This is a genomic window from Streptosporangium carneum, from assembly GCF_027922005.1.
Classification (GTDB): domain Bacteria; phylum Actinomycetota; class Actinomycetes; order Streptosporangiales; family Streptosporangiaceae; genus Streptosporangium; species Streptosporangium carneum.
In genome coordinates this window covers 168,521-224,335 of the sequence record NZ_BSEV01000008.1, presented here as the reverse complement: position 1 = coordinate 224,335, position 55,815 = coordinate 168,521, and the positions used below count along the sequence as shown (strand labels likewise).

At 70.7% G+C, this 55,815-nt stretch carries 54 protein-coding genes and 1 pseudogene (2 of these 55 only partly in view); 36 read left to right on the top strand and 19 right to left on the bottom strand.

The annotated features are described in order from the left end of the window. Positions 1 to 97, bottom strand: partial view of a hypothetical protein gene (locus PKF00_RS19675; protein ID WP_271219026.1) — the start only. The gene continues 200 nt to the left of window position 1, outside the view; the window shows 97 of its 297 coding nt (coding positions 1-97); its start codon is at positions 95 to 97; the stop codon falls past the left edge of the window. Between the two features lie 226 nt (positions 98 to 323). Next, positions 324 to 620 carry a hypothetical protein gene (locus tag PKF00_RS19670; protein WP_271219025.1) on the bottom strand — a complete coding sequence of 99 codons (297 nt, stop codon included), beginning with the start codon at positions 618 to 620 and terminating at the stop codon, positions 324 to 326. A gap of 1,240 nt (positions 621 to 1,860) precedes the next feature. Between PKF00_RS19670 and PKF00_RS19665 the strand changes: the two genes are divergently transcribed. Next, on the top strand, positions 1,861 to 2,958 hold the full coding sequence (locus PKF00_RS19665) for a methyltransferase domain-containing protein (protein ID WP_271219024.1): 1,098 nt from the start codon (positions 1,861 to 1,863) through the stop codon (positions 2,956 to 2,958). 122 nt (positions 2,959 to 3,080) lie between these two features. Here the strand turns inward: PKF00_RS19665 and PKF00_RS19660 are convergent, their stop codons facing one another. Together PKF00_RS19660 and PKF00_RS19655 are read right to left on the bottom strand one after the other, a co-directional pair. Next, complete coding sequence (locus tag PKF00_RS19660; RefSeq protein WP_271219152.1) at positions 3,081 to 3,335, bottom strand: MerR family transcriptional regulator; 255 nt, start codon at positions 3,333 to 3,335, stop codon at positions 3,081 to 3,083. Positions 3,336 to 4,018: 683 nt separating this feature from the next. After that, positions 4,019 to 4,384 carry an STAS domain-containing protein gene (locus PKF00_RS19655; protein WP_271219023.1) on the bottom strand — a complete coding sequence of 122 codons (366 nt, stop codon included), beginning with the start codon at positions 4,382 to 4,384 and terminating at the stop codon, positions 4,019 to 4,021. Between the two features lie 501 nt (positions 4,385 to 4,885). On the opposite strand from PKF00_RS19655, the gene PKF00_RS19650 reads away from it, so the two are divergent. Beyond that, positions 4,886 to 5,512 (top strand): DUF7691 family protein, encoded by a 627-nt coding sequence (locus PKF00_RS19650; RefSeq protein ID WP_271219022.1) that lies wholly within the window; start codon positions 4,886 to 4,888, stop codon positions 5,510 to 5,512. Positions 5,513 to 5,653: 141 nt separating this feature from the next. On the opposite strand, the gene PKF00_RS19645 is transcribed toward PKF00_RS19650, so the two are convergent. Beyond that, entirely contained in the window at positions 5,654 to 6,490 is an 837-nt protein-coding gene (locus PKF00_RS19645; RefSeq protein WP_271219021.1) for an SAM-dependent methyltransferase, read from the bottom strand. Positions 6,491 to 7,152: 662 nt separating this feature from the next. On the opposite strand from PKF00_RS19645, the gene PKF00_RS19640 reads away from it, so the two are divergent. From PKF00_RS19640 to PKF00_RS19610, 7 genes are all read left to right on the top strand, one after another. After that, positions 7,153 to 7,908 carry an SDR family NAD(P)-dependent oxidoreductase gene (locus tag PKF00_RS19640; RefSeq protein WP_271219020.1) on the top strand — a complete coding sequence of 252 codons (756 nt, stop codon included), beginning with the start codon at positions 7,153 to 7,155 and terminating at the stop codon, positions 7,906 to 7,908. A 253-nt stretch (positions 7,909 to 8,161) separates the two neighbouring features. Continuing rightward, positions 8,162 to 9,634 (top strand): FAD-dependent oxidoreductase, encoded by a 1,473-nt coding sequence (locus tag PKF00_RS19635; protein ID WP_271219019.1) that lies wholly within the window; start codon positions 8,162 to 8,164, stop codon positions 9,632 to 9,634. A gap of 204 nt (positions 9,635 to 9,838) precedes the next feature. Beyond that, on the top strand, positions 9,839 to 10,972 hold the full coding sequence (locus PKF00_RS19630) for an SGNH/GDSL hydrolase family protein (protein WP_271219018.1): 1,134 nt from the start codon (positions 9,839 to 9,841) through the stop codon (positions 10,970 to 10,972). 128 nt (positions 10,973 to 11,100) lie between these two features. After that, entirely contained in the window at positions 11,101 to 11,919 is an 819-nt protein-coding gene (locus PKF00_RS19625) for a hypothetical protein (RefSeq protein ID WP_271219017.1), read from the top strand. A gap of 179 nt (positions 11,920 to 12,098) precedes the next feature. Further along, on the top strand, positions 12,099 to 12,554 hold the full coding sequence (locus PKF00_RS19620) for a hypothetical protein (protein WP_271219016.1): 456 nt from the start codon (positions 12,099 to 12,101) through the stop codon (positions 12,552 to 12,554). Next, complete coding sequence (locus tag PKF00_RS19615) at positions 12,551 to 13,774, top strand: NRAMP family divalent metal transporter (RefSeq protein ID WP_271219015.1); 1,224 nt, start codon at positions 12,551 to 12,553, stop codon at positions 13,772 to 13,774. The genes PKF00_RS19620 and PKF00_RS19615 overlap by 4 nt, the downstream gene beginning before the upstream one ends. Further along, positions 13,771 to 14,556, top strand: coding sequence for a hypothetical protein (locus PKF00_RS19610; protein WP_271219014.1), 786 nt, complete (start codon positions 13,771 to 13,773; stop codon positions 14,554 to 14,556). The genes PKF00_RS19615 and PKF00_RS19610 overlap by 4 nt, the downstream gene beginning before the upstream one ends. Before the next feature lie 40 nt (positions 14,557 to 14,596). On the opposite strand, the gene PKF00_RS19605 is transcribed toward PKF00_RS19610, so the two are convergent. After that, on the bottom strand, positions 14,597 to 15,490 hold the full coding sequence (locus tag PKF00_RS19605; protein ID WP_271219013.1) for an NADP-dependent oxidoreductase: 894 nt from the start codon (positions 15,488 to 15,490) through the stop codon (positions 14,597 to 14,599). A 70-nt stretch (positions 15,491 to 15,560) separates the two neighbouring features. Between PKF00_RS19605 and PKF00_RS19600 the strand changes: the two genes are divergently transcribed. Continuing rightward, positions 15,561 to 16,166, top strand: coding sequence for a TetR/AcrR family transcriptional regulator (locus tag PKF00_RS19600; RefSeq protein ID WP_271219012.1), 606 nt, complete (start codon positions 15,561 to 15,563; stop codon positions 16,164 to 16,166). A gap of 166 nt (positions 16,167 to 16,332) precedes the next feature. Here the strand turns inward: PKF00_RS19600 and PKF00_RS19595 are convergent, their stop codons facing one another. The 8 genes from PKF00_RS19595 to PKF00_RS19560 form a co-directional block, all read right to left on the bottom strand. After that, positions 16,333 to 16,599 (bottom strand): hypothetical protein, encoded by a 267-nt coding sequence (locus tag PKF00_RS19595; RefSeq protein ID WP_271219011.1) that lies wholly within the window; start codon positions 16,597 to 16,599, stop codon positions 16,333 to 16,335. Between the two features lie 85 nt (positions 16,600 to 16,684). Continuing rightward, positions 16,685 to 17,290, bottom strand: a complete 606-nt coding sequence (locus PKF00_RS19590; protein ID WP_271219010.1) for a TetR/AcrR family transcriptional regulator — start codon at positions 17,288 to 17,290, stop codon at positions 16,685 to 16,687. A gap of 54 nt (positions 17,291 to 17,344) precedes the next feature. Next, a complete protein-coding gene (locus PKF00_RS19585; RefSeq protein ID WP_271219009.1) occupies positions 17,345 to 18,943 on the bottom strand; it encodes a carboxylesterase/lipase family protein in 1,599 nt (532 codons plus the stop codon). A 100-nt stretch (positions 18,944 to 19,043) separates the two neighbouring features. Beyond that, positions 19,044 to 20,597, bottom strand: a complete 1,554-nt coding sequence (locus PKF00_RS19580; protein WP_271219008.1) for an ABC transporter substrate-binding protein — start codon at positions 20,595 to 20,597, stop codon at positions 19,044 to 19,046. Continuing rightward, entirely contained in the window at positions 20,597 to 21,652 is a 1,056-nt protein-coding gene (locus PKF00_RS19575) for an ABC transporter ATP-binding protein (protein WP_271219007.1), read from the bottom strand. Before PKF00_RS19575 ends, PKF00_RS19580 begins: the two co-directional genes overlap by 1 nt. After that, positions 21,649 to 23,559, bottom strand: coding sequence for a dipeptide/oligopeptide/nickel ABC transporter permease/ATP-binding protein (locus PKF00_RS19570; RefSeq protein ID WP_271219006.1), 1,911 nt, complete (start codon positions 23,557 to 23,559; stop codon positions 21,649 to 21,651). The genes PKF00_RS19575 and PKF00_RS19570 overlap by 4 nt, the downstream gene beginning before the upstream one ends. Beyond that, entirely contained in the window at positions 23,556 to 24,503 is a 948-nt protein-coding gene (locus PKF00_RS19565; protein WP_271219005.1) for an ABC transporter permease, read from the bottom strand. Before PKF00_RS19565 ends, PKF00_RS19570 begins: the two co-directional genes overlap by 4 nt. A gap of 292 nt (positions 24,504 to 24,795) precedes the next feature. Next, complete coding sequence (locus PKF00_RS19560; protein ID WP_271219004.1) at positions 24,796 to 25,944, bottom strand: serine hydrolase domain-containing protein; 1,149 nt, start codon at positions 25,942 to 25,944, stop codon at positions 24,796 to 24,798. Between the two features lie 372 nt (positions 25,945 to 26,316). On the opposite strand from PKF00_RS19560, the gene PKF00_RS19555 reads away from it, so the two are divergent. The 7 genes from PKF00_RS19555 to PKF00_RS19525 all read left to right on the top strand — a co-directional run bounded on the left by PKF00_RS19555 (position 26,317) and on the right by PKF00_RS19525 (position 31,529). After that, the gene (locus PKF00_RS19555; protein WP_271219003.1) at positions 26,317 to 27,192 is read left to right on the top strand and encodes a carbon-nitrogen family hydrolase; all 876 of its coding nucleotides are present in this window, start codon (positions 26,317 to 26,319) and stop codon (positions 27,190 to 27,192) included. A gap of 22 nt (positions 27,193 to 27,214) precedes the next feature. Further along, complete coding sequence (locus PKF00_RS19550) at positions 27,215 to 27,877, top strand: DUF2848 family protein (protein WP_271219002.1); 663 nt, start codon at positions 27,215 to 27,217, stop codon at positions 27,875 to 27,877. After that, positions 27,877 to 29,331: a 4-hydroxyphenylacetate 3-hydroxylase family protein gene (locus tag PKF00_RS19545; protein WP_271219001.1), complete on the top strand. Its 1,455-nt coding sequence runs from the start codon at positions 27,877 to 27,879 to the stop codon at positions 29,329 to 29,331. Before PKF00_RS19550 ends, PKF00_RS19545 begins: the two co-directional genes overlap by 1 nt. Positions 29,332 to 29,353: 22 nt before the next feature. Further along, positions 29,354 to 29,698, top strand: coding sequence for a cupin domain-containing protein (locus PKF00_RS19540; protein WP_271219000.1), 345 nt, complete (start codon positions 29,354 to 29,356; stop codon positions 29,696 to 29,698). Beyond that, positions 29,695 to 30,249 (top strand): flavin reductase family protein, encoded by a 555-nt coding sequence (locus PKF00_RS19535; protein ID WP_271218999.1) that lies wholly within the window; start codon positions 29,695 to 29,697, stop codon positions 30,247 to 30,249. Before PKF00_RS19540 ends, PKF00_RS19535 begins: the two co-directional genes overlap by 4 nt. A gap of 199 nt (positions 30,250 to 30,448) precedes the next feature. Further along, positions 30,449 to 31,066, top strand: a complete 618-nt coding sequence (locus PKF00_RS19530; protein ID WP_271218998.1) for a MarR family winged helix-turn-helix transcriptional regulator — start codon at positions 30,449 to 30,451, stop codon at positions 31,064 to 31,066. Positions 31,067 to 31,112: 46 nt separating this feature from the next. Beyond that, positions 31,113 to 31,529, top strand: coding sequence for an SRPBCC family protein (locus PKF00_RS19525; protein WP_271218997.1), 417 nt, complete (start codon positions 31,113 to 31,115; stop codon positions 31,527 to 31,529). 96 nt (positions 31,530 to 31,625) lie between these two features. Here the strand turns inward: PKF00_RS19525 and PKF00_RS19520 are convergent, their stop codons facing one another. Further along, complete coding sequence (locus PKF00_RS19520) at positions 31,626 to 31,943, bottom strand: hypothetical protein (protein ID WP_271218996.1); 318 nt, start codon at positions 31,941 to 31,943, stop codon at positions 31,626 to 31,628. A 173-nt stretch (positions 31,944 to 32,116) separates the two neighbouring features. Next, positions 32,117 to 32,932, bottom strand: a complete 816-nt coding sequence (locus tag PKF00_RS19515; protein ID WP_271218995.1) for an alpha/beta fold hydrolase — start codon at positions 32,930 to 32,932, stop codon at positions 32,117 to 32,119. Between the two features lie 369 nt (positions 32,933 to 33,301). Here PKF00_RS19515 and PKF00_RS19510 point away from each other — a divergent pair, with 369 nt between their 5' ends. The 5 genes from PKF00_RS19510 to PKF00_RS19490 all read left to right on the top strand — a co-directional run bounded on the left by PKF00_RS19510 (position 33,302) and on the right by PKF00_RS19490 (position 38,001). Then, complete coding sequence (locus PKF00_RS19510; protein WP_271218994.1) at positions 33,302 to 34,174, top strand: NAD(P)H-binding protein; 873 nt, start codon at positions 33,302 to 33,304, stop codon at positions 34,172 to 34,174. A 39-nt stretch (positions 34,175 to 34,213) separates the two neighbouring features. After that, positions 34,214 to 34,864: a nuclear transport factor 2 family protein gene (locus tag PKF00_RS19505; protein WP_271218993.1), complete on the top strand. Its 651-nt coding sequence runs from the start codon at positions 34,214 to 34,216 to the stop codon at positions 34,862 to 34,864. Between the two features lie 281 nt (positions 34,865 to 35,145). After that, positions 35,146 to 35,580, top strand: coding sequence for a CBS domain-containing protein (locus tag PKF00_RS19500; RefSeq protein ID WP_271218992.1), 435 nt, complete (start codon positions 35,146 to 35,148; stop codon positions 35,578 to 35,580). Positions 35,581 to 35,727: 147 nt separating this feature from the next. Then, positions 35,728 to 37,317 (top strand): sensor histidine kinase, encoded by a 1,590-nt coding sequence (locus PKF00_RS19495; protein ID WP_271218991.1) that lies wholly within the window; start codon positions 35,728 to 35,730, stop codon positions 37,315 to 37,317. Positions 37,318 to 37,344: 27 nt separating this feature from the next. Then, entirely contained in the window at positions 37,345 to 38,001 is a 657-nt protein-coding gene (locus tag PKF00_RS19490) for a response regulator transcription factor (RefSeq protein ID WP_271218990.1), read from the top strand. Here PKF00_RS19490 and PKF00_RS19485 read toward each other — a convergent pair. Continuing rightward, entirely contained in the window at positions 37,964 to 38,605 is a 642-nt protein-coding gene (locus PKF00_RS19485; RefSeq protein ID WP_271218989.1) for a phosphatase PAP2 family protein, read from the bottom strand. The genes PKF00_RS19490 and PKF00_RS19485 overlap by 38 nt on opposite strands. A gap of 273 nt (positions 38,606 to 38,878) precedes the next feature. On the opposite strand from PKF00_RS19485, the gene PKF00_RS19480 reads away from it, so the two are divergent. The 3 genes from PKF00_RS19480 to PKF00_RS19470 all read left to right on the top strand — a co-directional run bounded on the left by PKF00_RS19480 (position 38,879) and on the right by PKF00_RS19470 (position 40,789). Further along, a complete protein-coding gene (locus tag PKF00_RS19480; RefSeq protein ID WP_271218988.1) occupies positions 38,879 to 39,379 on the top strand; it encodes a DinB family protein in 501 nt (166 codons plus the stop codon). A gap of 174 nt (positions 39,380 to 39,553) precedes the next feature. Next, positions 39,554 to 40,171, top strand: a complete 618-nt coding sequence (locus PKF00_RS19475) for a hypothetical protein (RefSeq protein ID WP_271218987.1) — start codon at positions 39,554 to 39,556, stop codon at positions 40,169 to 40,171. Between the two features lie 324 nt (positions 40,172 to 40,495). Next, a complete protein-coding gene (locus tag PKF00_RS19470) occupies positions 40,496 to 40,789 on the top strand; it encodes a hypothetical protein (protein WP_271218986.1) in 294 nt (97 codons plus the stop codon). Positions 40,790 to 40,919: 130 nt separating this feature from the next. Here PKF00_RS19470 and PKF00_RS19465 read toward each other — a convergent pair whose 3' ends face one another. Further along, the gene (locus tag PKF00_RS19465; protein WP_271218985.1) at positions 40,920 to 41,960 is read right to left on the bottom strand and encodes a GlxA family transcriptional regulator; all 1,041 of its coding nucleotides are present in this window, start codon (positions 41,958 to 41,960) and stop codon (positions 40,920 to 40,922) included. A gap of 709 nt (positions 41,961 to 42,669) precedes the next feature. On the opposite strand from PKF00_RS19465, the gene PKF00_RS19460 reads away from it, so the two are divergent. From PKF00_RS19460 to PKF00_RS19415, 10 genes are all read left to right on the top strand, one after another. Continuing rightward, the gene (locus PKF00_RS19460) at positions 42,670 to 43,473 is read left to right on the top strand and encodes a helix-turn-helix transcriptional regulator (protein ID WP_271218984.1); all 804 of its coding nucleotides are present in this window, start codon (positions 42,670 to 42,672) and stop codon (positions 43,471 to 43,473) included. Positions 43,474 to 43,581: 108 nt separating this feature from the next. Then, complete coding sequence (locus tag PKF00_RS19455; protein ID WP_271218983.1) at positions 43,582 to 44,358, top strand: GNAT family N-acetyltransferase; 777 nt, start codon at positions 43,582 to 43,584, stop codon at positions 44,356 to 44,358. A 404-nt stretch (positions 44,359 to 44,762) separates the two neighbouring features. After that, positions 44,763 to 45,923 carry a nucleotidyltransferase domain-containing protein gene (locus tag PKF00_RS19450; protein ID WP_271218982.1) on the top strand — a complete coding sequence of 387 codons (1,161 nt, stop codon included), beginning with the start codon at positions 44,763 to 44,765 and terminating at the stop codon, positions 45,921 to 45,923. Next, positions 45,920 to 46,621 carry a nucleoside/nucleotide kinase family protein gene (locus tag PKF00_RS19445; protein WP_271218981.1) on the top strand — a complete coding sequence of 234 codons (702 nt, stop codon included), beginning with the start codon at positions 45,920 to 45,922 and terminating at the stop codon, positions 46,619 to 46,621. The genes PKF00_RS19450 and PKF00_RS19445 overlap by 4 nt, the downstream gene beginning before the upstream one ends. A gap of 207 nt (positions 46,622 to 46,828) precedes the next feature. Further along, positions 46,829 to 48,136 (top strand): xylan 1,4-beta-xylosidase, encoded by a 1,308-nt coding sequence (locus PKF00_RS19440; protein ID WP_271218980.1) that lies wholly within the window; start codon positions 46,829 to 46,831, stop codon positions 48,134 to 48,136. A gap of 183 nt (positions 48,137 to 48,319) precedes the next feature. Continuing rightward, positions 48,320 to 49,477, top strand: coding sequence for a peptidyl-alpha-hydroxyglycine alpha-amidating lyase family protein (locus tag PKF00_RS19435; protein WP_271218979.1), 1,158 nt, complete (start codon positions 48,320 to 48,322; stop codon positions 49,475 to 49,477). 125 nt (positions 49,478 to 49,602) lie between these two features. Beyond that, a complete protein-coding gene (gene pdxR / locus PKF00_RS19430) occupies positions 49,603 to 51,117 on the top strand; it encodes a MocR-like pyridoxine biosynthesis transcription factor PdxR (RefSeq protein WP_271218978.1) in 1,515 nt (504 codons plus the stop codon). Positions 51,118 to 51,262: 145 nt separating this feature from the next. Continuing rightward, positions 51,263 to 52,630 carry a PAS domain-containing protein gene (locus tag PKF00_RS19425; protein WP_271218977.1) on the top strand — a complete coding sequence of 456 codons (1,368 nt, stop codon included), beginning with the start codon at positions 51,263 to 51,265 and terminating at the stop codon, positions 52,628 to 52,630. A gap of 383 nt (positions 52,631 to 53,013) precedes the next feature. Then, on the top strand, positions 53,014 to 54,330 hold the full coding sequence (locus tag PKF00_RS19420; protein WP_271218976.1) for an alpha/beta hydrolase family protein: 1,317 nt from the start codon (positions 53,014 to 53,016) through the stop codon (positions 54,328 to 54,330). A 94-nt stretch (positions 54,331 to 54,424) separates the two neighbouring features. After that, positions 54,425 to 55,006: a TIGR03086 family metal-binding protein gene (locus tag PKF00_RS19415; RefSeq protein WP_271218975.1), complete on the top strand. Its 582-nt coding sequence runs from the start codon at positions 54,425 to 54,427 to the stop codon at positions 55,004 to 55,006. Positions 55,007 to 55,112: 106 nt separating this feature from the next. On the opposite strand, the pseudogene PKF00_RS45205 reads toward PKF00_RS19415, so the two are convergent. Next, positions 55,113 to 55,732 (bottom strand): annotated as a pseudogene (locus PKF00_RS45205) (GlxA family transcriptional regulator); the annotation flags it as partial. Positions 55,733 to 55,779: 47 nt separating this feature from the next. Between PKF00_RS45205 and PKF00_RS19400 the strand changes: the two are divergent. Next, positions 55,780 to 55,815: the 5' end (the start) of a threonine synthase gene (locus PKF00_RS19400; protein WP_271218973.1), read on the top strand. Its footprint extends 1,170 nt past the window's final position; only the first 36 of its 1,206 coding nucleotides appear in the window; the start codon lies at positions 55,780 to 55,782; the stop codon falls past the right edge of the window.

The following is a 55,815-nucleotide window of genomic DNA, read 5'->3' as shown; positions in this document are numbered from 1 at the left end:
CCTTCAGCAGCGCGTCGCGCGCCTCGGCGGCCGCGGGCACCTCACGGACGGTGATCACGGCCGGAATCTGCTCGGGTGGTGTCTCCTGGATGGTCAACGCTCTCCTCGATCGGGGTGGTCCAAGTTCACAGTGGCGCTGTCGTTTGGACAGCGTAACCAGGTTCAGTCGGAGCCGCGGTGGACGCACAAGAGCTGGTTTTTGATGCCGTTCTTGTCGCGGTAGGCGGTGATCGACCTTCTAGCAGAAGGCCGGTGCCCTGTCCGGCTGACCAGGGTCGAGCGCCGGGCAGCGCGCTCTCCTCCTGTCCCATGCGCACCGGCGCTCAGACCGCGCTCACCCAGTGCGCCGTGACTCCGGTGCGTCCGTCACCGCCGCTTTCGATGAAGGCATCGCCGGTCCCTATCCGGTACGCGTGAAGCGTCACGACATCTCCGGCGGCGAAGGTCTGCAGGAGCGTCTGCCCAGCGGTGACCCGGAGTGTCACATTCACACCGCCGACGCCGCTTTGGGCCTCACTACCGGGAATGAGCACGCCGTTCTTGAACAATGCCGTGTGGACATACAGATACGGCCCTGCGGCGGCCAGCGCGTGGAGGGCGTGATAGGAGACCTCCCACACACCGGGAAAGGGAATCCGAAGGTCCGGAACCCCAGAGACCTTCTCGTGGGTACGGTCGGCGCCCTTGAGGGTGTGCCTGAGGGCGAGAGGGCCGCTCTGGACCCATTGCTGTGAGGCTCCCTGCTGGGCAGATGGAGTAGGTGATGTCATACCTGGCACGCTAGATCGGGAAGCGGCAGAATATGGATCGTCAGGATAACTTGGCCAAATAAGGCCAGGAAAGAGTGAAAGGCCAGTTCGGCGGGTAGTTTTTCCGGCCTCTCCTGTCTGAATCCCGGATACCGATTGGCGGTCTCACAGACATTATCATCCGTCAGCCGGGCAAAACGGATGATCCTGCTCACAGCGAGCTATGAGCGTTCTCGTGTTGAGCAGGGCCGCAGCGGTCGTTCGTAGGGCTCCGTCGACATTGGTCCAGAGGCAGGATCTAAGCTTGTTTTTCATCCTCCGGATTGTTGTGCTGAACAGCCCTCCACTCGGGTCCGTGTAACCAGCCGCAAAACAGCTGTGAGTGATCACAGTTACGGTTGGTACAGGCTGGTCGGCCTTCGGCCGGTGCCGCGGCGGCGTCGTACTCGCGGAGCATGCGCAAGACGGTCGCCGCCGAGGGGGGCGGCCCTTTTGGGCCATCCCCGCGTGCGCGGGGAGCACTCTTGCTGACCTGCGGGTTTATTGGTGACTGAGGCGAAAATTAAGCATTTTCGTTGGATCGGGCCCTTCGTGCGTGCCGTTCGGTGTATGCGGTCCGGACATTGATCACAGGCTGAAGCTAGTGATGTCGCCCATGTGTCGTTCGGTTTATGCGACCTGAACCGAATCAACGCCGTTGAGTACGGCTGGGCCGCACGCCGTAAACGATCAGTTCGTTGAGCAAGGGAAACATCCCCGGCAAGCTGAAGGGCGCATGGGCGGCCGTCATCACGAAGGCGGCCGCGTGGCCATAGACCTCGTGGTCGAAGAGCGATGGAGAATGATGTCTCCTCTTGGTTGCCTGTTGCGACGCTACGCTTGTCGGCGAACGCTCCGCGTCAGGACTCCGTGTAGTGAGAGGCAAGCGCATGGGGGAGCACGAGGGTGACCGGCATCCGAAGCCGCAGCCTTTCACACCGACGAAGCCAGAGCCCGACAAGTCCACACCGCCGGGTCAGCATGAGAAGCCGACTCAGAAGTGACGGCTGGTCCCGAGGCCGGACAGACGCTGTGTGACATCCTCCTCGAAGCGGGTGTGGCTCCGGAGTGGATGAGGGCATACGGCGAGGTTCCCAGGGCGCTTTTCCTCCCCGAGGTGATGTGGCCCTTCGACGACGGCCGTGACCTTGTCATCTCCAGAACGGACACTCCCGAGGAGTGGCGCCGCTGGGCGGACGCCGATGTGCCCATCACCACCCAGTGGGACGACGGCGACCATACGGGGACCGCTGTCGGCGAGCTGAGAACCAGTTCCGGTTCGATGCCCAGTCTGGTGTTCGCCATGTTCGCCGACCTGTCGGTGTCTGACGGGATGCGCGTGCTGGAGATCGGCACCGGAACCGGTTGGTGCGCCGCGCTGCTGTCGGCCCGGCTGGGTGAGCGCAACGTCGTCTCTGTCGAGCTCGACGCGGCGGTGGCCGCCAGGGCGCGCAAGGCTTTGGACGCGGCCGGTTGGCGTCCGGAGGTGGTCACCGGCGACGGCCTGCTCGGCTGGCCGGAGCGAGCGCCGTACGACCGGATCCTGGTGACCGTGTCCGTCCGCGAGGTTCCCAGAGCCTGGATCGACCAGGCGAAGCCGGGCGCGGTCATCGTGATGCCCTGGGGGACGCGTTACAGCCACCAGGACGCCATCGTCCGCCTGGTCGTCGCCGACGACGGCACCGCGAGCGGACGCTTCACCAGGCTCGCCCGGTTCATGCAGATCCGCTCCCAACGTCTGGAGGTCAGGCACGGCGACTACATCGACGGCGATGACTGGCCAGACGACACCCGCAGGTCGGTGCCGACATTGTCCGCGTCGTCCCTCATGCCGCCCGGCGTGGAGTTCGCCCTCGGCCTCCTGGTGCCCGACTGCACGCATGTCTCCGGTCACGACACCGACGGCACGCCGGGCGTCTGGCTGTACGGACTGACCGACCGCTCATGGGCGGCGGTGTTCTTCTACGGCGAGGACGGTCACTCGGCCTCCCAGGTCTACCAGGGCGGCCCCCGCAGCCTGTGGGACGAGGTCGAGGCCGCCTACCTGTGGTGGGTCGACCAGGGACGGCCAGGACATGGGGAGTTCGGGCTGACCGTCACCGCTGACGGTCAGCAGGCATGGCTGCGTGAGAAGCGGCAATCAGTTGAGGCGGTCTGGAAAAAGCCGTAGAGACCATCCCCGCGTGCGGAGGAACACTCGGTGCTCCGAGGCTGTCCCGCACCGGATGGCAGACACCCGGCAACGGAAGCGGGACAGATCGTGGAACAGGGCGAAGTGAGGGGAGTGGCCGGTCAGTCGCGCCGGCGCAGTTCGGCGTTGATGCGCAGGGCTTCGGCGAGCTGGTCTTCCAGGACGATGATGCGGCAGGCGGCCTCCAAGGCGGTGCCCTGGTCGACCAGTTCCCGGGCGCGGGCGGCCAGGCGCAACTGGTAGCGCGAGTAACGGCGGTGACCGCCTGCGGAGCGCTGCGGCTCGATGAGTTTGGCGGTGCCCAGGTTACGCAGGAACGCCTGGGTGACGCCGAGGATTTCCGCGGCCCGGCCCATGCTGTAAGCGGGGTAGTCCTCATCGTCGAACTTCTGATCGGAGTTGTCGCCGACCGTGCCGTGGAGGGGCTCGGCCGCCTGCGCCGTGAGGGCGCTGTCCCGGGGGACGTCCCGGAATTCGTTGTGGGATTGGGGACTTCGGGCTGTCAGTGCTTGATCCATTCAACCTTCCCTAACGCCGACAGGGGCCCCGGCGCCATGATGCGCCGGGGCCCAACGAGGTTCAACACCATCTACCGGCCCTGGGGCCGGTTCACTGCTTCCGCACTGGCCGCCCCGAAGGGCGAGGGTGCGGGGATCGCGTATGCGTGACCGTAGACCACCGTCCAATCCGTGGAGCTGCGGTACCCGTGCGGCGAACTTCAGCCGGCAGCGGGCGATCCTGATGGCGTTCAACACTCCTTTCGTTATCTCTGACTTCTTGATTCGATCCGTTACCGCTGTGGCAGCGCGTCCACGGCTGGACCCTTCAACCCTGCTGGCCCTGGCACGTCCGACCTTCTGCCGTCCATCTGCGTCGTTCACTGCTATCCACGTTCGTCCGGACAGTTCGTCGCCCTGCTCACGTACTGCTCTGCCCTCGTGGATCCGTTCCTTGCGATGTCAGAAACTCTAGCCTCTCCCATCGCGGATGTCTACATCTGTCACTACAGATTTTCGGTAGCGGGGGAACGATAAAGCTTTCATTCTGAGGGGAGCAGCTCGGCGACGGCCTGGTCGGTGCCCTCTCGCACCTCGAAGTGCGCCAACAGGCCGGTTCGGTCCAGCAGATGCCGTAATCCGTGGGGAAGGCCCACGAGCAGAAGACGGCCGGTGGCGGTGTCCAGGACGCGCTGCCGCAGGCGGGCCAGGACTCCTATGGCGGTGGAGTCGTAGAAGGTCAGTTGAGACAGCTCCAGCACCAGGCGCGGGCTCGACTCCCAGAGCGCGTCGACGCGGTCGGTGAGCGTGGGGGCGGTGATGAAGTCCAGGTGCCCGCCGACCCGCAGCACACTGCAGTGCCCATGATGGGTCACCTGCACCCGCAAGGCCTGCCTGTGATGATTCACCTCAGTCTTTCCCCTCGTCGCGCACCACCGGTGAACTGTCTGCGATACCCCGAACAGGGACGGCGATGCCCCTGCCGCCGAGGTCCGGCTCGACCGGGACACCGCCGGTCAGGGGGGCGCTCGTCCTGGGGCGACTCGATTCCTCATGGGCCTGCGGCACAGCCCCGAAAACAGGCCATCCGTCCCACATGCGGGGATGGCCCCGGCCGCATTCGACGGGGAGGCGGTCCAGGTCGGTGGAGGCGTGCTTCTTGTCGGCTGTGTGGGCGCGTGTGGACATGGTCAGCGGGTGGGCGGGGTGGGCATCGACAGCATCACCGAAGTGCCCGCCTCACGGGTGGGTGGAAGCGGCCCCCGTGCAGCCAGCCGTACTTTGGGCTTCTCGTTCAGTGCACGTGGCTCTCGTACACACGGGGACGCCAGATGAGTGATTTCCCAAGAAAGTGATCAGACGGCTGTCGTGTGCGGCCCCGGCTTTGACAAGATCACGATAATGGCGGGATGGCCGAACAATACATATCGGCGTTCGCGATCGATGCCGACGCCTTCCTTGGCATGGTCGGTTCCAACGACGACGCGCTCGTCCGGGTCGCTCTCGGCAGGATCGAGGAACTGAAGGAAGCCGACGAGCTGCTGCGGGCCACCGACGCGGCCGAGGTGGAGGCGGCGCTGCGGGAGGTCGTCGCCGGGCGGCTCGACCCGTCCCGTCCCGGCGGGTACGCGTGGTTGCTGGAGCTTCTCGGCCGCACCGCAGGAGATCCGCTCGGGTCGGTGGTCCTGCCGGGGCGCGGCTGGGACCGGCTTCAGGAGGCGTTTCACGTCTGGGGCCTGGTGAGCCTCGCCGACCTGTGGGGGCGGTGCTGGACGTTCCCGTGGCGCGACGCGGAGCCCGACGCGGACCCCTGGCCCTTCCCCATGCTCGCGTCGAAGGCCGACCTCGACCGCATCCACGCCGAACTCGCCGGCTTCGACACCGACCGGATCCACCTCGACTGCGAGCTGCTCCCGTACGACGAGGACGACCTCGAGGAGGCCGCGTGGCTGGTCGGCGAGAAGCTCCCGGCCTGGGTCGACGGCGCCCGCCGCAAGGGGCGCGAGCTGCTTGTCCTCCGTGACGGCGGCAAGTGACCCGAAGACGGCCCTCTCATCCTTTGACGCACGGTGTCCGGGGAGCGGGGGACGGTCCCGTCTCCCGACGTCGTATCCGCTTGTGGCCGCGTGCGGGGGCGTCGTTCAGGGAACGACGGCCCCGCGTGGGAGAGGCGGGTGTCAGCGTTTGATGCCGATGCCGCCGTACATTGAGACCTCGTTGTCCTTCAGGGACTTCGCCTCGTCGTCGGGGTGCCAGTGGTGTACGGGCGTCGCGCCGGGGGGAACCATGTCCAGGCCGTCGAAGAAGAGGTCGACCTCGGCTCTGGTGCGCGTCTTCGAGGCGATCCCGCGTGCGTTGAACGCCGCTACGGCCGACGTGACGCGCTCGGGGGCGGCGTCGATCGCGATGGTGGACATGGCCATGGCGCTTCCGGGGGGCAGCGGCTCCATGAGCCTGCGGACGATGTCGTGCGCCTCCTGCTCGTCGGGGATGAAGTGCAGGATGGCGATCAGGCAGAGGGCGACCGGCTTGTCCAGGTCGAGGGTCTGCCGTACCTCGGGAGAGTTGAGGATGCCCTCCGGGTCATGGATGTCGGCGTCGATGTAGGCGGTCTTGCCCACGGGGGTGCCGACGAGCAGGGCGCGGGCGTGCTGCAGCACGATGGGGTCGTTGTCGATGTAGACGATCCGCGCCTCGGGGTTGACCGCCTGCACGACCTCGTGGAGGTTCGGCGAGGTCGGCAGTCCGGTGCCGATGTCCAGGAACTGGGTTATCCCCAGCTCGGAGACGAGGTGGCGGGCCGCGCGGACCATGAAGTTCCGGTTGGCCCTCACGGAGACCCGCAGGTAGGGGGAGCCGGCCATGACCTCTTCGGCGACCTTGCGGTCGGCGGCGAAGTTGTCCTTGCCGCCCAGCATGTAGTCGTAGACCCGGGCCGAGTGGGGTTGGTTCGTGCGCAGGTCGACGGGCTTCGAGGCGCGGGAGTCGTCAGGCGTCAGTCTGGACCAGTCCATGTTTCCCGACAAGGATGATCCTCCGGTCTTCGATGTGACGTCATGTCATATAGCTATAAAGTCTGTCGATCATATGCCAGGACCGCAGAATCAGGACTGAAGTTCAGATTGCGGGATGGGAACGGTTCAAGCGGGACGTAGAGGTGTATCCGGTCCTGTCTAAATGCTGGACCGTTCGGGCGGATCACCGCGGCTCTCCTGTACCCCTATACGGTGATATATCGTAAATAAGTTCGAATAGAAGGGGTGGCTGTCAGAGGCGTCGAGAGGGGCGGGGTCGGTGTCCCGGCGTGGCGGGCGTCGGCGACAGGGACGGCGGAGGCGGCAGGGGGCCGTGGAGGCGACAGGGGTTGCGAAGGCGACGGGATCGCGGAGACGGCAGGGGTTGCGAAGGCGACGGGATCGCGGAGGTGGCGGGGATGGCGGAGGCGGCGGGGATGGTGGAGGCGTGACCGCCGTCCGCCCGGTCCTTTCGCGACGCGGGTCCGGTGCGGAGTTCCGGTGCGGGGGGCGGTGGGGAGCGCGGTGGGGAAGGGGTTCGGGGGGACGGTGTGGAGGGGGAATTAAGTCGGGTGCAATGGCGTGAACCGTGGAACTACGCCTAATAAAACATCGCAATTCAAGAGATGCGTTACGTGAGACACGAATGTGACTCTAATGGCATGTCTGAATTTGCAGGAAAAACCATCCTGATCACCGGAGGCGGCAGCGGAATCGGCCTGGCCACCGCGCGTCACCTGGTCGCCGCGGGCGCGAACGTGGTGCTCGCCGGGCGCGGCGCCGACCGGCTCGAAGCCGCGTCGAAGGCCCTCGACGCCGGTGACAGAGTGCTGGCCGTGCCCACGGACGTGACCAGGATCGGTGACCTCGACGAGCTCGTCGCCCGGGCCGGAGAGCGGTTCGGCACGTTGAGCGGTGTGTTCGCCAACGCCGGAGTGCCCTTCTCCGCGCTCGCCGCCGACGTCACCGAGGCCGACTTCGACCAGGTCGTCGGCGTCAACTTCAAGGGCGCCTTCTTCACCGTGCAGAAGGCTCTGCCGCTCGTCGAGAACGGCGGGGCGATCGTGGTGAACTCCTCCTGGCTCGTCCACCGCGGCGTCGGACTGGCGTCGGTGTACGCCGCGAGCAAGGCCGCCGTGCTCAACCTGGCCCGCACGCTCGCCCCCGACCTGGCCGCTCGGGGCGTCAGGATCAACACCGTCACCCCGGGCCACGTCAAGACGGACATGCTCGAGACCGTCACCGGCGGCAACGAGCAGATCCAGGAGTTCTTCGGCAGCCAGGTCGCACTGGGCAGGCTGGGCAGCGCCGAGGAGATCGCCGACGCGGTCGCCTTCCTGCTCTCGTCCCGCGCGTCCTACGTCACCGGCCAGGAGTTCGTCGTCGACGGCGGCCTGGTCGGCTCCGTTCCCGGCTGACGCCCCCGGCTGACGACCGCCTCCGACGGCCTGAGCCCGCAGATCCAGACGACCGACCCAGGACGACCGACCCCACGACCGCCTCGGCTGACGTCGCCCGCCGTCCGCTTCGGCCCCCGCCCGCCCGCCGGGGCCGACAGCCGGAGGAGACCGACGACGGCGCGGGCGGAGGCGCGGGGAAGCGAAAGATCGGCGGGCCGACACGCCACCGCCGGCGACTCATGATCCAACTTCGGGATTCGAGGAGGTAACCGTGAGCGACGTGACCAATACGCGAGCGGTTGTGCTCGGCGGGAGCCTCGCCGGGCTGTTCGCGGCCAGGGTGCTCGCCGACGCGTATGACGAGGTGTTCATCGTCGACCGCGACGTGCTGGTCGGAGTGGAGGGGCCGCGGCGCGGCTGCCCCCAGGGACGGCACATCAACGGCCTGCTCGCCCGTGGCCAGCTGGCCATGGAGGAGCTGTTCCCCGGCATCACCGAGGAGCTGTTCGCCGACGGCGTGCCGACCGGCGACCTGGCGGGAGACGTGCGGTGGTACTTCAAGGGCAAGCCGGTCAGGCAGCAGCACGCCGGCCTCGTGTGCGTCTCCGCCAGCAGGCCGATGCTGGAGCGTCACATCCGTGAGCGGACGCAGGCCCTGCCCAACGTCGTCTTCCTCGAAAAGTACGACATCCTCGGGATCGAGGCGACCGCGGACCACAGCCGGATCACCGGTGTGCGGGTGCAGCGCCTCGGCGAGGACGACAGCGTGGAGATCCTCGACGCCGACCTGGTGGTCGACGCCACGGGGCGCGGGTCCCGCACGCCCATCTGGCTGGAGAACCTCGGCTACCCCCGGGTCCCCGAGGTCCGCAAGAAGATCGGCCTGGGCTACGTGACCCAGCACTACCGTCTGCTCGCCGACCCCTACCACGGCGATCTGTCGATCAACCCGGTCGCCTCGCCGGACCTGCCCCGCGGTGCGATCTTCACCAAGACCGACGGGGACAGGGTCGAGCTGACCACGTACGGCCTGCTGGGCGACCACCCGCCCACCGACCAGGAGGGCCTGTACGCCTGGCTGAAGACGCTGGCCACCTCCGACATCTACGACGCCCTCCAGCAGGCCGAGCCGCTCGACGAGCCGGTCGCCTTCCGCTTCCCGACGACGCTGCGCAGGCGTTACGAGAGCATGAGCCGCCTGCCGGACGGCCTGCTGGTGACCGGGGACGCCGTGTGCTGCTTCAACCCCGTCTACGCCCAGGGCATGACCGTCGCGGCGCTCGGGGCGCTCACCATCCGGCAGCACCTGCACACCGGCGCGGCCCCCGACCCGGCCCAGTACTTCCGCGACCTGGCCCGCGACGTCATCACCCCGCCGTGGGAGATGACCAACGTGGTGGACCTCGGCTTCCCCGGCGTCGAGGGGGAGCGGACCCTGATGGTCAGGGTGCAGCAGCTCTACCTCTCGCTCGTGCAGACGGCCTCGGCCTACGACGGCAAGGTCACCGCCGCCTACATGAAGGCCGCGGGCATGGTCGAGCGCCCCGAGTCGCTCATGCGCCCCGAGATGGTCGTGCGCGTGCTGCGCAACGCCCTGGTCAACGGGAAGGTGCTCGGGGGGATCGGGGAGTTCGTCGGGTCGAAGCTCTTCGGCGGCGGCGCGTCCGCCGGTGGACGGCAGGGGGACGCCTCGAGGGAGAACGTCAGGGGAGCCTCGGAACCCGCTGGGCACGGCGGGCGCTGACGGGTCCGGGCGAACCTGCCGGAAGCGGGTGGCGGGAGGTCGCCGATCACTCCGGTCGGCGGCTCCGCCACCCCTTTCGTCCACGGCGGGGCGGGAAAGCGCTTACATCAAGCTGTGAGAAGTGTTTACATGGTGCAGTCAGGAAACGTTCGCTGGCGCCGGTAAAGGCGAAACAGGGTTGTTCAGTCGGAAGTTTGGGCGACTATGACCACGACATGGGTGGCGGCCTTCCGGTCCGCGGTGATCAGTCCGTACGAGCGGATCTCCTACGTACGGTCCCGGGCCTTCGCCGACCAGACCGTGCGGCAGATCCTCCACCTCGACGGCGGCGGTGAGGCCCTGCGGGTGCGGTTCAGCAACCGGTACGGCGTGCGGCCGCTGACCGTGGCGGCCGCACGCGTGGCCCTGCGCAAGTCGGGCAGCGAGATCGTCGCGGAGACCGACACCGGGCTTCGCTTCGGCGGGGCGGCGGAGACGACGATCCCCGTCGGCGGCCAGGTGGTGAGCGACCCCGTGGGGCTGGCGGTCGGCGCGGGAGCCGATCTCGCGGTGAGCCTGTACCTCCCCGAGGAGACGGGCCCGGCCACCTTCTCCCACCAGCCGCAGGAGAGCGCCTACGTGACGAGGGGCGACGCGGTCTCCGACGTCGCGCTCCCCGGAGCGGAGGAGGTCGCCTCGCGGTTCTACATCACCGGGGTCGACGTGCGGGTCCCGGAGGGCGCCGCGGTCGCCGTGGCCTTCGGCGACTCGTGGTTCGACGGGGTCGGCACCACCCCGGGAGCCAACCGGCGTTCCCCGAACCTGCTGAACCGCCGTCTGGCGCGGGGCTGGGTGGTCAACCAGGGCATCGCGGGCAACCGCCTGCTGACCGACGAGATCGGCGAGCACGCGCTGGCCAGGTTCGAGCGTGACGTGCTCCAGGTGCCGGGGGTGAGCCACGTCCTGGTCCACTTCGGCATCAACGATCTGGGCCTGCCCGGGATCGCCGGTCTGCCGCCCGCCACGGCGGACGACCTCGTCGCCGGGTTCACCGAGCTGGCCCGCAGGAGCCACGAGGCCGGTCTCAGGATCCTGGCGGCGACCATCGGGCCGTTCGCCGGGTCGATCTACCCCGGCGTCGACACACCGGAGGGGCAGCGGACCCGGCGGGTCGTCAACGAGTGGATCCGCACCGGCGGCGTCTTCGACGCGGTGTTCGACGTGGCGGCGGCCGTACAGGACCCTGACAGACCCGACTTCATCCGTCCCGACCTCGACAGCGGCGACCACACGCACCTCAACGACGCGGGCGCGCAGGCGATGGCGGACAGCGTGGACCCGGCCACCGTCAGGCTGTAGCCCCGCGGCCGCGGTCCCATCAGGAGACCCGCGGTGGGGTCTCGTCCAGCGGGGTAGTGCCAGTACTACCGTCGTCTCTCGCTCCAGCGCCCATGTGCGGGGAGGCCTTTCGGCGTTGGATCGTCGGTATGACGACCACGAAGACCCCGCCCGCAGAGCTCCCCGACTCCGTGACGCCGCCCTCGTTCCCTGGTACGACCACGAAGACCCCGCTCGCGGGACTCCCCGACTCCGTGACGCCGCCCTCGTTCCCCGGGAGGTGGCTGGAGGGGGCAGGGCTCGTCCTGGGGCCGCTGCTGCTCCTGGCGGGCGTCCTCACCCGCGTCGGAGTCGACGACTTCTTCCCCGGGCAACTCGCCGCCTTCGCCGCGGATCCCGGCAGGATGACCCTGTCCTACAGCCTCTTCTCCGCGGGCCTCGTGCTCCTGTGGCCCGCGGCGACCTCGCTGGCCCGCCGGATCGGCCTCTCCCAGCCGGGGTGGGCGAGGTGGGGGGTCACGCTGGTTGTCCTCGGCCTGTTCGCCAAGACCTTCCACGAGGGCGCGAACCACATGGCCTTCCGGATGGTGGACGCCCAGGGGCTGGAGGCGGCGTCGAAGGCGGTCGCCGACTCCTACGGGGCCTTCCACGTCTTCAAGGTGCTCTCCGTCGCCGTCATGTTCGGCTGGATCGTGCTCGCCGTCGGCGCCTTCCGGTCCAGGGTGTTCGGTCCGGGCGTGCTCGGCATGGCGCGCTCCGTCGGGCTGGGGCTGGCGTCGGGGCTGCCGCTGGGCGTGCTCAAGGGCAGCGGCGACCCGATCGCCCTGCTGGGGATCGCGGGGCTGACCTTCGCGCTGGTTCCCCTCGGCGTCTCCGTGCTGCGGGAGGGGCCCGCGCCGAGGTGGTCCGCGGCGACGCTGACGGTCGTGCTGATCGCCCTGGCGTCCTTCCTCGGCATGGTCGGCTGAGGCGCATCCGCCAGGCGTCCGCCTCGGCGGGGAAGGATCCGTCATGGACGACGACTGATCGTTGTCCGTTCGGGCACTTCTCCCGGTGTGATGGATGAGGGACTGGTGTTGCTCGCGGCCTGGGGACAGTTCCTGGTACTGCTCGGCGTGCTCGGCTATCTCCTGTTGCGACGTGGGGCATGAGGGGCCAGGACGCGCGGCGGGCGCTCGCCGCGGTGACGGTGGCGCTCGCGACCTGTTCGGTGAGCGGTTGCGTGAGCCCGGCGTGGGACGACCACGACTACGCGCTGAAGGCGGGGGCGACCGCGCAGGCCGCGGCCTCGAGCGTGGAGCTGGTACGGCTGGCCGTACAGGGAGAACACGACCTCACCACCGCCTACCTGAAGGTCCTCCTCACCGATGCGGCCGAGTCGCTGGGCAGCGTGAACGACCAGTTCGGCGGGGTGCAGCCGCCGTCGGACGCGTCGGACCGGCTGCGCTCGCAGGTCACCGACCTGACCTCGCAGGCCGAGGACGAGGTCGAGGACCTGCTGATCGAGGTCAGGCGGGGTGGGATCGAACAGCCGGACGAGGCGGCCAGGACGCTGGAACGGCTCGGCTCGGAGCTTCGGCGGCTCGGGGAGGCGCACCGGTGAAGAAGGTGTTCGCCGTGACGCTCGGCATCCTCACCGCCATCGGCGGGTTCGTCGACATCGGCGACCTGGTGGCCAACTCCCTGGTGGGAGCCCGGTTCGGGATGTCGCTGGCCTGGGTGGTCGTCGTCGGCGTCGTGGGGATCTGCCTGTTCGCCGAGATGTCGGGCAGGATCGCCGCGGTGTCCCAGCGCCCGGTCTTCGACCTGGTGCGCGAACGGCTCGGGCCGCGCGCGGGACTGGTCAACCTGGGGGCGTCGTTCGGCATCAACCTGCTCACGCTGGCCGCCGAGATCGGCGGCGCGGCGCTCGCCCTGGAGCTGGCCACGGGGGTGAACTACCTGCTCTGGGTGCCCGCGGTCGGCCTGACGGCGTGGCTGGTGATGTGGCGGGTCAGGTTCTCCACGATGGAGAAGGTCTTCGGCCTGGCGGGGCTGGCGCTGGTCGCCTTCGCCGTGGCGCTGTGGCAGCTGGACCCCGACGTCGGCGAGCTGACCCGCCAGCTGACGAGCCCGCCTCCCGACGAGCCCGTCCCCACCTACTGGTACTACGCGATCGCCCTGCTGGGCGCGGCGATGACGCCGTACGAGGTGTTCTTCTTCTCCTCGGGAGGCGTCGAGGAACGCTGGACGCGCAAGGACCTGGTCACCGCGCGGGCCAACGTGTTCGTCGGTTTCCCGCTCGGGGGGTTCCTGTCGCTGGTCATCGCGGCCTGTGCCGCCACGCTCTTCCTGCCCGCGCAGGTGCAGGTGGACACGCTGGGCCAGATGGTGCTGCCCGCGGGACTCGCCCTCGGGAAGATCGGGCTGGCCGCGGTGATCTTCGGGGTCTTCGCCGCGACGTTCGGCGCGACGCTGGAGACCGCCCTGTCGTCCGGTTACACGCTGAGCCAGTACTTCGGCTGGCAGTGGGGAAAGTACGTCAGGCCGAAGGACGCGGCCAGGTTCCACGCCTCCGTGCTGGTCGCCGTGATCGTCGCCACCGCGCTGATCCTGACGACCGTCGACCCCATCAAGGTGACGGAGTACTCGCTCGTCTTCTCCGCCGCCGCGCTGCCGCTGACCTACCTGCCCGTGCTGATGATCGCCAACGATCCCGACTACATGGGGGACAAGGTCAACGGCCGCTTCTCCAACTTCCTCGGCACCGCCTACATGATCCTGCTCGTCGTGGCGGCCGTGGCGGCGATCCCCCTGATGATCGCGACGAAGGCGGGACAATGACGACGGCCAGAACCCTGCACGCGCAGCTCCACCTGCTCGACCGGCAGGTCGTCAGAGCCGAGGACGGCCGCATGATCTGCAAGGTCGACGACCTGGAGCTGACGACGGACGAGCAGGGCCGCCCCTACGTCCTGGCGATCCTGGCCGGGCCGCTCGCCCTGGGCCCGCGGATCGGCGGCGTCGTCGGCCGCCTGGTCGTGGGTGTGACCGAGCTGTTCCGTCCCGAGGAGGACCCCGGCCCCCAGCGAATTCCCATGATCACGGTGTCCGAGATCGGCAGCGCGGTCACGGTGGGCGGCGACGTCCAGGAGGCGGCCCTCGAACACTGGGTCAGGGTCAACGTCATCGCCCCGCTTCCCGGCAGCGGCGTCGAGACCGCGGCGGGGGAGCGCCGCCCGGCCAGGAGGGGCGACCTCACCGGACGGCTGCGCATGAGCGATCTCATCGGGCGTCGCGTCGTCGACGACTCGGGCGCGCTGGTGGGGCAGGTGGCCGACGTCCGGCTCAGCCAGGACGGGCCGATGCTGGGCGAGGTGCAGCACGCCTTCCGCGTCGCGGGTCTCATCGTGGTCCCCCGGCACACGGGTCAGCTGTTCGGCTACGAGCGCGGTCCGGCGGGGCAGGCTCCCGCGCTGGTCGCGGCCGTGGTCCGCCGCCTGCACAGAAACAGCCGCTACGTCACGTGGGAGCAGGTGGACGTCATCGCCGACGACGTACGGCTCGCGGTCCCGACGGCCGAGCTCGCCCCGCTCGCCGGCCTCCACCGGTCCATGTCCCGCTAGGTTCTGTTCTGCGGAAGGGCGAACGTCGCCTGAGGCGGCACTAAACGAGGATGACGCGGCGGCCGCGTGTGTGGCCGGCGCGGCTGTCGATGTGCGCCTTCGCGGCTTCGGCCAACGTGTAGGACTTGTCGACCGGGATGTGGAGCTTCCCCCGCGCGATGAGCGCGGCGGCCTCGGCGAGTGCTTCCGGCACGCTTCCGGCCTCGCCGGAGAATCGGACGCCGAACTGCGGCGCGCTGAGGTCGGCGATGGAGACGACCCTCTGCGGGTCCCGGGTCAGCTCCAGGAGTTCGGGAATCACGCCGGAGCCGGCGAGATCGAGGGCCGCGTCGACGGGACCGAGCCGGCGCACTCTGTCGACCCAGCCGGGGCCGTATGTCGTGGCGAGGGCACCGAGGCTGCGCAGATAGTCCTGGTTCGCCGCCCCGGCCGTGCCGATCACCGTGATGCCACGGTCGCGGGCGATCTGCAGCACCGCGGACCCGACTCCGCCGGAGGCACCACTGACAAGGAGTGTCTGCCCGGGCTGGACGCCGACCTGGCCGATGACGCGCAGCGCGGTCTCGACCACGGAGGGATATCCGGCCGCCTCTTCGAAGGACAGGCCGTCGGGCATCCGAGCCCAGGCCGAGAGCACGGCGAACTCGGCATAGGTGTCAGCGCCTTCGCCGAACACGCGGTCGCCGATTTCGAACCCTTCGACGCCCTCCCCGATCTCGTCGACCACTCCTGAGGCGTCCAGTCCGACTCCGGCGGGCAGCCGGATCGGATGGGCCTTCAGGATCTGGCCTTCACGGATTCTCCAGTCGACGGGGTTCACGCCTGCTGCCCGCACCGCTATGCGTACCTGGCCGGGGCCCGCGTGGGGTTCCTCGACCTCAATGATGTGCAGGACGTCCGGACCGCCGAACTCGGTGAAGTTCACTTTCCTCATGCGGCAGACCATAACACTAACCGTTAGCTTTTTGAAACGGTTAGGTTTTCACACCTGGTAGTGTTAACGCGTGACCGAGCAGCCCGGACGCCGCGAGCGTAAGAAGGCCGCGACCCGCCAGAAGATCGCCGACACCGCCCTGCGCCTGTTCTCCGAGCGCGGCTACGAAGCGGTGGGCATCCGCGAGGTGGCCGCCGAGGCCGACGTGGCCGTGACCACGCTCTTCTCCCACTTCAGCTCGAAGGAAGCCCTGGTCTTCGAGCAGGACGAGGACTTCGAGCAGCGCCTCGTGCGGGCGGTCACCGACCGCCGGCCGCACGAGGCGCTCATCCCCGCCCTGCGCCGCGAGATCCACGCCATGGTGCGGCACTGCACGGCGGACGGCGCCGCCCCGCTGTGGCGCATGATCGAGGAATCACCGGCGCTGCGGCAGTACGAGGAGTCGATGAGACAGCGCCACGCCCGGTCGCTGGCAACGGCCATCGCCGCCGACCTGGACGTGCCGCAGACCACGCCGACCTGTGGCGCGATCGCACGCTTCGTGGTCGACGCCTTCTCGGTCGCCCGCGAAACGGACGATCCGCAGACCGCGGTGGACGAGATCTTCCGCATGATCGAGGCGGCTTGGGCGGTCGTCGGTGCCACTCCACCTACGCGGGAGAGCGTTGCGGTGTGAGGCGCAGGGGATGGAGAACGCGCCGGCCGAGAACGGATCCCGACCGGCGCGTCGCAAGCCACAGGGCAGTCGTTGCCTGACAAGGCACCATGAGCCGGCCTTCGTCAGTCCGTGTCCCGTCAGGAGCCGGTCTTCACCGGCCCGTGTCCCCTCAGGGGGCGCGGAGTCAGGAGGTCTCCTGGCCGAAGGTGATCACGATGCGCCTGCCGTTGGCGTAGCTGACCACGGGCCGCCCGAGCATGTCGCCCACCCTGCGGGCGACCCGCTGGAACAGCTCCGCCATCTCCGGGGTGTCGGCGCTCACACTGAACCGTCCGTTGGCCATGAGGCTCTCGGCGACCAGGGGGGCGAAGTTCGTCTCGCTCCTGGCCTTCTCCTCCGCGCTGAGGGGGGTGCGCCGGGGCGCGGGCTGCATGCCGAAGGGGTGGGTCATCCCGGGTCTCCTCGTGATGGCGGTTTTCCCAGCATGCCATCCCCGGCCGCCCCGCGGACCGTCGCCGGGCGGCCGACGGCCGCGGTCAGGGGGTGATCTCGGCGATCAGGTCGTCGACGAACGAGCGGAACAGGCCGGGCATGTCCACCTGCTCGGGGTGCAGCAGCCACTGCAGCTGCAGGCCGTCCATCATGGCGAACACCCGGCGGGCCGTCGCCGTCGTGTCGACGTCGGCGCGGATCGAGCCGTCGTCGACGCCCAGCCGTAGGCTGGCGGCGAGGTCGCCGATGCGTCTGTGATAGCGGGCGACGACCCACTCGTGCGCCGGGTGCGCGCTGTTGACCGCGGCCTCGCCGGTCACGATGGCGAACAGTTTCACCAGTCCGGGCAGGTGCGCGTTGTACTCGACGAGCTTGACGTAACGCTTCAGGGCGGCGATGCCGGGGGTCGGCTCGTCCATGTGGAACTTCTCCGCGTCGAGCCTGTCGCGGTGCTCCAGGACCCCGGCCAGCAGGTCGGCCTTGGTGGAGAAGTGGTGCAGCAGACCGGGTTGCGACAGGCCGCATCCCTCGGCGATGTCCGCGATCGAGGCGCCACGGTAGCCGTTCTCCGCGAAGATCTTGAAGGCTACCTCGAGGATGTGCTCCTTACGGGCCTCACCGCGTGCCTGGGTCCGGCCGGAAGTACTCATATCCCTATCTTCCCTGGTCGGTCAGGCGGGTGGGACGGAAAGCGGTGCGGCGCGTCATCCCGCACCGGATCCCGCGCCGGACCCCGCACCGGATCCCGCGCCGGACCGCGCACCCGATCTCGTGCTGAACTGCGCGCCCGATCCCGCGCCGGACCGCACGCCGGACTCCGCGCCGACGTCCAGCCGTCGCAGCGGGCCGAAGGGGTCGCGCTCGGTCGTGTCCGCGGTGTCGAACACCCTGGTCCACCGACTGTCCGCGTCGTAGCGCGGCCAGTCGGCGGGCATCCGCCCGTGCCGCGCGAACGCCGCCCACGCCTCGCCCATGTTGTCGGCCAGCGTCTGCGGGGGGTTCGGTCCGGTGAAGAGGCGCACGCCCGGCTGGTCCAGGTTGTCGAAGACGAACGGCAGCTCCATGGAGTGGCACGCTCCGAGCACGCCGTCGCGCGCCCGGGAACGCCAGGCGAACAGGTAGCGCCAGACGTCCGGCGTCAGCGCGGCGTAGGCCTCGGCGAGCCGGTCGGTGGGCGCGACGAACAGCCGCGTCCCGATGAGCGTCGCCACCAGCTCCGCCGGGCTCGCCCCGGGGTCCAGCGAGCGGAAGGTCTCCAGCGCCTCGACGCCGTCGGCGCAGGAGTCGGCGAAGAGCGCGGTGAGCGCTGCCTCGTCGGGGACGGGTGGTTGCGGGGTGAGGAGGAAGAGCCTGCCCTCCTCCCGGTTGGCGCCGAGCAGGAGCGGTACGGCGGGCACCGCCCCGCCCCGGATCGCGTCCAGCGGTCTGGCGGGAAGGACGACTCCGTCGACGACGGGGGTGAACGGCAGTCCCACCCCGTCGCCTCGTGCCCGCATCGCCGAGCACAGCGCCTCCTCGGCGGAGATCAGGTCGGCGACGGGGATCTCCCGCAACCGCTGTTCGGCAGGCTCGTCGACGCCGAGCAGGTCGAGGAGCTCACGCGTCACCGCGGCGGCGAGCCCAGGGTCGCGCACGAGCTCCGCGCTGCCGCTCTGCGCGACGGCCCGGTGGAACAGCCCCTCGGCCGCGGGCACGGTCAGCAGGGTCACGATGCTCATGGCTCCGGCCGACTGGCCGAACACCGTGACGTTTCCCGGGTCGCCGCCGAACGCCTCGATGTTCTCGCCCACCCAGCGCAGTGCCGCGATCTGGTCGAGGAGCCCGAGGTTGCCTGATCCGGCGTACTCCTCGCCCAGCGCGTCGGCGAGGTGGAGGAAGCCCAGGACGCCGACCCGGTAGTTGACCGTCACGACGACCACGTCGTGCCGCGCGGCCAGGCGTGCCCCGTCGTAGGTGACGTCGCCGCCCGAGCCGTTGAGGAACGCCCCGCCGTGGATCCAGACCATCACCGGACGCCGTTCGCCGTCGACGCCGGGCGTCCAGACGTTCAGGTTCAGGCAGGATTCCTCGGAGGCGGGGAAGGGGCCCCGGCCGAGCATCTCCTCGGCGAGGGCGTCGTACGACTGGGGGACCGCCGGGCCGTACTCGAGGGCGGGCCTGACGCCGGTCCACGGCGCTGGCGGGCGCGGCGGGCGAAAGCGCAGCTCACCGACCGGGGAGGCGGCGAACGGGACGCCCTTGAAGACGGTGACCGGCCCGTCGGCCGCCCCCTCGACGGCTCCGTGCCGGGTGTGCGCGATCATCGGGTGCTCCTTCGTCTGTTCCAGTAGGTATGTCCGTTTCAGCGGGATATGTCGCATCGTGGAGGGCGGAGCCGGTCCGCCCGGCCCCGCTCTCCGCCCGTCACTTGGGCGCGACGGTCCACGCGAGGTCGGGCAGGTAGCCGGGGGCGACCGTCACCCCGGTGAGCTTCTTGTCGTTGTAGGCGTAGATGTTGTCCTGCCGGGCGACGGCGACGAACCACGCCTGGTCGACGACGTACCGCATGGCGTTCCGGTAGAGCCCGGCCTGCTTGCTCTCCGGAGCCGCGGCGGCCTCGGCCAGCATCGCGGTCAGCTTGTCGTCCTTGGAGGCGAAGGGGTTGAAGGCGGAGGTGTGGGGGAGCATCCAGTCCAGCGAGGTGAGATAGGTCGGGAGCCCGCCGTAGGCGAAGCCGAGCGCGGGGAACGTCTTGGACGTCGCGTTGGCCAGGAAGCCGCCCACGGTCGTGTCGGTGACGACGTTCACCGTGACGCCGATCTGCTTCCACTGCTGGAACACGGCCTGGGGGACCAGGTCGAACCCGTTGACCCCCTGCACCTCCGCGCGCAGCGAGAAGCCGTCGGGGTATCCCGCCTCGGCGAGCAGCTTCTTCGCCCGTTCGGGATCGTAGGGATAGCGGTTGTCGTAGTCGGAGACGTAGCCGTCCAGGCCGGGCAGGGAGAGCTGGGCGGTCGGCTGTCCGTACTCCCTGAAGACCGCCTGGGTGATCGCCTGCCGGTTGACGGCGTGGTTCAGGGCCTGTCGGACGCGCACGTCGCCCAGCGGTTCGGCGAGCGTGCCGTCCCGGTCGGCGAGGTTCACCCCCACGAAGGCGATGGGGGCGTTGATCACCGCGAGCCCCGAGGTCTTCGCGGTGTCCGCCTGGTTGGCGATGACGGGGATCAGGTCGGCCTGCCCGGTCTTGACGGCGTCCAGGCCGGAACTCGGGTTGGTCACGACCTTGATGACCACCTTCTTCCAGTGGATCCGGGACTTGTCCCAGTAGTTGGGGTTCGGGGTGTAGGTGTAGTGGTCGCCGGTGGCGCTCTGCGCGCTGTCCAGGACGTACGGTCCCGCGCCGAAACTCGCCGAGCCCATCTTCGACGGGTCCGCGAGGCCCTTCGGGCTGATCACCGAGCCCATGAGCTGGATCTGGTTGAGCAGCATCGGCAGCACCGGGTGCGGGGTCGCGCAGCGGACGCGCACGGTGAGCGGTCCCGTCGCGGTGACCGAGTCGATCGCGCTCGACCACGTGGCGGAGTTGAGGCCGTTCTTCCTGGCGTAGTTCAGCGAGTCGGCGACGGCCCGCGCCGTCACCGGCGTGCCGTCCGCGAACTTGGCGTCGGCGCGCAGCGTCAGGTCGAACACCTTGTTGTTCTCGCCGACATAACCCCATTTCTCCGCCAGTCCCGGCTGGATCTCGCCGTCGGGGCCGAGCCGCAGGAGGGTGTCGTAGGCGAGGTTGACGAACCAGTTGTCCGAGCCGACGTTGGCCTTCACCGGGTCGAGGGTCGCCGGCGCGGTGCCGGAGATCACGGTGAGGGTGTCGGAGCCGCCCGCTCCCGAGGCCTGGCCGCCGCACGCCGCGGTCGAAGCGGTGACGAGCGCGACCGAGAGCAGCCCGGCCGCGGCGCGATGCCTTGAGATCACCGACATCACGTTTCCTCCATCTGGATGTCTTTCGGGAGGCCCGCGGCGACCGTGCCGGACGCGACGTCGTTCCCGGTGGATATGAGTTCCTCGGCCCGGTGGCAGGCCACCGCCGCCCCGCCGGCGACGCCGTCGCCCCGCAGCGGCAGCAGCGGGGGGCGTTCCGTACGGCACAGCTCGACGGCGTGCGCGCACCTGGGCGCGAAGGGGCAGCCGACGGCCGACGACCGCGGCGCGGCCTGGGCGGCGGCGACGGGCGCGTCGTGACGGCCGCTCCTGACCCTCGGGTCGGGGTCGGGGACCGCGGCGAGCAACGCCCGGGTGTAGGGGTGCGCCGGGCGTTCGTAGACCAGCTCGACCGGCCCGGTCTCCATGACGGCCCCGTGGTAGAGGACGACGACACGGTGGGACAGGTACCGGACGACCGGCAGGTCGTGCGCGATGAACAGGTAGCTCAGCGACAGCTCGCGCTGCAGCTCGGACAGCAGGTTCAGGGTCTGCGCCTGGATCGACAGGTCGAGGGCGCTGACCGGCTCGTCGCACACGACCAGCTCGGCCGACGTCATCAGGGCCCGCGCGATGGCGACGCGCTGGCGCTGGCCGCCGGAGAACTGGGCGGGATAGCGTTCCGCGGCCTGCGCCGGCAGGCCGACGCGCTCCAGCATGGCCGCCACGCGCGCGTCGACCTGCGCGGGGCGGAGCCTGTGGTGGACCAGCAGCGGTTCGGCGAGGGTCTGGCCGATCGTCCGCGCCGGGTTCAGCGACGAGTACGGATCCTGGAACACCATCTGCAGGCGGGCGCTCAGCGTGCGTCTGAGCCCGCGGTTCGCGCGGGTGATGTCGGCTCCGTCGAAGCGGATCTCCCCCGAGTGGACCGGGGTGAGGCCGAGCACCGCGCGGGCGATGGTCGACTTGCCCGAGCCCGACTCGCCGACCAGGCCGACGGTCTCGCCGGGACGCACGTCGAAGGAGACCCCGTCGACCGCGCGCAGCGACGGCGCGCGGCCCTGGCCGTACTCGACGGTGAGGCCGTCCACTTCGAGCAGCGGGCGGGCGGTCACCGGCGGACTCCTTCGTCGACGAGTTCCTCGAAGTGCAGGCAGCGGGTGAGCCGGGCCTGTTCCGGCTGGACGAGCGCGACGGGCGCGGCGCGGCAGTCGTCGGCGGCGTGCGGGCAGCGGGCCGCGAACCGGCAGCCGACCGGCCAGTCGCGCGGGGGCGGCACCGCGCCCGGGATCGTGACCAGCGGGTGGCCGCTGACGGCCTGGTGGGGGTTGGCGGCGAGCAGGCCCGCCGTGTAGGGGTGCAGCGGCCGGACGAACATCGGCTCCACGTCCGCCTGCTCGACGACCTGCCCGGCGTACATGACCAGGGACCGGTGGCAGAGGGTGGCCACCACGCCCCAGTCGTGGGTGACGATGAGCACCGCGATCCCGGTCCGCCGCTGGAGGGTGTGCAGGAGGGTCAGGATCTCCTTCTGCACGCTCACGTCCAGCGCGGTCGTCGGCTCGTCGGCGATCAGCAGCCGTGGCCGTCCGGCGAGGGCGAGCGCGATGAGCACGCGCTGCGCCAGACCACCCGACAGCTGGTGCGGATGGCGCCTGGCGACCGAGGGCGGGTCGGGGACGCCGACCATCGCCAGGAGTTCGAGCACGCGCTCCCTTGCCTGCTCGCGGGTCGTCCCGAGATGGCGGCGCACGGCCTCGGCGAGCTGGGCCATGACCGTGAAGGTGGGGTCGAGGCCGACCATCGGGTCCTGCGACACGTACGCGATGCCGCTTCCCCTGACCCTCGCCAGCCCCTCGGGGGATCCGACCAGGTCGACGCCGTCGAAGACCACACGGCCCCGGACGACCCTGCCTCCGCCGGGCACCAGGCCCAGGACGCCGAGGGCGGTCACCGACTTGCCGCAGCCGGACTCCCCGACGACCCCGAGCGTCTCACCGGGCATGACGTCGAAGCTCACGCCCTGGACCACGGGGACGCCGCCGATCTCGACCGTCAGGTCCCGCACCGACAGCAGCGCGTCGGGGTCGGGCGCGCGGGACGTCCCCGCCGTCTCCTCTGCCATCTCCTCCGCGACGGGCGGCGGGGCGACGGGCCCCGAGGCGGCGAGTTTGGACACCGACCAGTTCTCGACGGCGGTGTCGCGGATCGCGTCGCCCAGCGCCATGAGCGCGATCACCGTCAGCACGAGCGGCACACCGGCGGGCACCAGCATCCAGGGGTCGCGGTCGATCACCTGGGAGGCGTCCGCGACGAGCCCGCCCCAGCTCGGGGCGGGCGGCTGGGCGCCCAGCCCCAGGAAGCCGAGCCCGGCCTGGATGATCACCGCCACCCCGGAGAACAGCGCGGCCTGGACGATGACCGTGCTGGTCAGGCGGGGCAGGACGTGCCGCCGCAGGATCTGGGCGTCCGACAGCCCGCTGACCCGCGCGGCCGCGACGTACATCTCCTGGCGGATGCCGAGGGTGCGTGAGCGCAGCACCCGGATCATGCTGGGGCTGCCGAGGACGCCGAAGGTGACCATGGCCGCGTGCAGGTTGCCGGGGAAGACCGAGAGCACGACGAGGACGATGACGATCGCGGGGAGTGCGAACAGCAGGTCCCCGATCCGGGTCGTCAGGTGGTCGACCCAGCCGCCCAGGTATCCCGCGACCAGTCCGAGGCCGGCTCCGACGACCAGGTGGACGGCCAGCGCCTCGGCGACCGCCAGCAGCGCGGGCTGCCCGCCGTACAGGAGCCTGCTGAGCAGGTCGCGGCCCAGGCTGTCGGTGCCCAGGGGGTGTGCCGCCGACGGCAGGGCCAGCACCTGGGTCAGGTCCTGGTCGAGCGGTCCGTGCGCGGCGATCAGCGGCGCGCCCAGGCTGGCGGCGGTCAGCGTCACCAGCCAGGCGACGGCGATCACGGCCGAGGGCCTGCGCAGCAGGCGGCGCGCCAGGGCCGGTCGGGTCTTCGTGGTCGTCATGAGGTCCTTACTCGGGGGTCGAGCCGTACGTAGGCGAGGTCCACCGCGAGGTTCACCACGATCACGAAGACGGTGATGTAGAGGACCGCGCCCTGGATGACCGGTATGTCGTGCTGGATGGTCGCCTGCTGGGTCAGGCTCGCGATGCCGGGCATCGCGAACACCGTCTCCACGAAGACCACCGCGCCGAGCAGGCTCACCATCAGCACGCCCAGCACGGTCACGATCGGCAGCGCGGCGTTGCGCAGGATGTGCCGGTACAGGATCGAGCGCGGCGAGAAGCCGTTGGCCTGCATCACCCGGATGAAGTCCTTGTTCATGGTGTCCAGCACCGAGTCGCGGGTCTGCTTGGCGATGATGGCGACCGCGCCCAGGGCGATCGAGGTGACCGGCAGCACCAGTGACCCCGCCCATCCGCCGGGGTTCTCCTCGAGCGGCACGTAGCCCGTCACGGGGAACCAGCGCAGCGTCACCGCGAACACCTCGATGACGAGGAGCGCGAGCCAGAACGGCGGAGCGGCCAGGCCCAGCGTGGCGAGCCCGTCCACGAGCCTCATCAGCACGCCGCCGCGGCGGGCGCTGAGCAGCCCGAGCGCGACGCCCGCGAGCCCGGAGACCACCGTGCTGGCGAGGATCAGGGAGAGCGAGACCGGCAGCCGGTTGCTCAGGATCGACGTCACGGCCTCGCCGCTGAACAGCGAGGAGCCCAGGTCGCCGTGGAAGGCCTGGGTGAGCCAGTTCCAGTACTGCACCGGCAGCGGCTGGTCGAGTCCCAGCCTGTCGCGGATGAGCTGGTACTGCTCGGCGGTCGAGTGCTGCCCGGCGATGGTGCGGGCCGGGTCGCCGGGAACCAGGGAGACCAGCACGAAGGTCAGCGCGGATGTGAGGAAGAGCAACGGTGTCGACGCCAGGAGACGGCGGACGACCAGACGAAGAGCGCTCATGGCGCCTCCAGAGATATTCAGATTACTTACCGAGTACTCGCTCGGTTATTCTGCTGACAGTAGTGACCCGGTCACCGGGACGCAAGGGGGTGCCGACATCTGTTTCGGCACGTAATCCCAGGTGGGCGGGGTGCGGGCGCGACGGCGCGCGGCGGCCGCCCGGCCGTGCGGGGTGGGAGGCGGGTGCGGGTGCGACGGCGCGTGGCGGCGGCCCGGCCGTGCGGGAGCGGGGAGGCGGGGTCCGGCGGGCGGTCCCGCCTCCCCGGAGAGGGGGTGCGGTGTGCGGAGGCGGTTACCCGAGGTCGGCCGCGCACTCGCGGACCGTGGCCGCCAGTGCCAGTCCCCTCGCGTCGGCGCCGCCGGGGAAGGGCATCTGCGGCGTCGTGTAGCCGAAGCACAGTCCGTCCTCGGGATCGGCGAAGCCGACGCATCCGCCCACGCCGTCGTGGCCGAACGCCCGGTGGCTTCCGTAGCTGAGCGGTCCGCCCGCCTTCTGGAACAGCGTGGCGAAGCGGGTCGGCGTCCCCAGCACCAGATCGTCGCCGACGGTCTGGAGCCTGCTGACGGCCTCGACGGTCTCCGCGCTCAACAGCCGTGCTCCGCCGACGTCGCCGACGCAGCAGGCGTACAGCTTCGCCAGGCCGCGCGCGCTCCCGACGCCGCCCATGGAGGGCGGCCCCGCCCTGTGCACCGCGGGCGTGTTGGCCAGCTCGGGCAGCGGCGGGAAGTCCGGGCCCGGGGTCATCGCCGCCCCGCCGAGGGTTCCCGGCGCGAACACCGCCTCCGCCTGGGGCGGCGACGCCGGCGCGGACGGGAGTTCGGGGGCGAGCACCGGGACCACGCGTCCCTCCTCCGTCTCGGGCAGGCCGACGAAGAAGTCGATGTCGCGGGGGAGTCGTATCTCCTCGGTGTAGAACTCGGCGAGAGTGCGGCCCGCGGTCCTGCGCACCAGCTCGTCGGCGAGGACGCCGATCGTCAGCGCGTGGTAGCCGTGCCCGGCCTTCGGCTGCCAGTAGGGTCGCTGCCGCGCCAGGCGCTCGGCCAGCTCCTCGTGCCGGAGCAGGTCCTCGACGGTGAAGCCGCCGTCGACGCCAATGAGACCGACCTGGTGCGACAGCAGGTCCCGTACGGTCACGGCCGCCTTGCCCCGCACGCCGAACTCCGGCCAGTACTTGCTCACCGGGTCGTCGAGGTCGAGCAGCCCGCGCTCGACCAGCAGGGCGACACAGACGCCGGAGACTCCCTTGGTGCACGAGAAGGTGGTGAGGATCGAGTCCTCGCGCAGCCGGGGGCCGCCCCACAGGTCGACGACGAGTTCGCCGTCCACGTAGGCCGCGACGGCCGCCGAATACTCGGGGTCCTCGGCGCGCAGCGCCTCGAAGCGCTCGCGGACCCGTTCGAAACCGGGGATGGTCACCCCGCTGGAAAGTCGTTCGCCCATGCGTCTGCCCTTCAAAACCGACCGACTACTCGGTCGGTAACTTATAGGGGTGTTCGCACTCCGGCAAGGTCTGGTTACGCGCCGCTTCGGTTTTTGTTCGCCCCTCTTGTCGCTGTTGTCTGCAAGATGTATACATTGTGCCTATGAGCAGTCTAGAAGCTGTGACCAGCGAAGACTCAACCCGAGGCGTCGCCTGCCGACGGTTGGGGTGGCGCGTCGGCGCGCCGCGGGGACATGGCCTGCCCCTCCCGGTCCTGCCCCTCCCGGCCGAGGGCAGGGGGGCGCGTGCCGCCCACCCGGCGGGCGCGCCCGCGGCGTCGTGGCCGACCGGCCCCGGCGGCCGGATCGCGGGACAGTGACGGAGGGACGGTCGTGAGGATCGCACTGGTTCAGGTCGCCAGCCCGCCGGAGGAGACGCCGGACGCTCGCCGGACGCGGGTGGGCCGGATGGTCTCCCAGGCGCGCGGCGCGGATCTGGTGGTGCTGCCCGAGCTGTGGGCGGCCGGCTACTTCGCCTTCGACGCCTACGAGGACCGGGCGGAACCGCTGGACGGGCCGACGGTCGCCGCCGGGCGCGAGTGGGCCCGCGAACTGGGCGCGCACGTGCACATCGGCAGCGTCGTCGAGCGTGACCGGAGAGGACGGCTGTTCAACACGGCGGTGCTGATCGGCCCCGCGGGCACGATCGCGCACACCTACCGCAAGGTGCACGTGTTCGGCTACGCCTCACGGGAGGCGGAGCTGCTGACGCCCGGGGAACGGCTGGACGTCGCCGACACGGTCTGGGGCCGTGTCGGCGCGACCACCTGCTACGACCTGCGCTTCCCCGAGCTGTGGCGCGGCCTGGTCGACCGGGGCGCGCAGACCGTGGTCGTGCCCGCGGCCTGGCCCGCCGCCCGGCGCGAGCACTGGCGGCTGTTCACCTCCTGCAGGGCGGTCGAGCAGCAGCTGGTCGTGGTCGCGTGCAACGCCGTCGGCACGCAGGACGGCGGAGTGGAGCTGGGCGGCGCGAGCCGGGTCGTCGACCCGTGGGGCACGGTGCTCGCCGAAGCGGGACAGGACGAGGGGATCACTTTCTGCGAGGTCGATCCCGCGGTGGTCGACCGGGTGCGCGCGGAGTTCCCCGTGCTCGCCGACCGCCGCTGGCCCGTGGAGAACCCCGCCGACGGCGGCGACGCCGATGACGAGAGGGCCGGCGGCGGTCCCGGTGACGAGGAGTCCGGCGGTGACAGCGGTGGCGAGGGATGACGTGAGCGGAGGACCGACACAGGTGATCTTGAATGTGTCCGGCAGCAACGAGCGGCTGGCGGTCTCACCGGAACGACTGATCGTGGCCGGGTACACGGCGAGGGACGAGGCCGCGGTGGCCGAGCACATCGCCGAACTGGAGGCCATCGGGGTGCCGCGCCCGTCCAGCGTCCCCGCGTTCTACGACCTGGACCCGGGGCTGCTGACCACCGACGGCGTGATCGAGGTCCGGGGACCGTCCACCTCGGGCGAGGTCGAGCCCGTGCTCGTCCGCCACGGCGGCCGCTACTTCCTGGGGGTCGGCTCCGACCACACCGACCGGGACCTGGAACGCGCCGACATCGCCGCCTCGAAGGCGGCGTGCCCGAAACCGGTCGGCGACACCGTCGTCGAGATCGGCGCGGGCATGTCGACGCTGAACTGGGACGGCCTGACCGCGCTCTCCAGCGTCGACGGGCGGACCTACCAGGCGGGGCCGGTCGCGACGCTGCGCCACCCCGCCGACCTGCTCGAACGGATGACCGCCGCGGTCGGCGAGGTCTCCGGAGACCTGGTGCTGTTCTGCGGCACCATGCCGCTGCTCAGGGGCGAGTTCACCTACGGCGGCCACTGGCGGATGCGTCTCGAACTACCGGCCGGGACGGTCCTGGCCCACGCCTACGAAACGAAACGGAGGAGTCTGTGATGCGGAGTGGATCCGACTATCTCGCCTCGCTGAAGGACGCGCGACGCGTCTACGTCGACGGCGCCGCGGTCGAGGACGTCGCGCACCATCCGGCGTTCGCGCCCGTCGCGCGCACGATCGCCGAACTGTTCGACCTCGCCGCCGACCCCGCGTCGGGCATGGCCCGCCTCGACCCGGAGACCGGCGCGACCGTGAACCAGGTGTTCACGGTCCCGCGCAGCCGGGAGGACCTGACGGCCTTCCGCGAGGCGGCGACCAGGTGGGCGCGGCACACCCACGGCTGGGTCGGCCGCAGCCCCGACCACGTCGGCGCGTTCCTGTCCGCGTTCGCCGCCCACCCCGAGGCGTTCGCCGCCGGGGAGGCGGGGGAGCGCGACTTCGCCGCCAACGTCGCCGCGTTCCACCGGCGGGTCGCCGACGAGGACCTGTACGTCTCCTACGCGATCATCCCTCCGCAGGTCTCCCGCGCGACCACGGCCCACGCCTGGGACGGGGAGCTGATCCAGGTGGGCGTGGCCGAGGAACGGGCCGACGGGATCGTGGTCAGGGGAGCCCAGATGCTCGCCACCGGCGGCGCGGTCGCCGACGAGATCCTCGTCTCCTGCATCAAGCCGCTGGGCCCCGAGGACGCCGACTTCGCGATCAGCTTCGCCGTGCCCGTCGGAGCCGAGGGACTGAAGCTGTACTGCCGCAGGCCGTACGCCCCGGCCGCGACCAGTGCCTACGACTATCCGCTGACCACCCGCTTCGACGAGACCGACGCGCTGCTGGTGTTCGACGACGTGTTCATCCCCTGGGAGCGGGTGTTCGTCTACCGCGACGTCGCCGGGCTGCGCAGGCAGTTCTTCGACACCGGCGCGCACGTGCTGGGCAACTGGCAGGCCCAGATCAGGTTCGGCGTGAAGCTGAGGTTCCTGGCCGGGCTCGCCCGCAAGGTCGCGGCCGTCAACGGGGTCGACAGATTCCCCGGAGTGGTGGAGAAGCTGGGCGAGCTGGCCAGCCTGGTGTCCCTGGTCGAGTCGGCGGTGCTCGCCGCGGAGTACACCTCCGCGCCGGACGAGCGGGGCCTCTGGCGGCCCGGCGCCCGCGCGGTCTACGGCGCGATGGGCCTGCAGACCGAGCTCTACCCCCGCGTGCTGGCGATCCTGCGCGACCTGGTCGGCGGCGGAGTGCTGCAGGTGCCCTCCAGCGTGGCGGACATGACCACCCCCGAGACCCGCGCCGACATCGACCGCTACGTGCACAGCCCGGGCGCTCCCGCCGAGGAGCGGGTCAAGCTGTTCAAACTCGTCTGGGACGCGGTCGGCAGCGAGTTCGCGGGACGCCACCACCAGTACGAGATGTTCTACGCGGGCGCGCCGTTCGTGGTGAAGGGCTACGCCTTCCGCAACTACGGCTTCGACGAACCGCTCGCCGACGTGGACGCGTTCCTCGCGGGCTACGACCTCGTCTGAGCCGAAAAGACCGGAGAGACCCATGAGCAAGCCGGAACACGAGTTCTTCCCCGTCGCCGACGTCGACTTCACCGTCTGCCCCGGCGGCGACCCCGCCATCACCGAGCGGATCCTCGCCGGGGATCCGGACAGCGGGGTCGCGACCCGCGTCCTGCGCTACGCGCCCGGCGCCGACTCGACCCCGATGGGCGTGCAGAAGCACGACTTCTGGGAGGAGGTCTACATCCTCGAGGGGTCCTTCACCGACCTCACGCTCGGTGAGACCTTCACCGCGGGCATGTACGCCTGCCGCCCGCCGGGCATGCCGCACGGTCCGTGGCGCACCAGCGAGGGCGTGCTCACCTTCGAAGTCCGCTACCGCGCATGAACCGCCTCGTGGACGGTCCCGTGGCGCCCGACCCCTCTCCCGCGGACCCCGCGGTCGACCCGCTGACGATGCGGCGCGCCATGGGCCGCTTCGCCACCGGCGTCGCGGTGGTCACCACCGTCGTCGACGGCGTCCCGCACGGCATGACCGTCAACTCCCTGACCTCGGTCTCGCTGGACCCGCCGCTGCTGCTGGTCTGCCTGACCACCGGAGCACGCAGCACCGACGCCGTCACCAGGTCGGGACGGTTCGCGATCAGCATCCTGTCCGCCAGGCAGGAACAGCTCGCCCTCCGCTTCGCCCGTCGCGGGGAGGACCACTTCTCCGGCCTCGAGGTCACCTACGGCAGGCACAGGGTGCCGGTCATCCCCGACGCCTTCGCCCACCTGGAGTGCGAGGTGGAACGGCATCTCGTCGCGGGCGACCACGTCGTCGTCATCGGGCGGGTGCTCACCGTCTGCGAGCGCGACGGCGAGCCGCTCGGCTTCATGGGCGGGAGGTTCAGCGACATCGTGGACCGGGGGCACGAGCCCGTCTCCTGGTTCTTCTGACCCCTGTCCCGGTGGCCATGCGAACGGAGAGCACACGGACGACAGGACCGTCGCCTCGGCGGCCGTGACGGCGGCCCCGAGGCGATCCGGCCCGCCGTACGACGGCCGCCGTCCCTCTCCCCGCGGCTTCCTCCCGGATCCGGGATCGGGGCTCCCGTGTCGACATTTATCGAAGCACGTACTAAAGTCGCCCTTCATTATGAAGGACGTACATAAATCATCGGCCGACGTCGAGCACGACGACGAAGGCTTCCTCTACGACTCCCGGGCCAGAGCGGCCATGACCAGTTTCACCGCGGGCGAGGACACCCTGGCGCTCGAGGCCGCGGCGGCGGTCCGCGCCGCCGCCCGCGCCGTCGAGCGCATGCGCGCCCACGGAGCCGAGGGGCGTGGCCTGAGCGCGGGGGCGCTCGACATCCTGGTCCGCCTGAACGCCTCTCCCGGCGAGGGAACCAGCATCGGCGAGCTGGCCCAGGCGGCGGGGGTGAGCTCCCGCAACGTCACCGGGCTGGTCGACACCCTCGAACGCGACGGCCTGGTGCTGCGGGTTCCCGACCGGCACGACCGGCGCTCCGTCCTGGCCAGGCTCACCCCCGAGGGGCAGGCGTGGATCGAGTCCTTCCGGCGGCCGACCCAGGTCGCCATGGCGGCTGTCTTCCGGGACTTCACTTCCGCGGAGCTGAGCCAACTGCGGCACCTGTGCCTGCGCCTCGCCGACAACCAGAACCGGGCCTTCCGGCATCTGGAGCAGACCGGCGGCACAGACGGCGGCACAGGTGGCGACACAGGTGGCGACACGGACGGCGCGCGGTCGTGAGCCGAACCCCCGGACAGACGCGGCGGCGAGAGAGGACAGGTCGGAGATGGCTTCCATCCGCACGGAGACCGTGATCGACTCCCACCCCGACCAGGTGTGGGCGGCGATACGCGACGTCGGGGCGGTGCACCGCCGCCTCCTGCCCGGCCGCGTCGTCGACACCCGCATCGAGGGCGAGGTCAGGACCCTCGTCTTCCCCGGTGGCAGGGTCGTCCGCGAACTGATCGTCGACGTCGACGACACGGTCCGCAGGCTCGCCTACGCGGTGATCGAGGGCGCACGGCCGTCCCTCACCCACCACCACGCCTCCTTCCAGGTCTTCCCCGAGGGCGCGGATCGCAGCCGGCTCGTCTGGACGACCGACCTGCTGCCGGACGCGTTCGCCGCGGAGGTCAGGGCGCGTGTCGAACGAGGCGCGGAGGAGATGAGACGAACACTGGAGGAGGCCGCCGCTCTCCGCTGAACCCCCGGCGAACCACGGTGATCATGCTCTCCGCACCGTGCCGGGGTTTCGGCGCGGTGGCGGTGACGCGCGGCCGGGGCCTGGCCGAAGGCGGGGTCACAGGTTGGTCAGGAAGTCGTACACCCAGTAGGCGAGCAGCGCCATCAGGAGAATCGTGGAGACGAAGATCCCCAGCATGACTCCGAAGAGCCTGCCGCCGGGACCCCGGAATCTCAGGAAGGCTCCGACGAGCGCTCCGAGCGCGGGCAGGCCGACCAGGGCCAGCGTGTGAACGAGCGGCCGGAGACCGAACTCGTCGACCTCGATCAAGACGTGACGGACCGGCATGATCGCGAAGATGACGCTCAGCAGGATCAGGACGTAGGCGACGGGCCTGTAGTCGGGTTCGCCCACATCTGAGTGGTCGCTGTTCATGATGACTGGATGCTGACACCGTCGCGGTGCGGAGTCAAGATCGATTGTTGGCCGGCGATCGCACGCCGCGTCGTCCGGCGTGGCCGTGCGGGCGGGTCGCCGGGTTCGTTCGGCGCGGTCTGGACGGGGACCCGGCCTGGAGCGCGGTCCTCGCCCGAGGGCGGGGGCCGTGCTCAGGCGGTGAGGGCCGGGGAGCGGTGAGCCCGGGCGAGGAAGGGCAGCAGGGCCTCGGCGAGAGCCTCGGGGAACTCGGCCTGCGGGTAGTGCCCGGCGCCCTGGATCAGCGCCAGCGGCGCTCCCATCCTGGCGGCCTGGAGCTCGGCCACGGCGGCGGGGTCGGCGAAGTCGGGGTCGGCGGTGCCCATGACGATCAGCACGGGGCAGGCCACCCGGTCCAGCCACTCCTCACTCATCGGGCCCGCGGTGGTGTAGGCGCGGGTCGCCTTCCTGCGGGCGGGCAGCGCGGCGACGGACCGGGCGCGGTACTCGGCGAAGTCGGCGGGCGGCGCGGTGGGGTACGCCATCTTGAGGTAGGCGCCCCAGACGGAGGGGAAGGCCACGACGGCCTGGCCGACCAGTGCCAGCAGCGCCCGCTTGACCGGCCCGACCGGCAGGTTCGGGACGAAGCCGGCGACCGGCGCCACGCCCGTGACCAGCTCGGGGGCCTCGGCGGCGGCGCACATGATGGAGCCCGCCGCGTAGGAGTTGCCGACCAGGACGGCGGGGCCCGCGTCCAGGTGCGCGACCAGGGCGGCGATGTCGCGGCCCTGGGCGGCGTAGGAGTAGTCGTCCCAGTCGATGGAGGACTCCCCGTAGCCGCGGATGTCCATCGTCACCACCCGGTAGCCCGCCTGGACGAGCAACGGGCGTAGGAACCGGTAGGACTCCCGGCTGTCGAGCATGCCCAGGACCATGACCACCAGCGGCCCGTCGCCCTCGTCGTCGTAGGCGATCCGGCCGCCGGTGACCTGCAGGAACTGGGTCTTCATGATTCCTCCGTGAGCAGCTGTTCTTTTTGAGAGCAATGCTCTCGATGGGTTCATCATGCCCCCCTTCTCGGTAGGCGTCAAGAGCACTGCTCTCTTTTTGTTCGGATGGTCTCGCCTCTCAGGCCGGAGCCGGCCGCCGGAGGAAGGCCGGTCACGACGGTCCGGTCACGACGGTCCGGTCACGACGGTCCGGTCACGACGGTCCGGTCACGACGGTCCGGTCACGACGGTCCGGTCACGACGGGGCGGTCACGACGGTCCGGTCACGACGGGGCGGTCACGACGGTCGGACCCGGTCCGCGCGGAAAAGCGGTGGCGCGGAGCCGCCCGCCGGGAGTTGACTTGGCCGGTTCTTTCGAAGGGAGCCCCATGATTGTGATCTCGGCCGCGTCCGGTGAGCTCGGCCGCCTGGTCGTCGACCGGCTGCGGAACCGGGCCGAAGTGGTGGCCGCGGTGCGCGATCCAGGGCGGGCGCCAGAGGGCGTGCCGGTCCGCCGGGGCGACTACGACGATCCGGCGAGCCTGCGCGAGGCGTTCGACGGCGCCGCCCGCCTGCTCCTGATCTCCTCCCCGGAGCTCGACCCGGCCCGCAGGGTCGCCCAGCACCTGGCCGCGATCGCCGCCGCCGTGGAGGTCGGAGTCGGGGCCGTCGCCTACACCAGCTTCCTGGGGGCCGACACCGGCGCCACCGGCATGACCGAGGCCCACCACGTCACCGAGCGGGCCATCCTCGACAGCGGCCTGCCGTACACGATGCTGCGCCACCCCTTCTACAGTGAGGCGTTCGTCCCCCAGGTCTCCGGTGGAGAGCTGGCCGGCAGCACCGGGGGACGCGGCCTGAACACCGCGTTCAGGTCCGATCTGGCCGAGGCGGCGGCGAACGTGCTGACCGGTGACGGGCATCTGGGCCGGGCCTACGACTTCACCGGTCCGTTGTGGAGCCATCCGGAGGCGGCCCGGGCGCTGGGCGTGACCTACCGGGAGGTGCCCGACTCGGGCTCGGGGGTCATGAGCTGGCTCAACGCCCAGGTGCGAGCCGGTGCGCTGGAACGGCAGAGCGCCGACCTGGAACGGGTGCTCGGCAGGCCCGCGGAGACGGTCGTCTCCCGGATGCTGAGCGGCGGAACGCGCGGTCCGCGACCCCGCGGAGGCCAGAAGGGGCAATCGGCGGACGAGGCGGCCCGGATTTCCGGAAGAAAGCTTGACGGGGCGCACCCCGTCGATCAGGATTCACTGGCTTGACATTTTCCGTCACCACCTCCTCGAAAGGGCGGAATCGTCTTGTCCGAAATCCCGTTGTGGCTTCAGGGGCGTTCGGCCGTTGTCGCCGCCGCGGATCCACAGGAATGGCGCGGAGCGACGCCCGACTATCACCTTTCACACGAGGTGATGCCGCGGCAGCGGACGCACCACTTCGAGCCCGACTCGTTGGAAGCCGTGGTCGAGCGGATCGTGCAGGTCTTCGAGATGGAGGTCTCGCACAAGAAGGACCCCGCGACCTGGGTCTCGATGGTCACCGAGCATTTCCGGACCAACGTCAACGGCGGCCCGTGGGCGAGCGCGGCGGATATCGCGGAGATCGGCAGCTACAACATCCTGATCGGTGAAAGCGCCTTCTACAGGGGTGAGCAGGAGAGCTTCGAGTCCTCCCACCACATCTTCCACAAAGCGTTTCCCGGCGGTTTCTTCTGGGAGGTGCTCGAGGTGCTCAGCCCGCCACCGACCGTCACTTTCAAATGGCGACACTGGGGCGTCTTCGACGGTGAATACCACGGTTTCGCGCCCAACGGCCAGACAATCGAAATGTACGGCGTCAGCGTCGCAAAGGTGACCGACGACCTCAGGCTCGTCGAGGTCGAGCACTACTACGACCCCAACGCCTTCCTCGGCAAGCTGACAGGCGGATGCCCGGTGGCCCACCAGGACTCGTGATCGGGCGAGCGCCTTCCTTCCGCCTCGGGGCGGAGATTTCGGCGGCAGGTCCTCCGTGGGATCGACGAGCCCACCCGGCGGACCGCCGGGACAGGTTCTCCGCGCCCGTCGTCGACCTCGCGCGTGCCCGTTCCGGCATGCGCAGACCCCGAGGCGGCGACGGGCGCGGACTCTCGGCTCCGAGTGTTCCTCTCCTCACTTTTCCGCACCCCAAAACCACTGATTGCCGACATATCGGGCATAAGTCTGGGAGTACGTCACCCATACCCGAGGGAGGAGCGATGGCCACAGCAGGAGCCGGCAAGACGGTTCAGGACATGATGCATCCGGACGCCAAGTGCATCGGCGAGCGGGACAGCTTGCGCATGGCCGCGCAGATGATGCGCGACCTGGACGTCGGCGCGCTGCCGATCTGCGGGGAGGACGATCGGCTCAAGGGCATCATCACCGACCGTGACATCGTGGTCAAGTGTTGTGCCGAGGGCAAGGACCTCGAACGGACCACGGCGGGCGAGCTCGCCCGGGGGCTGGTGTGGATCGACGCCCACAGCAGCGTCGAGGACGCCCTGAACATGATGGAACATCACCAGATCAAGCGCCTGCCCGTGATCGACAACCACCGCATCGTCGGCATGATCAGCGAAGCCGACCTGGCCAAGCAACTGCCCGACGACAAGCTCGCGGAGTTCGTCCACCGCGTCTACGGACGTCTCTGACCGAGCTCGGCCGCGCCGCGCCGCCGGGCCGCCGCACGGGCCGGCGGCGCGGCGGCCGCGTTGTGAACGGGGTGGACGCCGCCGGGCGCGGCCGGGGTTGACTTTCGGCAATGGGAGCACTCCCCGACCGTGGATACCGTTGCCGGGATGAGGGGAAAGGCGAAGCCGCTCACCGTCGCCCTGTTGTGGGCGTCGCTGGGGATTCCGGTGTTGTGGGCCGGGTTCACCTCCCAGCTGACCTACCGGCTCGAGTGGTGGGAGATTCTCGCCTACCTGGTCGTGATCGGCGTGGGGGTGGCGCTGAGCCGTGCCCGGCCGCTGGCGGCGATGCTGCTGGGCTCGGCGCTGTGGCTGGCCGGGGTGGTGCGGGGCAATCCGTTCGGGGGATTCGCGGCGATGGCGGTGCTGGCGTATCTGGCCGGGGTGCGGATGGAACGGGCCAGGCCCGCGGTGATCGGCCTCGGTGTGCTGCTGGGCCTGGCCGGGGCGGTGCCGCCGCTGATCCGCGACGCGGGAGCCGGATTCGTGGCGGTAGCGGGTGTCGTGCTGGCCGCGATCGTGCCGTGGCTGTCCGGGCGCGCCCGGCGGCAGTACCTGGTCATGGCGAGGGAGGGCTGGGAGCGGGCCGAGGAACTGGAGCGCGCCCAGCGGGTCATCGCCGAGCAGGCCAGGACGCGCGAGCGCACTCGCATCGCCGGTGACATGCATGACCTGCTCGGCCACGAACTGGGACTGGTCGCGCTGCGGATCGGCGGGCTGGAGGTGGCCCCCGGTCTCGACGAGCGCTACCGGGAGGCGGCGGGTGAGGCGCGCAGGGCGGTGACGTCCGCCTCGAAGCGGTTGCAGGAGATCGTGGACATGCTGCACCAGGACACCGTGCCCTCGCAGGAGAGCGTCCCGGAGCTGGTCGAGCGTGCCAGGGCGGCGGGCATGCGGGTGGAGTCGCGCACCCTGGGCCAGGGCCCTCCTCCGACGGCCATGGCCGAGCGGGCGCTGCGGCGGGTGGTGCAGGAGGGTCTGACCAACTCCGCCAAGCACGCCCCGGGCGCCCCGGTGACGGTCACGGTCGAGCACCTGGACTCCGAGAGCGTGGTCACGGTGACCACGGGCGCGGTGACGGCGGGCGCGGTGACGGCGGACGCGGTGAGCCGGCGCGCCCACGGGGACGGGCGGGGGCGTGAGGGGGCCGCCGGGCAGGGCGGCGGGTACGGGCTGGAGGGGCTCGGGGAGAGGGTCCGGTTGTGCGGCGGATCGCTGCGGGCCGGACCACGCGGGGAGGGATTCGAGATGAGCGCGCGGCTGCCGCGCGTGCCGGGTCCGATAGCCGAGCCGAGCCCGCCCTCGGTCTCCGCGGCGCACCTGGCCAGGGCGCAGCGGCGGGCCCGCCGTACGCGCGTCACCGCGATCGTCACCGCCGTCACGGCGGGCACGGCGGTGACAGTGGTGGTGGCGGCCTTCATGGTCTACGACGCCGCCACCTCGGTGCTGCCGCCCGCGGTTTTCCAGGGGCTGCGCGTCGGCCAGCAGCAGGCGGCCGTGGAACGGGTTCTCCCCGGCCGCACCCGCATCGACGGACCGGTGCCCGGCGAGCCGCCCAGGCAGCCCGGGACGAGCTGCCGTTACTACGGCACCCATCCCAACCCCTTCGACGAGACGCACCGCGAGCTGTTCCGGCTCTGCTTCATGGAGGGCCGCCTGGTGAGCAAGGATTTCCTGCCCGCCGACCGGGTTCCGTAGAGTTCACCCGCGAGAAGGGGAGAGACCTTGGTGCGAGTGGTGCTGGCCGACGACGAGGCGGTGATCCGCGCCGGGGTGCGGATGATCCTGTCGGCGGACCCGGAGATCGAGGTGGTCGCCGAGGTCGCCGACGGGCGGGCGCTGGTCGAGGCGGTGCGCGCGCACCGGCCCGACGTGGCGCTGGTCGACATCCGCATGCCACACCTGGACGGCCTGGGCGCCACCGCCGAGCTGCGCGCCGTCGCGCCCGCCACGGCTGTGCTGATCATGACGACGTTCGGCAGGGACTCCTACATCTCCCGGGCCCTCGGTGACGGGGCCGCGGGATTCCTGCTCAAGACCGGGGACCCGCGCGAGTTCCTGCTGGGGGTGCGGGCGGTGGCCGAGGGCGGGGTCTACCTCTCGCCCAGCGTGGCGGCCCGGGTGGTCAGCGAGCTGACCGGCGAGCAACTGGCCAGGGCGGCGGCGGCCCGCGACCGTGTCGCGGTGCTGACCAACCGCGAGCGGGAGGTGCTGGCGCTGGTCGGCGCCGGACTGTCCAACGCCGAGATCGCTCGTCGGCTCCACCTGGCTGAGGGCAGCGTCAAGACCTACACCAGCACGATCCTGGGCCGTCTGGACGTGCGCAACCGCGTCCAGGCCGCCGTCATCGCCCACGACGCCGGTCTGGTGCGGCGAGAGTGAGCCGTTCCCGCTCGGGCGCGGCGGGAGCGAGCAGCAGCGGGCGCAGCACCGGCAGCCCGCGCAGCCGTTCGACCAGCGCGGTCGTCGGCCTGTTCAGCGCGAGCGACACCATCGGCGCGAGCGCCCCGCCCAGCAGCAGTCCCGCCGCCACGTCGTGCGGGTAGTGGACGCCGACGAACACCCGTGACATCCCGCCCAGCAGGGCCAGCACGATCACATACGGCGTCGACGCGGGCCAGGCGAGCACCAGCCCCGCGGCCGCCGCGGCCACGAGCGCCGCGTGATTGCTCGGCAGCGACCAGTCCCCGTACGGCGGGCACGGCACGATGGTGGCCACCTCGGTCAGCAGCCGGCACGGCCGGTCCTCCCGCAGCAGCTCCTTGACGACCTCGCTGACCGCGTAGGACGCCACCATCGCCACCGGTGCGAGCAACGCCAGCGCCATCCCGGAGGCCCGCCCCCTCCTGGCCCGCCACCACGCGCCCAGGAACAGCGCGGCGAACACCGCCAGCACCCCGTCGGTGCCCACCCCCACCAGCCCTCGCACCCACTCCGGTGTGCTCGCGGCGATCTCCACGATGTCCCGATACAACCCGCCGTCCACGTCGGCCTCCGTGTTCCTCCTGGTCAGTGACCCTATGAAGGTAAAAATCAGGAGGTACGGCACACAGTCGCCGATCGTCGCCGGCAGACCTTGACTTTCGTCAACGGTCCGGCGGCGAACCCCACCCGGGAGGCGACCACCGGCTGTCGCGGACGATCGCTCCGCGCGGTGAGGCGACCGCGTGACTCGCGGATCGCGACGACAGGAGAAGCCGTGCGGGAGGGGAGATCCTGCCGGGGAAGGGCCGCCGGAATCGGCTGTTATGCTCCGCTCGTGATCAGACGGGTGCCGTTCCTGGGCGATGAGAAGCAGAGCCTGCGCGTCAGCCTGGACCGGCACCGTGACGCGGTCCTGTGGAAGCTCGAAGGCCTTGACGACGAGCGGTTGCGGCGGCCGATGACCCCGTCCGGGACCAACCTGCTGGGCCTGGTGAAGCACCTGGCGGCCGTCGAGTACGGCTGGTTCTGCCAGACCTTCGGACGCGAGACCGAGCCGCTCCCGTTCGACGAGGAGGACGAGAACGCCGACCTGCGGGTGGAGCCGCACGAGACCACCGCTGACATCGTGGAGTTCTACGGCCGGGCCAGGGCCGCGGCCGACCGGGTGATCGACGAGCTTGAGGTCGAGGACGTCGGCACGGCATGGTTCGGCGACACGGTGTCGCTGCGCTGGGTGCTCATCCACATGATCGAGGAGACGGCCCGGCACGCGGGTCACATGGACATCGTGCGAGAGCTCCTCGACGGCGAGACCGGCGACCACTCCAAGGACTGATCTCACGGCGGCCGCGTCCCGGCCCGCCGGACCGGCGCCGGCGCGCCCGTTCCGCGGCCGGCTCGCGGCCGCGCTGGCAGGCGCGCCGGCCTCGGCGCCGAACCGCCGAAGCCCCCTTGACAGCGTCGGCCCGGGTGAGACGTTGAAGTCTTCCGGTCGTCAAGGAAGGCCTAGATGTCCACTTTCTCCCATCACCACCATGACCCGGTCGAGCAGGCCGTCGTGCAGGCGCTGGCCGACGTCCACGCGCGGGGGGACGGCCTGTTCTCCCAGGCCCTGGTGATCGTCAACGACGACGTCACGTTCGACGACGTCAACGGCTACAGAACCGCGGTCAACTCGGCCGGCTCCGGCGGTGAGGCGTACTACTCCCTGACGGCCAGAGAGGGGCACGGCCATCCCCGCCCCGACCACGTGAGCGAGGACGAGGCCAGGCTGTCGCAGCGCGACAGCGAGGTCGCCACCCTGCAGGACGCCTACGATTGGCTCGACGGCCAGGGCGTCACGCTGAACGTCAGCGGCGTCCGCGTCGTGCTGGTGGGCAACATCGGGCCGTGCGACGGGTGCAAGGCCCGGCTGAACTACTTCCTGGGCGACGTCGTCGAGCTGTTCGGGAGCAAGGTTCCGGTCGTCGTCGACAGCGTCTACGACACCTCTCAGGCGCACAGGCAGCTGCCCCGGCAGGGGATCACGACGGTGTACGGTTACCCGGACGCGACCCCGTACACCCACACCGCCTCCACGGGCACGAGGACGCGGTACTGGCTGCACAGAAACAGCTTCACGCCCTGACCCGTCGAGGAGCGGGGCCGCGCCGAGGCGAGCACCCGCGCGGGCCGTGTCCGTCGGAGCCGCCTTCGGGAAGAAAAAGGTTCTCCTCCGCGCTCTGCTTGTTTCGTGAAAACATGAGGGCGACATCTGCAACGGCGGGTTGCCGGTGGATGAATTTCGCGGGCACGTCACCCGCCGCCAGCTGCGGCCGGCGTGAATCATGCGATTGATGACTGGATTTCCGCTGTTTTCGGACAGGGTGCGAGAAGAGCATGTTCGTGCTGCCGTTAATCGGCAGGACTTTCTCGTGAAGCAATGAACGACCGCTTCGTCGAAAGGAAAGACATGCGTATTAAGGGAATGCTCGCACTGGTCGGCGCGGGCGCGGCGCTGGCCGCCGGTCTCGCCACGGCCGCTCCCGCTCAGGCGGCCTCCTCACAGGCCGAGGCGGCTGTCGGCGCCCAGGCCGGTTCGGCCCTGCTGACGCCTCTGCGCTACTACACGACGTTCTACGGTCCCAACCCCTGGTGGTCGTGCACCCAGCGCGGCAACCAGGGGGTCAGCAACGGCGAGTGGTACGACTTCCAGTGCAGGGCCGGTGACAGCTGGGTCGACCTGTACATCCAGGTCGCGCCCTGACGTCGCTGATCGCCCGGCGTCACCTGTGACGAACGGCCCATGCCCGGTCACGGCTGGACACGCCGTGACCGGGCATGGGCGGTCCCGGCGCGCCGCAGCCGCGCCGGGACCGCGCCGGTGGAGGTCCGGATCAGCCTCCCCGGCAGACGGGCCCTCTCCTGTCGTGCAGCCGCCCGGGTTTCTCCTGCACCCGTCCCGCCGACTTCTGTTCCCGCGGCGCCCGCGCGGCCATGTCGTCGTGGTGGCCGAACCTCTGGCGGTAGGCGCGAGGAGAGAGGCCGCGCCGCTTGACGAACTGCTCGCGGAAGACGGCCACGGAGTTGTAGCCGACGCGGTGGGCGATCTCCTCGATCTGCAGACCCGTGGTCTCGAGGAGCTCCTCTGCGTGGTTGAGGCGTTGGGACAGCAGCCAGGAGTGCGGAGTGGTGCCCATGGTGTCCCTGAACCGGCGGGTGAAGGTGCGCGGGCTCATCAGGGCGTGGGTGGCCAGGTCGTTGACCGACATGGGCTCGTCCAGGTTGGAGCGGGCCCAGTCGATGGCGCTGGTGAACCGCTCGTCGTCGTCGGCGGGCACCGGCCGGGCGATGTACTGGGCCTGGCCGCCGTCGCGGTGCGGGGCCACCACCATCTCGCGGGCGACGGCGTTGGCCACCGACGCGCCGTACTCGCGGCGCAGCAGGTACAGGCACATGTCGACGCTCGAGGCGGCCCCGGCGCCGGTGATCACGGATCCTTCGTCGATGTAGAGCGCGTCGGCGACCACGGTGACCTCGGGGTAGGCGGCGGCGAGATCCTTGGCGAGACACCAGTGGGTGGTGGCCCGGCGGCCGTCGAGCAGGCCGGTGGCGGCCAGGAGAAAGGAGCCGGTGCAGAAACCGGCGATGATCGCGCCGTGCCGGTGGGCGGAGCGCAGCGCGGTCACCACCGCGGGGGAGAAAGGAGGCGGGCTCTCCTCCCCGTAGGGCATCAGGATGATCAGATCGGCCTTGGCCAGGTGGTCCAGGCCGAACTCCACGTGCAACGACAGGCCCAGGTCGGTGCGCATCGGGCCGGGTTCCTCGGCGCACACCGCGAAGTCGAAGGCGGGCAGTCCCAGAGCGGTACGGTCGGCGAACACATGTCCTATCCCTCCGAGATCGAAGGTGCTCACACCTTGCGTGACGAAGGTCATCACTGAGCGAAAAACAGACACCTCGTCAGCCAGCCAATTCTGTGAGGACGGATGACACTGCGACCTTTCGAGTGATTCGCATAAGACAATTTAATCTCAATGACGACTGTCGCGGTCGTCACTTCGAATAATGTTCACGGATTTCATGCCGTAATTTGTCTCCTGTGATTCGTGGGGCAGGAGGGGATGACGGGGGCATCGGCTGCGCGGTGATACAAATGGCCTGGTCAGGTCCGCGTTCGGGGCGGGTAAAGGCGCAGGATCAGGTTTTTCCGGCGAATGTTGTCTGACAATACGAATATTGTCAGACAATGCGGGGCGTGTCATCGCCACGCGCCCTGGAGTGGTGAAGTGACCCAATAATTGTCGCCGTCCGCTCCTGTCGTCGGATGGGGGATTCGGGACGCGAAAGATCAGGACAACGGCGTAGCGGAGTTTCCCGCGCACGCGGGCGCGGCCTTTCCCGCCGGGTCGGCCGAGTCCCGTACGGCGGGCGACGGCGAGGTGACCGTGCGGCACCGTCACGGGATCGGTGTGTGCACGAAAAGGCGCTGGTCTGTGACAGGGCGTTTTCCTTGGCCGGTCGCGGCAGGCACGGCGTCCGGGGCCGGCTTTTTCCGCCCGGCAGCCGATCAAAGACATGCCTACGATGGCAGTTCGGCGGTGGGCCCGCCATGGGCACAACTGCGTATGGACAACGGAGGGGGCCGTGTCATACCTGCGGAGAGGCGACTACGAAAGAATGCTCGGCCTGGCTGTGGGAGTGTTGGAAGCCAGGCAGTCCGACCAACTCTGGGAAATGGTCGTCCAGGAATTGCTGCGCGCGCTGGACAGCGCCGTCGTGATCACAAAGGACGTGGAGTGGACTCCGTCCAGCGGTGTGGTCGGCGCCTGGCACCGGGACGCCCGGCAGGCGTCCGTGCTCGCGGGCCCGGGGGTGGAGCACGTCCGGGGCGGATACCCGTTCGCGGCCCACTACGGCTCCCACGCGGATCGCAGCCCGCGCACGGCCGCGCAACTCGTCGGAGGACGCGCGTGGCTGCACAGTGAGACGGCCAGCGCGACGCGTGAGTCCTTCGGCACCCGCCACATGCTCGGCGTACCGCTCCCCGACGCCGACGGTCACGTCCGGGGGTTCATCGTCCACCGCGCGGGAGGAGACTTCAGAGCGCGTGACCTCCTCTACGCCGCGCGCGTCCAGCCCTTGCTGGCGGGCGCCGCCGCGCAGCGCGGTCTTCTGGCGCGCTGGCAGGCGACCGTGCAGCCCTCCCGTCCGCACGAACCCCTCGAACGGGCCACCGGGTACGGCCTGACGCCACGTGAGGTCGCCGTGCTGCTGATGCTGGCCGAGGGGCTTCCCGCCGTCGGCATGGCCCGCCGCCTGGGCATCTCCGTACGGACGATCCACAAGCACCTGCAGAACCTCTACCGCAAGCTCGACACCGTCGACAGGCTCGGCACGGTGCTGCGCGCCCAGGAGGCGGGCCTGCTGCCCGCGGCTTCGGGCCGCTAGCGCGGCCTCGCCCGACCCCAGGGGCACTCCGGCCGCCGCCGTGATGTCACGGGACGCGGGGCCGTTCCGCGCCCCGTGTTCCTTCCGCCCGCCGGGTAGCCTCAGGTCATGATCACGGACCTTTTGCACGCCTATGACCAGCAGATGCGCGGAGTGCCGCCCAAGCCCGCGGCCGGGGTCACCCACGAGTGGGACGGGCCGGTGCTGCGGGTCGTCGGCGAGCACCGGGGTCTGGTGACCGGCCCCCGCGACCTGGGGGTGGAGGGCGCGGCGCTGGACGCGCTGATCGCACGGCAACGGGACTTCTTCGCGGCGCGCGGCGAGTCCGTGGAGTGGAAGACTCGGGCGCACGACCACCCGGGTGACATCGCGCGACGCCTGCTGAAGGCCGGATTCACCGCCGAGGAGACCGAGACCGTCATGATCGGCCTGGTGGCCGACGTCGTCGCCGAGCCGGTCCTGCCCGCGGGGGTGACGCTGCGGGAGGTCGACGCGCCGGAGGACCTGAGGCGGATCGCCGCGATGGAGTCACAGGTCTGGGACGCCGACATGGGATGGCTGGCCGACGACCTGGCGGTGAGACTCGCCGCCGCGCCGGACGATCTGACCGTGCTGGTCGCCGAGGCGGACGGGCGGGTGGTGTCGGCGGCGTGGCTGGCGTATCGGCCGGGCACCGAGTTCGCGTCACTGTGGGGCGGCTCGACGCTCGCCGCCTGGCGCGGGAGAGGGATCTACCGGGCACTGGTCGCCGAACGGGCCCGTCGCGCGTTCGCGCGCGGCGTCCGCTGGCTGCACGTGGACGCCTCCGACGACAGCCGCCCCATCCTGGCCAGGCTCGGGTTCCAGGCCGTCACCACGACCACGCCCTATGTCTGGACGCCCTGAACCACGCCTTTCGAACCGGCGGGCCGGACGCTCAGGGAAGGGGACGGGCCCTGTCCGGTCGTCGGGCCTCGCTGACGGCGTCTCAGACCGCAAGGAATTGGATATGGACGTCGGGGAATGGATCAATAAGCTGGAAGCTGGCTGACGCCGTAGAAAACCCCGAAAGACATCCCAAAAGCGCACTGAACGATAACTCAGGAGCTTAGATGTCAGGTCGCAGGCGACTCCGCGTGACGCGACCAGGCGGGCACGACATTCCAGTGGCGATCAGCCCTTCCGGCCAACCGTCAGGAGCACGGTCCTTCCCCGGGACTCGACGTCAGGGAACCCGGAGCGCCCCCCTGCCACCGGCCGCCGCCAGGAGTCTGCCGGACGGCTTACTCCCTGACCCGATGAGGAACAGCATGGTGAACGCCCGTGGTTCGGTGTCGTCCTGGAACGTTCGGGACCGTGGTTTCACCCCCGAGGAAACGAGAGCCGCGGAGGCCGTGCTGGAGCGTCGGCTCGGCGGGGCGGCCCGGATCGAGCTGGCGTTCCTCGGCGGCAGCTTCGCGGTCGGCCTGGGGCACGGGACCTCCGACATCGATCTCTACGCGGTCGGGTCCGGCCTGCCCGGCAGCGACATCGTCTTCGAACACGACGGCATCCAGGTGCACGTCAACCCGGTGCCCGCAGGCAAGGTCCGCGAGCTTGTCGAACTCGGCGCGGAGTACCGCACCACGGGTGCGGACCGCACGCAGATCGCGACCGAGCTGAAGACACTGAACGCGTTGGTGCGGCTGTCCACCGGGCAGATCCTGCACGCCGACCGGCGCTGGCGCGAACTGCTCGACACGCTCGACCCGAACGTGGTCAGGCAGATTCTCATCACCCGTAACGCCAACGTCTTCTCGGCGTACGCGGAGGACGTCTACGGCGCGCTGGACGTCGGTGACCTGCTCACCGCGGCGACCGCGTCCGACCTCGCGCTGCAGGCCGGTTGCGAGGCGGTCCTCGCCGCGGCCGGTGACGTGTACTTCGGGCCGAAGTTCCTGTTCCGGCGGTTGGCGAGGACCTCGGCGACGGCGTCATGGTGCGACCACGTCTGGCGGCTGACCCACCGCGAGCTCCATCCGGAGTCCGGCGGGTGGCCGGACGAGGTCCGGGCCATCGCCGAGGAGCGTCTCTGGGCCGGTGGGCTGCTGTTGTCGTGGAGTGTCGTCGAGGGGTGGCACGAACCGCTCGACAGGCTGCCCGCGCCGTCACGGCCGAGCGGCACGGGCCCGCGCAGGAGCGTGTACTTCGCACCGCTGCGGTTCGCCGACGGCTGGGCGTTCGTCGGACCCGAGGACGGTTACGAGGTCGCCGAGCGCACCGTCCGCCTGTGGCGCGAGCTCGACGGGCGCGCGTTGTCCGCGGTGCCGCGCGAGGACCTGCCGGACGACGTCAAGGACGTCGGGGCGGCGGTGGCCAGCCTGGCCGCCTTCGGCGCGGTCGAGGGGGGTTCGGCGGGGGGAGAGGAACCCGACGAGCTGATCATCCGGAGGTCGCCACGGTTCGGCTGCCATCCAAAGGCGGCCTCGTGATCGCCGCGATCGTCGGCGCCGACGGCGCGGGAAAGTCGACGGTGGCCCACGCGGTCTGCGAACTCCTCGGTCACCACGCGAAGGTGATCGACCGGTGGGACATCGTCGGCAGCCCGGAGTATCCGACGGCCGACTTCATCGGGGCCGACGTTCGCCACGTCCGTGCCCGCACCGCGCTGATGTCGCCGGTGTCGCGTCTGCTCTTCCTGCTCTGGACCTCCGTCGCGTCCGTCGTGGACGGGCGGACGGAGGGACACACGGATGAGCGGCGGGATGAGCGGTGGAGCGGGCAGGGGGATGGGCAGTGGGATGGGCAGGGCGTGGAAACGCCGGAGTCGGTGCTGCTGCTCGACGGTTACTGGATGAAACACGCCGCGAGCGAGATCGCCTACGGGCTGGACCAGGCGTGGGTGGAGCAGGTCGTGGCCGGGCTGCCGGGCGTCGACGCGGTGATCTATCTCCAGTCGGACCCGGAGACGGCCTGGGACCGGATGGGGGACCGGGCGGTGCCCTACGAGTGCGCGATGGATCTGAGCTGTGCCAGGCCCAGTTTCATCGGTCACCAGCGGAAGATCCACGAGGTGCTCGGCAGGTGGGCGGCCCGGCCGGGATGGATCACGATCGACGCGCGCCAGCCGCTGGACGCCGTCGTCGACGCGACCGTCCGGAGCATCGGCGGGCTTCGCGGAGAGGGGTGACGCCGCCGTTTCAGGCGTCGCGAATCGGTCGCGATAACGCTTGTCTGTCAACCATGCCCCTAATTCACCGCTTTCGCATCGCCCATGGAACGCTCTGAGCAAAGCGGATGATGAGAATCAGGTGGAGATCAGGTGTCGTCGAGTAGTGAGCGATCGGCATGGAGGCGTTCCGGTCGGGCGGTCGCCTCAGCCGCGGGGGCCGTCACCATGGCGCTGGTCATGGCCGGCTGTTCCGCCGGCGGCGCCCCGGACAGGGCGGCCCCCGTCGCGCAACCGTCCACCGCCTCCTCACCGGCGGCGTCCGGCACCGGGATCCAGAAGCCGCCGGCGGTGGACCCCGCGTGGCCTCGCTGGGGGTTCACCCACACGGGGGTCAGCGCCAACAACGTCACCGAGCGGTTCGAGCGGGACGCCTCCCGCGCGCTCGCCCAGACCCCGATGCTGCAGAACCAGCACATCATGGGGTTCGGCGCCCTCAACCCCGAACCCCGCCCGGGAGAGTTCTTCTGGGAGGACCTCGACAGCCGGACGAACCTCATGAGGCAGTCCGGAGGCACGCCGGTCATCACGCTCTGCTGCGCCCCTGACTGGATGAAGGGGGGGCCAGAGGGGCCGACAGAGGAGTCGGCCTGGGCCGAGCACCTGGAGGACGCCCCCTACCCCGAGCACTTCGACGACTTCGCCAAGCTGTCGGCCGCCGTCGCGACGAGGTACCCGGACGTCAAGTACTTCATGGTCTGGAACGAGCTCAAGGGCTTCTGGAAGGACCACTCCAAGCCGGCGGACTTCAAGGGCTACACCGAGCTCTACAACAAGGTCTACGACGCGGTGAAGGCGGTCAGGCCCGACGCCGAGATCGGCGGCCCCTACATCGGCTTCGACAGCAACAGGACCGGCGACTCCGAGCTGCGGGGCCCGTGGGGAGTCGTCAACCAGAACGCCCTGGACGCCTTCGAGTACTGGTTCAAGAACAAGAAGGGCGCCGACTTCATCGTGGTCGACGGCGCGTCGCTGACCGACGCCCACGAGCTGCTGCCCGACGCCTTCGGAGCGCTGGGCAAGTTCAGCGCGGTCACCGCCTGGTTGCGGGCGAAGGCCGGCGACCTGCCGGTCTGGTGGTCGGAGTGGTACTTCGTCCCCGAGGACGGCACCACGTGGCCCGAAGCCAAGCGGATCGCCGTCCAGGCCGCCTCGATGATCGAGTTCGCCAGGAGCGGCGCCGCCACGGCGTTGTACTGGAATCCGCAGACCAAGGAGGGCGCCTGCCAGGCCTGCATGTGGGACCCGCGGACCGGCGCCCTGCTGCCGACGGGGCGGCTGGTGAGCGACTTCGCCAGGTGGTTCCCCGCCGGAGCCGAGCTGGAGCAGGTCGCCTCCTCCGACCCCAAGGTCAGGGTGTTGGCGCAGCCGCGGCGGCTGGTGATGGTCAACACCGCCGACACGAAGGTCACCACGACCGTGGACGGCAAGGAGTTCGCCCTCAAGCCCTACGAGATCAGGTGGAGCGACCGCTGACCTTCCGGCGGGGGGCACGCCTCAGGACTTCCCTGATCGAATGATCGGGGAAGTCCCGGATGGCGGCCCCGGAGGTCAGGACCGACACTGGACGCACACGTGACCGGGCCCGCGCGCCGTCGGCCGTCGGGAACGTGCGGCTCCGTGTGAGACGTCGGTCCTACCCGAAGTGAGATCCAGGCGATGGGGAAGCTGTCCCGGAACGACCACGACGCCGAGGGCGCCGGAGAGGAACGCCTCGACGAGGCGGCCCGGCGGGACGGGGCGTCGCGGTCACGCGGGGCCGGGATCACGCGGCGTTCGCTGCTGGCGGGCGTCCCGGTCGTGGCCGTGGGAATGGCCGGACTGGCGCTGCGGGGCGATCCGCCCTCCGCCGCCGTGGTCTCGGAGGACGTCGACCGCAGGGCCGCGAGGGGCATGACGCTGTCCCCGTGGGGGCGGCTCCCCGCGGAGGCCAGGATCGGGTCAGGGGTGGCGGTGACCGGCTCGGGCGAGGTGCTGCTGCTGCACCGCGGAGGCAGGGCGTTCGCCGGAGACCAGGTGATGGGCGTGGACCCGGTCGTCGTGCTCGACGCGGCCACCGGCGGGTTCAGACGCTCCTGGGGAGCGGGGATGTTCAAGTCGCCGCACGGCGTCTCGGTCGACGAACGGGGCCGGGTGTGGACCACGGACGTGATGACCAACCACGTCACGGTGTTCGCTCCCGACGGGCGGCTCGAGCGGAGGATCGGGCACGACTACGGCGCCGGGCTGGACACCTGTCTCGCCGTCAGGAACGAGCTGACCAACCTGCCCTGCACCGGCGACCCCTACATCTTCGCCCGGCCGACCGACGCCGTGTTCTCCCCGACGGGACGGGTCTACGTGTCGGACGGCTACCGCAACTCCCGGGTGGGAGCCTTCGACGCCGCCGGGAAGATCATCAGATCGTGGGGCGCGCTCGGCGACGGCGACGGCGAGTTCCACATCCCCCACGGGATCGCGCTGCGCGGCAACGGCGACGTCGTGGTCGCGGACCGGCGCAACGCGCGCGTCCAGGTCTTCTCCGCCGACGGCAGGCATCTGGCGACCCACTCCTCGGCGGAGATCGGCAGGCCCTACGACGTCGCGGTGGGGCCGGGCGACGTGCTCCACGTGCTCGACGGCGGAGACTCCCTCGACGAGGACGGCGGGCAGCGCAGAGGCTACGTCGTCGCTCTCACGGCGGACGGATCGGTGGCACGGCGCTGGGCCCTGAGCGACCAGACGGCCGATCCCCACCAACTCGCGGTCGGTCCGGGAGGCGAACTCTACGTCGCTGCGCTCAACGGCCCACCCCTGTGGCGCTGGGCTCCGCGATGAGCGCTCCCGCCCGTGCGGTCGGTCGACGCGGGGAGATGACGCGGGGGAGATGACGCGGGAAGTGCGGGGAGACGCGGGGAGATGACGCGGGATATACGGTACGGCCGCGCTTGTAGTGTCGGGGCGTGGACCTGCACGTCAGCCTGGGAGGCCCGGGAGACCTCGCCTTCCGCATCCACCGGCAGCTGCGCGACGCGATCCTGGACGGCAGGCTCCGCCCAGGAGAGCGCCTGCCGTCCACCAGAGAGCTCGCCCGCAGGCTCGACGTGGCCCGCAACACGGTCTGCGTCGCCTACGAGCGCCTGACGGCCGAGGGCTTCCTCGTCGCCCGTGTCGGGGCCGGCACTTTCGTGGGGGCCCCACCGGTCGCCCGCGCCGGTCCCCGGACCGCGCCGCCGGGCCACGACGTGCGTCCCCGGCCGTTCTGGGACTCCGTCGCCCCCGGCCTGCCCGCCGGGACGCCGCCCGTCCACGACTTCCGGATCGGCAGGCCCGACGGAGAGCTGTTCCCGCTCGCCACGTGGCGTCGGCTCGTCGCCGGAGAGCTGCGCGCCTCGACGGTCGGGTCAGCCGGTTACGGAGACTCCGCCGGGCACGAGGGCCTGCGCGAGGCCGTCGCCCGGCACGTCGGGATCTCCCGTTCGGTCCGCGCGCGCGCCGAGGACGTGCTCGTCACCCAGGGCGCCCAGCAGGCCCTCGACCTCGTCGGCCGGATCCTGATCGAACCCGGTGACTGCGTGGCCGTCGAGGAACCCGGTTATCCACCGGCGCGAGCGCTGTTCGGCTCCTTCGGAGCCCGGGTCGCGGGGGTGCCCGTCGACGAGGAGGGGCTCGACGTGAGCGCGCTCCCGGACGCCGCCCGGCTGGTGTACGTCACGCCGTCGCACCAGTTCCCGCTGGGCACGCCGATGTCGCCGACCCGGCGGGCCGCGCTGCTCGAATGGGCCTCGCGCCGCGGCGCGGTGATCGTCGAAGACGACTACGACAGCGAGTTCCGCTTCTGCGACCGTCCTCTCGAACCCCTGCAGAGCCTCGACCGCGACGGCCGTGTCGTCTACGTCGGCACGTTCTCCAAGACGCTGCTGCCGATGCTGCGGCTCGGCTTCCTGGTCGCCCCCGCCTCGCTGCAGCCGGCGCTGCGCGCGGCCAGGCGGCTCACCGACTGGCACGGCGACCACGTCGCCCAGGCGGCGCTCGCCCGCTTCATCGACTCCGGCGAGCTGTCGCGACACGTCCGCAGGGCGACCCGGGTGTACGCCGCCCGCCGCGAACGCGTCCTCACGACGCTGCGCGACGACCTCGCCGACTGGCTCGACCCGGTGCCGTCGGTCGCCGGTCTGCACCTGTGCGCCCTGTTCAGACCGGACGTGTCCGTCGACCTGGACAGGGCGCGCGAGCTGGGCGTCGCCGTGGAGAGCCTGGCGGCCTACCGCGCCGACGACGCGACGCCTTCAGGACTGGTGATCGGGTACGGCGCCGTCCGCGCGGAACAGGTCGCCGACGGGCTGCGGCTCCTCGCCCGCTGCTTCGAGAGCCGCGGCGGCGGGTCTGCCGCCTCCCTCCGCCGGGAGCCCGTTCGCGAGGGACCCGCCGCCCTCAAGGCGGCGCCACGACGACCGCGACGGCCTGACCGGGCGTGACCGGCGGGCCCGGTGACCTGCCGTACGACGCCTCGGCTCCGTGTTGTTCGTGACCTTACGGATGATCTACGCTTTCACCGCAGCCAGTCACGTCAGGGCCCACAGCGCCCGCCGGGTACCCTCTCGGCCGATCGGGAGGTGGGCGATGAGCCTCGGCGAGTTGAGTCTGTCCGAGGGCGTGGAACAGGCCATCGGCTCGGAGGAGCTCTTCTTCTCGACGACCGACAGGCATGGGCTGATCCGCAGCGGCAACTCGGTCTTCGTCCGGACCTCCCGGTTCTCCGTCGACGAGCTCACCGGCGCCCCGCACAACGTCGTGCGCCACCCCGACATGCCCGCCGGGGTCTTCCGGCTGATGTGGGACCGCCTGCTCACCGGACGCCCGGCGGGCGCCTACGTGCGGAACCTGGCCAAGGACGGCAGCGACTACTGGGTCTTCGCCACCATGACGCCCCTGGCGGAAGGCTTTCTCTCGGTCCGGATGGCTCCGCGAAGCCGGCTGTTCGAGGCGGTCAGGCAGGCGTACCGGTACGTGGCCGACGTCGAACGCGAGGCGGTCGAGTACGGCGGGATGAACCGGCGCGAAGCCGCGCTGGCCGGCATGGAGCAGCTCGAACAGCTGCTGGGCGAACTCGGGTTCGGCTCACACGACGACTTCCTGACCGAGGCGCTGGCCGCCGAGGTCGCGGCGCGCGGCAGGCTGGCCTCCGCGACCTACGCCCGCCCGTGGGCGCAGGGGCCGATCGCGGGGGTGCTGGCCGGCACGGAGGCGTTGGAGGCCCTGCTGGCCGACCTGGTGAGGCGGCTGGAGGGTTATCGGGCGTTCAGCGACCGGCTCGTGCGGTCGTCTGCCCGGGTGCTCGACGTCGCACGGCGGCTCGACCACGCGGTCGTCGCCGCCCAGGCCGCCTCCGAGATGGTCGCCGACACCGCTCCGGTGCTGCGCAACGTCGCCCGGGTGATGGCCACACCGACGCGCGCCGCGGTGGTCGCGCTGGAACAGCTGGTGCCCAAGCTCGCCGCGCTGCGCTCGGACGTCACGGACCTGCGCTTCCGGATCGCGCTGGCGAGCCTGCACAACGACATGGTCGCCGCGTTCGCCGCCGAGGTCGTGGACGGCGTCGCGCCGCCGACCTCGCTGGTTGAGGTGCCCCTGCTCTGCGACGCCGTGCACGAGAACGTGCTGGAGATGTCGGCCAGGGCGCAGCAGGTGAACCAGGCGCTGCGTGAGATCGTCGCCGGGGTCGCCGAGGCGGGCGAGCGGCTGACGGCGTTCCGGCGCTTCCTCGGGCAGTGGCGGGTCCTCGTGCTCCGCCATGGGGCGGAGAACGTGCTCGGCGACCTGGTGCGGCCGATCGACGAGGAGTTCGCCGCGAGCTGGGACGGCATGGACATGCTGCGCGCGCTCGGCTGGGAGTTCGAGTCCTCGGCGGTGTCGTTCGACGTCGAGGCGCTGGGGGCGCAGGTGGCCAGGATCCGAGCCGAGGCCACCGACTTCCTCGACGCCTCCTGAACCGGGGCAGGCCGGCTCCGCCCATGGGCGTCGGCGACGTCGGCGACCTCGCCGTCAGCCCCGCCCGCCTCCGAGACCCGCCCCGGACGGCTTCTTGAGCCGGACGGATTCTCGGGCCGGACGGATTCTCGGGCCGGACGGATTCTCGGGCCGGACGGATTCTCGGGCCGGACGGATTCTCGGGCCGGACGGATTCTCGGGCCGGACGTTGTCGGGCTGAGAGCCATACCCCGGGCGCGGGGCCGGGTAATCCCGCCGGATGACGGTCCGCCTCCTGTCAGCCCGTCGGCTGACCGTCGAATCGTCCCTCATCCGCTGGTCGGAGCCTGGAGGCGCTGAAAGGCTTCTCAGGTGTGCACAGACCACCCGTGAGGAGACGCCGCATGCGCACCGCGACACCTGATTCTCGTTTCCGCCGCCGGCGGACCACGGCAGGGCCGGCGACCGCCGCCACCGTCGTCGCCGTCACCCTCGCCACCGCTGCCGTCGTCACCGCCGAGGCCCCGTATCCCGCGGTCGTGCCCGTCGCGGCGTCCGCCGGACTGCCCGCCGGACTGCCCGCCACGGCCCGCACGGGCCTCACCCTGTCCCTGCCCGCCCCCACGGGAGGCCACCCGATCGGCACGGTCGCCCTGCACCTGGTGGACCGGACCCGCCCGGACCCCCTGGTGAGGTCGAAACCCCACCGCGAGCTCATGGTGAGCCTCTGGTATCCGGCGAAGAAGGCGCCGAACCTCCCCCTGGCGCCGCAGATGTCACGACGGGCCGCCGCCGACTGGGACAAGCGCTCCGCGCCCCCGATGGGCGTCAAGCCGGGCACGGTGGACTGGGCGGCCACGCCGACGCACGCCCGGGTCGGCGCGCCGGTGGACCGGCGGGCCGGAGGGCTCCCGGTCGTGGTGTTCTCCTCGGGGGACGGCGGTCCGCGCACGCTCGGCACCGTGCTGGTCGAGGAACTCGCCAGCCGCGGCTACCTCGTGGTCAGCGTCGACCACACCTACGAGGCGGACCAGGTCGAGTTCCCCGGCGGCCGCGTCGAGCGCGCCGTCCCGTTGCCGAAGAAACTGACCGAGGACGTCGTCGCCCGGCTGCTCGACAAGCACTCGAAGGCGCGCCTGGCGGACATGAGGTTCGTCCTCGACCAGCTCGCGGGGCTCAGCCGTGGACGCAACCCCGACGCGGAGTCCACCCCGCTGCCTGCCGGACTGCCCGGATCGGCGGACCTGACCCGGGTGGGGATGCTCGGCCAGTCCATGGGAGGTTCCGTGGCCGCGCAGCTCCTCCACGACGACTCCCGCGTCGACGCCGGGGTCAACCTCGACGGAGGGTACGTCGGGCCGGTCGCCCGGACCGGGGTCGCCAAGCCGTTCCTGCAGATGGCGTCGGAGTCGCACACCCGCAGGACCGAACCCACCTGGAAGTCCTTCTGGGACGCGTCGACCGGCTGGAAACGCGAACTGCGTCTCATCGGAGCCAGGCACGGCTCGTTCACCGACCTGCAGGCGCTGCTTCCCCAGCTCACCGGAGAGCTGAAGAGCCCGCTCGCCGCCGAGTTCGTCGGAACGATCGATCCCACGCGTTCGATCTCCGCCCAACGGGCGTACGTCACCGCGTTCTTCGACCGGCACCTGAGGGGACGGCCCACCCGCCTGTTCGACGGCCCCTCCAGACGCCACCCCGAGGTGCGGCTCGTCCCCTGACGGCGACGGATCCGGAGCGCGAGGAGGAAGGGCCGGTCCTGTCGTAGGCATGTCGTACCGTCCTGGGCGAAGCCGACGCGAAAAAGGAGCGCTCATGAGCGATGTCGCCGCCCGCTATCGAATTCGTGCGGACATCTTCGCGGCCAAGGTCACCGCCGTCAGGCCCGGCCAGTGGTCCAGCCCGTCCCCGTGCGAGGGGTGGACCGCCAGGGACGTCGTCGGTCACATCGTCGACATGCACGCCGCGATGCTCCGTCCGCTCGGCGGGTCGCTCAGCCCCGCGCCCGTCGTCGAGGAGGACCCGCTCGCCGCCTTCGCCGCGGCGCGTGCCGACGTCGAGGCCCTGCTCGCCGACCCGGCCACCGCCGCGCGCCAGGTCGACACCCCGGCGGGGCGCCTGTCCGTCGAGCTGCACGTCGACCAGGTGGTCAGCGCCGACATGGTGCTGCACGGCTGGGACCTCGCCCGCGCCACCGGTCAGGACGACACGATCGACCCGGCCGAGCTCGAGGCGATGTGGCCCGACGTCCAGCGGATTCCCGACGAGATGCGCGTCCCCGGAGCCTTCGGACCCGGCATCGTCGTCTTCGGTCCGGAGGTCGAGGTTCCCGACGACGCCCCGCTCCAGCACCGCGTCCTCGGTCTCCTCGGCCGGGACCCCCACTGGTCCGCCTGACACGAGCGCCGCGAACGCGGCCGGTCGCGGTCGGTCGCGGGCGGTGTCGGCCACGGCCGGTCGGCGGGCACGCCGCCCGGTCGCGGCCCCGCCGTGCCCGCCTCCGTCAGCCGGCGTGGCTGCGGGTGTGGGCGTTGCGGTAGCGGGAGGGCGCGATGCCGTACCTCCCGGTGAACGCCTGGCGCAGGGTCTCGGCGGAGCCGAAGCCGCAGCGGGCCGCCACGCTGGGCATCGGCAGTGAGGTGCCGGCCAGGAGGTGGGCGGCGGCCTCGAGGCGGGCGTGCCGTACGAAGTGGCCGGGAGACTGTCCCAGGTGGGTCAGGAACAGCCGGGTCAGGTGCCGGACGCTGATCCCCGCCCGCGCCGCGAGGGCGGTGGTGGACAGGTCGTCGCCGAGGTGGTCAGATTCCCGTCCCGGATGTAGATGGGGCGGGGGTCGACGGTGACCGAGGGGTGGCGGGCGGCGAGTTTGCCGGCCCACCGCCAGTGGGTGGTGACGCGCCGGCCGTCCAGCAGTCCCGCGGCGGCGAGGATGCTCGCACCCGTGCACACCGACGCGATCCGCCGGCTCTCCCGCGCGATCCGCCGGACGTGGGCGACGATCAGCGGGTTGGCGGCGGCCTGCTCGTGCCCCCAGCCGCCGGAGACGAGCCCGCACGACGCCGCCCTCACCGTGACGTACGGCCCGTCACACGGTTCCGGCCCCGGCGGCCTTGACCCGGCGGTCTTGACGGGCTCGTCCGGGCCGGGCGGGCGGCCTATGGTTGGGGATCATGACAGGAGACTCGCTCGCGACCGGTCAGCGCTCC

What these genes read in the sequence shown, in the direction of transcription:
- PKF00_RS19665 (WP_271219024.1), top strand. Translation starts at nt 1,861, where the DNA reads ATGAGGGCATACGGCGAGGTTCCCAGGGCGCTTTTCCTCCCCGAGGTG.
- PKF00_RS19660 (WP_271219152.1), bottom strand. Translation starts at nt 3,335, where the DNA reads ATGGGCCGGGCCGCGGAAATCCTCGGCGTCACCCAGGCGTTCCTGCGT.
- PKF00_RS19650 (WP_271219022.1), top strand. Translation starts at nt 4,886, where the DNA reads ATGGCCGAACAATACATATCGGCGTTCGCGATCGATGCCGACGCCTTC.
- PKF00_RS19645 (WP_271219021.1), bottom strand. Translation starts at nt 6,490, where the DNA reads ATGGACTGGTCCAGACTGACGCCTGACGACTCCCGCGCCTCGAAGCCC.
- PKF00_RS19640 (WP_271219020.1), top strand. Translation starts at nt 7,153, where the DNA reads ATGTCTGAATTTGCAGGAAAAACCATCCTGATCACCGGAGGCGGCAGC.
- PKF00_RS19630 (WP_271219018.1), top strand. Translation starts at nt 9,839, where the DNA reads ATGACCACGACATGGGTGGCGGCCTTCCGGTCCGCGGTGATCAGTCCG.
- PKF00_RS19625 (WP_271219017.1), top strand. Translation starts at nt 11,101, where the DNA reads ATGACGACCACGAAGACCCCGCCCGCAGAGCTCCCCGACTCCGTGACG.
- PKF00_RS19620 (WP_271219016.1), top strand. Translation starts at nt 12,099, where the DNA reads ATGAGGGGCCAGGACGCGCGGCGGGCGCTCGCCGCGGTGACGGTGGCG.
- PKF00_RS19610 (WP_271219014.1), top strand. Translation starts at nt 13,771, where the DNA reads ATGACGACGGCCAGAACCCTGCACGCGCAGCTCCACCTGCTCGACCGG.
- PKF00_RS19605 (WP_271219013.1), bottom strand. Translation starts at nt 15,490, where the DNA reads ATGAGGAAAGTGAACTTCACCGAGTTCGGCGGTCCGGACGTCCTGCAC.
- PKF00_RS19595 (WP_271219011.1), bottom strand. Translation starts at nt 16,599, where the DNA reads ATGACCCACCCCTTCGGCATGCAGCCCGCGCCCCGGCGCACCCCCCTC.
- PKF00_RS19590 (WP_271219010.1), bottom strand. Translation starts at nt 17,290, where the DNA reads ATGAGTACTTCCGGCCGGACCCAGGCACGCGGTGAGGCCCGTAAGGAG.
- PKF00_RS19585 (WP_271219009.1), bottom strand. Translation starts at nt 18,943, where the DNA reads ATGATCGCGCACACCCGGCACGGAGCCGTCGAGGGGGCGGCCGACGGG.
- PKF00_RS19580 (WP_271219008.1), bottom strand. Translation starts at nt 20,597, where the DNA reads ATGTCGGTGATCTCAAGGCATCGCGCCGCGGCCGGGCTGCTCTCGGTC.
- PKF00_RS19570 (WP_271219006.1), bottom strand. Translation starts at nt 23,559, where the DNA reads ATGACGACCACGAAGACCCGACCGGCCCTGGCGCGCCGCCTGCTGCGC.
- PKF00_RS19565 (WP_271219005.1), bottom strand. Translation starts at nt 24,503, where the DNA reads ATGAGCGCTCTTCGTCTGGTCGTCCGCCGTCTCCTGGCGTCGACACCG.
- PKF00_RS19560 (WP_271219004.1), bottom strand. Translation starts at nt 25,944, where the DNA reads ATGGGCGAACGACTTTCCAGCGGGGTGACCATCCCCGGTTTCGAACGG.
- PKF00_RS19545 (WP_271219001.1), top strand. Translation starts at nt 27,877, where the DNA reads ATGCGGAGTGGATCCGACTATCTCGCCTCGCTGAAGGACGCGCGACGC.
- PKF00_RS19540 (WP_271219000.1), top strand. Translation starts at nt 29,354, where the DNA reads ATGAGCAAGCCGGAACACGAGTTCTTCCCCGTCGCCGACGTCGACTTC.
- PKF00_RS19535 (WP_271218999.1), top strand. Translation starts at nt 29,695, where the DNA reads ATGAACCGCCTCGTGGACGGTCCCGTGGCGCCCGACCCCTCTCCCGCG.
- PKF00_RS19530 (WP_271218998.1), top strand. Translation starts at nt 30,449, where the DNA reads ATGAAGGACGTACATAAATCATCGGCCGACGTCGAGCACGACGACGAA.
- PKF00_RS19525 (WP_271218997.1), top strand. Translation starts at nt 31,113, where the DNA reads ATGGCTTCCATCCGCACGGAGACCGTGATCGACTCCCACCCCGACCAG.
- PKF00_RS19520 (WP_271218996.1), bottom strand. Translation starts at nt 31,943, where the DNA reads ATGAACAGCGACCACTCAGATGTGGGCGAACCCGACTACAGGCCCGTC.
- PKF00_RS19515 (WP_271218995.1), bottom strand. Translation starts at nt 32,932, where the DNA reads ATGAAGACCCAGTTCCTGCAGGTCACCGGCGGCCGGATCGCCTACGAC.
- PKF00_RS19510 (WP_271218994.1), top strand. Translation starts at nt 33,302, where the DNA reads ATGATTGTGATCTCGGCCGCGTCCGGTGAGCTCGGCCGCCTGGTCGTC.
- PKF00_RS19500 (WP_271218992.1), top strand. Translation starts at nt 35,146, where the DNA reads ATGGCCACAGCAGGAGCCGGCAAGACGGTTCAGGACATGATGCATCCG.
- PKF00_RS19495 (WP_271218991.1), top strand. Translation starts at nt 35,728, where the DNA reads ATGAGGGGAAAGGCGAAGCCGCTCACCGTCGCCCTGTTGTGGGCGTCG.
- PKF00_RS19475 (WP_271218987.1), top strand. Translation starts at nt 39,554, where the DNA reads ATGTCCACTTTCTCCCATCACCACCATGACCCGGTCGAGCAGGCCGTC.
- PKF00_RS19470 (WP_271218986.1), top strand. Translation starts at nt 40,496, where the DNA reads ATGCGTATTAAGGGAATGCTCGCACTGGTCGGCGCGGGCGCGGCGCTG.
- PKF00_RS19465 (WP_271218985.1), bottom strand. Translation starts at nt 41,960, where the DNA reads ATGACCTTCGTCACGCAAGGTGTGAGCACCTTCGATCTCGGAGGGATA.
- PKF00_RS19455 (WP_271218983.1), top strand. Translation starts at nt 43,582, where the DNA reads ATGATCACGGACCTTTTGCACGCCTATGACCAGCAGATGCGCGGAGTG.
- PKF00_RS19450 (WP_271218982.1), top strand. Translation starts at nt 44,763, where the DNA reads ATGGTGAACGCCCGTGGTTCGGTGTCGTCCTGGAACGTTCGGGACCGT.
- PKF00_RS19440 (WP_271218980.1), top strand. Translation starts at nt 46,829, where the DNA reads ATGGCGCTGGTCATGGCCGGCTGTTCCGCCGGCGGCGCCCCGGACAGG.
- PKF00_RS19435 (WP_271218979.1), top strand. Translation starts at nt 48,320, where the DNA reads ATGGGGAAGCTGTCCCGGAACGACCACGACGCCGAGGGCGCCGGAGAG.
- PKF00_RS19425 (WP_271218977.1), top strand. Translation starts at nt 51,263, where the DNA reads ATGAGCCTCGGCGAGTTGAGTCTGTCCGAGGGCGTGGAACAGGCCATC.
- PKF00_RS19420 (WP_271218976.1), top strand. Translation starts at nt 53,014, where the DNA reads ATGCGCACCGCGACACCTGATTCTCGTTTCCGCCGCCGGCGGACCACG.
- PKF00_RS19415 (WP_271218975.1), top strand. Translation starts at nt 54,425, where the DNA reads ATGAGCGATGTCGCCGCCCGCTATCGAATTCGTGCGGACATCTTCGCG.